The organism is Polynucleobacter sp. AP-Sanab-80-C2 (assembly GCF_035012965.1).
Lineage (GTDB): Bacteria > Pseudomonadota > Gammaproteobacteria > Burkholderiales > Burkholderiaceae > Polynucleobacter.
On the sequence record NZ_JAYGQS010000005.1, the window covers coordinates 166,513 to 218,061 of the forward strand.

Here is a 51,549-nt window from a genome sequence, read left to right on the forward strand (position 1 = left end):
TAGAACTCGAGTCTTGCCACAATTCCAAAGCGATCACGCAATGGATTGGTAAGCATGCCTGCGCGAGTCGTTGCGCCAATTAAGGTAAATGGTTTGAGGTCGATCTTGACGCTACGCGCTGCAGGCCCTTCACCAATCATGATATCAAGGCTATAGTCTTCAAGCGCTGGATACAGGATCTCCTCAACTACTGGAGAGAGACGATGAATTTCATCAATGAAGAGCACATCATTAGTTTCTAAATTCGTTAACAATGCAGCGAGGTCGCCAGGCCTATCTAGAACAGGACCGCTGGTTTGGCGCAAGTTGACGCCCAACTCTCGCGCAATGATGTGTGCAAGCGTAGTTTTACCAAGACCTGGGGGACCAAATAGTAAAACATGATCAAGGGCTTCTTGACGTGCTCTAGTGGCACTAATGAAGATTTCTAATTGGGAACGCGCTTTCGTTTGACCAACATACTCGTCGAGTTGTTTGGGGCGCAAAGCTCTTTCAAAGACAGCTTCAGAATTACCTACCGCGCCACTAACAATGCGGTCATTATTCTCCGGTAAATCTTCAGGGATAGAGCTGAGGTCGTCTGTATGAATTGCCATGCTGCCAGTTTAGTGGGGTTTAGCTAATCAGGTCTTAGACAAATACTTTAAGCCCATCCGAATGCCATCGGAAACCGAAGTGTCTGGCGGGATTTGCTTGAGGGCTAAGAGCGCTTCTTTTTCTGAATAGCCTAAAGCAAGCAGTGCTTGTAGCACTTCACTATTGGCATCTAATGCTTGAGGTTTGCCGGTAGTAATTCCTAAGTCTGGGGCAAGCTTACCTTTCAGTTCTAAGCAAAGACGCTCAGCAGTCTTTTTACCAATACCAGGAACTTGGGTCAGACGTCCAGCTTCTTGAAGAGCGATTGCTTGAGCCAACTCGTTCACGCTCATGCCAGAGAGAACTGCTAATGCAGTTCTAGAGCCAACACCGCTGATCTTAATGAGCTGTCGAAATGCTTCGCGCTCTGTCTCAGTAGCAAAACCAAAGAGTTGCTGCGCATCCTCACGCACTTGGAAGTGAGTGAGAAGGGTGATTTTTTGACCTGCTTGGGGTAATTGATACAAGGTACTCATGGGCACATCCACTTCATAACCAATGCCTTGGCAATCGACCAAGAGGCGAGGTGGATGAATTGAAACGAGGATTCCTTGAATACGACCAATCATGTAGAGATCTTAACCTGTGAAGTGTATTTTTACTTACTACGTTTCTTGGAGGCTAATGCTGCAGTAATAGCTTTTGGTATTTGAGCGTGATGGGCCGCGCAGATGGCGACGCCCAATGCATCAGAAGCATCAGTCCCTGGCGCACGATTTAATCTGAGGAGACGTTTCACCATCTCTTGTACTTGAGGCTTGGCTGCGCGACCTGTTCCAACAATGGCTTGCTTAACGCGAAGGGCACTGTATTCGGCAACGGGGAGCTTTTCTGCAACGAGTGCAGCAATAACAGCGCCTCTCGCTTGACCCAACATCAAAGTTGAACGTGGATTAACGTTTAAAAAGACTTCTTCAATTGCAGCAGACTCTGGGTGATAGGTTTCTAGAACTTCTTTAACGCCAGCATAGAGGGCGCCTAAGCGCTCAGGCAAGCCCTTGGCAGGATCACCACTTTCAATCGTTCCAGAGGCTATATAGGTCAGTTTTTGGCCGTCAACATCGATGACACCAAAGCCAGTAGTACGCAAACCCGGGTCGATTCCAATCCAACGCATGCGTATTTTTTCTTCCCTTACTTAATGACGGAAGTGACGAGTGCCAGTAAAGATCATGGCAATGCCATGTTCATTTGCTGCAGCAATGATTTCATCATCACGCATACTGCCTCCTGGTTGAATCGCACAGCTCGCGCCGCCATTAACAACCACATCCAGACCATCGCGAAATGGGAAGAAGGCATCACTGGCAACTGCTGAACCTTTTAGGCTTAAGCCTGCGTTTTCAGCTTTAATGCTAGCCATACGTGCAGAGTCAACCCGGCTCATTTGGCCTGCGCCAATGCCGAGGGTCATGCCATTAGCGCAATACACAATGGCATTGGATTTGACGAACTTGGCTACTCGCCATGCAAATATCATGTCATTCATTTCGCTTGAGGTTGGCTGTCTTTGGCTAACAACGCGCATCTCACTTTGAAGAACATTCTTTGCATCTGGCGATTGAACTAGTAAACCACCGCCAACACGCTTGAAATCAAAATGATTAAATGCAGTGCCGAGTGGAATTTCCAGAAGACGTACATTTTGCTTGACTGCAAAAATGGCTTTCGCTTCATTGCTAAAGCTTGGAGCAATTAATACTTCGACAAATTGCTTGGAAATCGCCTCAGCAGCAGCCCCATCGCAGAGAACGTTAAAGGCAATAATTCCACCAAAAGCTGAACTCGGATCTGTTTTAAAAGCTTTTTGATACGCTTCTAGTGCTGTTGCGCCAACAGCTACGCCACAGGGATTGGCATGCTTAATGATGACGCAGGCTGCTGCGCCGTCAGCATTGTCAGAAAAGCTTTTGACACATTCCCAAGCAGAGTCAGCATCAGCGATATTGTTGTAAGAAAGCTCTTTGCCTTGCAACTGCTGATAGCTTGCAAGAGCGCCAGTTACTGGATAAATATCTTTGTAGAACGCAGCAGATTGATGTGGGTTTTCTCCATAACGCATCTCTTGTACTTTTTCAAAAGCCAGATGCAACGTTTTTGGATAAGCAGAGCGGGCTTTGTGATCTAGGTCATCGCCCAATGCGGACAGATAATTGGCAATGGCACCATCGTATTGAGCAGTATGTGCAAATACTTTTTTAGCCAATGCTAAGTTCGTCTTATATGAAACTGTATTGTTGTTGGCTTTCATTTCAGCCAATACTGGCGCGTAATCTTCTGGTGAAATTAAGACGGTGACATCTTGATGATTTTTTGCTGCTGCACGTAACATCGCAGGGCCACCTATGTCGATGTTCTCAACTGCATCCTCAAAGGAGCAGCTTTCTTTTGCCACTGTCTCATTGAAGGGGTAGAGATTGATTACGAGCATATCGATTGTGTCGATGCCATGCTTCTTCAGGGCCGCCATGTGCTCAGGAAAGTCTCTACGAGCCAATAAGCCACCATGTACCATTGGGTGAAGTGTTTTTACGCGGCCATCTAGCATTTCAGGAAATTGAGTTAAAGAAGATACTTCGACTACGGGCAGATTATTTTCGGCTAATAGCTTTGCCGTACCGCCGGTAGAAATGAGTTTGATTCCTTGCTCATGAAGAGCTTTAGCGAAAGGCACAATGCCCTTTTTATCGGATACGGAGAGAAGCGCTGTACGGATCATAAGTTTTGGAAGGTTTAATAAATAACTGTTTATTTAATGAGCTGATGTTCAACTAATTTCTTGTGCAGGGTATTGCGGTTGATGCCAAGGTACTGAGCAGCTAAAGATTGATTTTGTTTGGCATGTTGCATAACGAGTTCAAGCATTGGTTTTTCTACCACGGCCAACACCATTTGATAGATGCCGTTTGGTGACGTACCCTTGAGATCATTTAAGTAAATCTGTAATTGCGTTTCAATGCATTCGGTGATCGGGTGTTTATTGGTCATAAATATGAATTGATATATGAATTTGGTGCTTAAAGTCGAAAAATTAGGCTGCTTCTAAAAAGAGTAGGCGGTCAGAATGAGATTTCATTTCATCAAAATAATCATTGACCATTTGTAATTGGGTTTTGCAATCATCTGCAGTATTCATGCGCTGACGAAAAGCATGTGAGTCTCGCAAACCTTTGCAATACCAGCCGATATGCTTGCGGGCTGTGCGCAGGCCAATGTGTTCACCGTAGAACTCATAGTGATCTAAAAGATGGGCATTCATGATTTTCTGAATTTCTTTAATCTCTGGAGTGGGTAGCTTGCCACCAGTCTCTAAGTAATGATTGATTTCACGAAAGATCCAGGGGCGCCCTTGTGCGGCACGACCAATCATGATGGCATCGGCACCAGTGCTTTCTAAAACAAATACTGCTTTTTCTGGGCTATTGATATCGCCATTCGCAACCACAGGAATATCCACACTGTTTTTAACGGCAGTGATTGTTTCATATTCTGCTTCACCTAGATAAAGGTCGGCACGCGTACGGCCATGAACGGTAAGCATGGAGATGCCAGAATTTTCAGCAAGGCGTGCAATCTCGATTGCATTTTTATGCTCACGATCCCAGCCAGTCCGAATTTTTAAAGTCACTGGTACTGCATCTGGGCCAACGCCGACTGCATTAACAACCGCTTCTAATATTTGTTGTACAAGTGGTTCATCACGGAGTAGTGCCGAGCCTGCAGCAACGTTACAAACTTTCTTTGCTGGGCAGCCCATATTGATGTCGATAATTTGCGCACCATGGTCTACATTCATTTTTGCTGCTGCAGCCATCATTGCGGGATCTGCACCAGCAATTTGGACTGCAATCGGTTTGAATTCGCCAATGTGATTGGCACGACGTTGGGTTTTTTCGCTTTTCCACAAAAGGGCATTAGAAGCCACCATTTCTGAGACGGCATACCCAGCACCTAATTGCTTGCAAAGCTGTCTGAATGGACGATCTGTTACTCCTGCCATGGGCGCGACAAAGAGTCTATTTGCGAGGGTATGAGGGCCAATCTTCATCTATTGCGGGGGCGACTCGGTGAGTATTTTGCGGAAAGCATGACACTTTAGCACAGTCAGACCAAAATCTGCCTATTTTTTAGGCAGATTACTTGCTTCAGATGAACTACTGAATGTTTGGAGTTTGAAGGCTTTTGAAGCCCCTTAGCGCCTGCCAAACATCATCTGGCGAGCCAAGGCTGTTTTGACTGGTGGAAGCCACTGAAGGGCTGATAATGCCAATCCTCGAGCGACAACTACGGGGGCGAGATTTGAGGTGAATACTCTTGCCATCAAATCTGTCAAACCAATCGTTGTGGTTCTATCGGCTTTACGACTTTGTGCATAACTTTCCAAAGTATTTTGAATCTGCACTGCTGTTTGCTGATCAAGCGCGCTGGAAAATAGCCCCGCCAATTTTTCCGCTAATAAGTAAGCATCTCGTAAACCTAAGTTCAAGCCTTGACCTGCAACAGGATGCAAAGCTTGAGCTGCATTGCCAATCCATACTTCATGGTCTTTAGTAATTTGTTTGCGATAGTTCAGGCCAAGTGCAAATAAACGACGATCTTGAATTTTGAGAAAACGGCCAATGCGTGAGCCAAATTCATTTTGTAAGGATGTTAAAAATTCAGCATCACTCAATTGCAAACGTTGATGTGAGGATTCTGGTGAGCCACACCAAACGAGATTAAGAATGTTGGGCCCGTAGTGACTCGGTAATACTGCCAGCGGTCCTTCGGCAGTAAAGCGCTCCCAGGCTTGATAAGGTATGGAATTTTCTACTTCAACTAATCCTACTAAGGCTGATTGCCCATAGTCTCGACCAGATTCAACCCAATCTTGTTTTTTAAAGAGTCCACCTTCGGCGTGGACTACGCACTGAGCATTAATATGGTCATGCTCAACATTGTTATCAATATGTTGCCAAATAAAATTCGGGCTCTTTACCTGAATGTTTCTTAAGGCTTGGCGAAGCGTAATGTGAATGTCACGATAACGAATAATGTGACCAAGTGCATCCTGACGAAGCTCTTCGCGTGTCATGAGTGCGCGACCAAAGCGACCTGCTTGCGATACATGTACACGATGGATATCAGCGCAATCTGATGGCCATGCGTGGATCGTATCTAGTAGGAGCTTGCTACCATGTGAAAGGGCAATACCTCTACTATCAGCAGCTACAAGCTCTGCGTCATCGGCAGGATTACGGTCTAGTAGCGTCAGTTTTGCTTCGGGAAACTTTTGCAAAATCCATGCGGCGCAGGCAAGCCCAACAGGCCCGCCCCCATGAATCAAGATGTCGCAGTCTTTGGGACTCATTCTTTAGTTATTTTTCATGAGCGCTTCGATTTCATCGGCTTTTACTGGTACGCCACGAGAAATCAATTCACAACCTGATTCAGTGATGACAGCATCATCTTCAATGCGGATGCCAATATTCCAAAACGCTTGATCGATATCGTCTGCAGGTCTGACATATAAGCCAGGTTCAATGGTGATGACCATGCCACTTTTTAGAATGCGCCAAAGTTTTTGTTCTTCTGAGCTAGGCATTGACTCGCGATAAGAACCTACGTCATGAACATCCATACCCAGCCAATGGGAAGTGCGATGCATATAGAAGCGGCGGTAGGCGGCAGTTTCAATGGCGTTTTCCAAAGAACCTAATTCTGTAAGTTTGAGAAGTTTTTCATCGAGTAAGCCTTGGGTAAGCACTTTGAGTGCTGCTTCATGGGGTTGCATGAAAGTATTCCCCGGTTTTGTTACTGCAATGGCTGCTTCTTGTGCCGCAAGGGTAATGTTATAGAGCGCACGTTGTGGGCCGGTAAATTTTCCATTGACTGGAAATGTGCGCGTGATATCCGATGCATAGCCATCTAACTCGCAACCAGCATCAATGAGACAAAGTTCACCGCTCAGTAATTCAGTAGAGCCCGCACGATAGTGAAGGATACAAGCGTTGGCGCCACCAGCAACAATACTGTTGTAGGCAACACTTTGTGAGCCACTGTTGCGGAATTCATGAAGTAATTCAGCTTCGAGTTGATACTCCCGCATACCAGGTTTACAGGCTTGCATCGCACGGATATGTGCTCTTGCAGAGATCGCAGCAGCACGCCGCATGATCTCGATTTCATGAATATCTTTAAATAAGCGCATTTCATGAATCAGTACCTCAATATCATGAAATTCTGATGGTGGGTTGATGCCGCTGCGAGCTTGCCCTCTTAATTGTTTCATCCAGTCGCGTATACGTCGATCTGCCTCCGCACTTTCGGCTAATCGCACATAAACAGCATCTTGATCTGCTAATAATTCACCAAGCTTTTGATCAAGCTCTTGGTTGCTATGCGCAAACTCGATGCCCAGTATTTCTGGTGCAGCTTCTGGTCCTAAACGAATGCCATCCCAAATTTCACGTTCGAGATCTTTGGGCCTACAAAATAAATGTGACTCGAGTCGATAACTTTTTCCACTTCTAGCAACTTTCATTACTAAGGTTGCGCCGGGCTCTTCAAATCCTGTGAGATAGTAAAAATCACTGTCATGACGATAGGGAAAGTCGCTATCGCGATTACGTGCGAGCTCTGGCGCAGTTGCAATAACAGCAATGCCACCGCCAGTTTTACTAAAAATGTGTTTTGCTAAAGCATTTCTGCGAAGCTGATAAATATCGGTTTTATTCATATGCTGCATTGAGCTCTTGTAAGCGTTGTGGCGTACCTACATCGTGCCACGGTCCGACATATTTTTCACCAGACACTTGATTTTGCGCCATTGCAGCTTTGAGGAGGGGCGCCAGCTTAGCCTGGATACCCATTTCTAGATCTTTAAAGAGATCTTTGTGGTAAATGCCAATCCCTGAAAAGGTCAACTTTTCGGCTCCCCCAGGATCCTGAGGGTTTACCTGTGCCTCTTTAAGATAAAAGTCACCATCAGGATGGTGGCTAGGGTTTGGCACCATGAGGAGGTGAGCTAAGATTTTGTTGGAGTCATTTCTTAACTTAGAAGCTATCCCCAAAATTTTGCTCACTGGCAAGTTCGGACTAAATACATCCCCATTGATCACCAAAAAATAATCTTCAGCTTGCAGGATGGGTAGCGCCTTGAATATGCCGCCCGCGGTTTCTAAAGCAGTGCCTTCCGGTGAGTATTGGATATTGAGACCAAATTGACGTCCATCGCCTAAAGAGGCTTCAATCTTTTCACCCAACCATGCGTGATTGATCACCACCTTTTCAATCCCCGCATTTGCTAGTGTTTCTAGATGCCACGCAAGCAATGATTTATTTTGAATGGTGAGCAAAGGCTTGGGTAAATTATCTGTTAAAGGGCGCATACGCTCGCCTCTACCAGCGGCTAATAAAAAGCAAGGAAGAAGATTGCTCTTAGTCATGATTTGCTGTTGATTCTTTGTGGGTGCGTGTAGATTCTAAAATCCGTGCCAATGGCTTCAGTTCAATATAACGATTCGCAGTAGCAATCGCATATTCCAATACCAAAGGAATATCTTTGAGATAACCGTCCTTACCATCACGATGAAAGAGTCTGGCAAAGATTCCGAGAACTTTGAGATGACGCTGCAAGCCCATCCATTCAAAGTCGCGATAGAACTGCCCGAAGTCATCCGGCATTGGTAGGCCAACTTTACGACCCTCTTCCCAAAATTTAATCACCCAATCGATGACTCGTTCTTCTGGCCAAGCAATGTAGGCATCGCGCCATAAAGAAGCGGCATCATAAGTAATGGGTCCATACACCGCATCTTGAAAATCTAACACGCCAGGATTATTTTCTTCGGTCACCATAAGGTTGCGAGAATGATAATCGCGATGCACATAGACCTTTGCTTGCGCTAAATTATTCTCAAGGATGAGCTCGAATATTTTCTCGAGTTGTCCTTGTTGTGGCCCTGTTAATTTCATACCAAGATGTTTATTCAAATACCACTCTGGAAATAAATCTAATTCACGTTGCAAGAGTGCTTGGTCATAGTTTGGTAGAACGTCTGGCTTACTTGCTAACTGCATTTTCACTAATGCTTCTGTTGCACCCTGATAAAGGTGGTTTGCTGTTTTATCGCTTAGTTCGCTCAGGTATGTTTTATTACCAAGATCGCCTAGGAGAAGAAAGCCTTCAGCAGTGTTTTGTTCCAAAATTTTAGGCACATTTAGACCTGCCTCGGAGAGCAAAAAATCAACCTTGATAAAGGCATCCAAGGGCTCGTGCTGGGGAGGGGCATCCATAATGATTAGGCTGGCAAAGTTTGAGTTTTTCGACTTAACCCGAAAATAGCGCCGAAAGCTGGCATCCGCCGAGGCCGGTGCTAAGGTATCAAGATCTAATTGCCAGCTAGGCTGGAGGGCTTTTAGCCAGTTGCGAAGGGTATTTAAGCGAACGTCAGTCATGGTCGATTCGTATAATAAGGCGGGTCTGGATCCATGAGTCATTATCGCCGTCGCGCCGGCCTTTGCGCCCCTCTTTTTTTAGCCATCACCCTGCGCGTAATGTTGGGGGCGATATTGCTTCAAGTTGCGCTTCCGACAAGAGCACAAGCTCCTGCTGCGCTGCCCCCGGTTTCACAAGCGACACAAAATTTCACGCTCTTACCAGATCGTGGAAATGTGACTGTTCTCAAGCTAGATGATCAATTGCGAGTAGGCAAGCCAATTGCCGATGGGGAAGCACTTACCTTTACTTCTAGTGATGTGATTGATGGTGTGGTTGAGCGCGACATGCATCTGAAAGGACGCGCGCAAATGCGTCGCAATGGCGCTGTTCTAAAAGCCGACGAAATCACATACAACCCAGATACTGATATTGCAGACTTGCTCGGTAATGCAGAGTTATCTAAAGGTAATACCATCTTTAAGGGGCCTAAGGGACAATTTAGGGTTGATGCTCGCGAGGGCTCCATGGACACTCCTGCCTATGAGATTAGAGATACTCGCGGAAGTGGTGTCGCAAAAAAGCTAACGATTGAAAACTCTGATATTTTTGTTTTTGATAAAGCTACTTACACTACTTGTACTCCAGATAATATGGATTGGCATTTCACGGCAAGCACTTTGGAGATTGATAACGAACAAAAAGAAATGGTTGGTACGCATGGAGTGATGCATTTCTTCGATGTTCCAATTGCTTATATGCCTTATTTCACAGCGCCAACTGGTGGTCAGCGTCGGACTGGACTCCTGCCACCAGTGGCGGGATATAGCAAGACTAATGGTTTAGATATTACTCAGCCTTATTATGTCAATATTGCGCCAAATCGTGATCTGCTTCTATTGCCTCGCGAGATGAATCACCGCGGATTTATGTTGGGCGCTTCTTACCGCTTCTTGGATAGGGAATATTCAGGCATAGCAACGGGAGAATATTTACCTTATGACAAACAGACGGGCACTAATCGTTGGAAATACGATTGGCAACAAAGACAGGTGTTTTTGGGTGGCGTTGGACCCGGTGGCACTCCATTGCCGGGCTCATGGAGTGGATATGCAAATATGGCTAGAGTCTCTGATAGCTTATATCCAACTGACTTTTCGCAAAGTATTGCTGGTCAAGTCACCAGTCAGTTTCGTCAAGAGCTTGGCACCACCAAACAGTTAACTGGTGAATTAAGTAATTGGACGGTTGGCGCTAAAGCAGCCAGCTTTCAAACGCTGCAACCAGACCCCAATAATTTAGTACAGGCTCCATACAATATATTGCCCAATATTACTGCTGCTTATAACAGTCAATTAAGCCCAGTAGTATCAGATGCAAGCGGAAAGTATTTGGCTCTACCGTCTGGGCCAAAAACAACATTTTCGACTGACTACACCCGCTTTGCTTATGCTTTGGGAAGCAACTTTAATGCGCCTCCTCCAGGCGCTTATACCCAGGCAGACAGAACGGTATTAAAGGGAGCGCTAGCCCTGCCACAGATCACTCCCGGGTACTACATTACGCCCACTGTGAGTTTTCAATCTAATACTTATAACGCCACACCTTATATATCAGGAAGCGTTCCTAATGCGCAGGGGTTTACTATTCCAACCTTTAGTTTGGATTCTGGATTGGCAATTGAGAGAGAAGCCTCTGAGCTTAAGGGTTTTTTTGGCCGTGATATGTTACTGACCATGGAGCCAAGAGCGTTTTATGCTTTTACTCCATATCAAAGTCAGGCTAATACGCCAGTATTCGATACTGCTGACGCAGGTTTTGGTGTTTCGCAAATTTTCACAGCTAATACTTTTGTTGGTAATGACCGAGTTGCAGATTCTAATGCGGCGACATTGGGTTTAACCAGTCGCATGATTGAAGCCTATTCTGGTGCTGAGCGCGCGATTGTGACACTGGCACAAAAGCAGCAATTTACGGGACAGAAAGTTGGCTTAAATGGCAACATTGCCAATCCAACCACTTATTCTGATACTCTGGGTTCAGCTTCGGTACGTCTGCTTGGTAACTTCAGTGCGGATATGTTTGGTCAGTACAACACGCAGTTGAATCGCTTTGTTCAGACTACGGTTGGAGGAAGTTGGCGACCAACTCCTGGCAGAAGTCTTAATTTTGGTTACCGCAATGTTTGGTCGCCACCAATACAAGCATCGTCTCAAAATAATCAAACTGCTACACCGTCTGCTACCACTACCGATCAATACAATATTTCTGGTCAATGGCCGGTTACACGCGAAGTTTCAGTCTTGGGGCGTTGGGGTTATGATGCCTTAACAACCAGAACCTTAAATACTTTGGTGGGTTTGGAGTGGACGCGGGATTGCTGGACTTTCCGTGGAGCTTATTCCCAAGCCTTGAATACATCGACCATCACAACCACTCAAATCCTCTTCCAGATCGAATTTAGGGGTTTTGCTAGCGCCGGAAGTAATCCAGTTGATATTATGAAGTTAAATGTTCCTGGATACATGCCAACTTCAAAGCCCATCCCACCATCCATATATGAGAATTATCAATGACGCTTTACAGAATTAGGTTGAGGCCTTTTATTTACCCGGTGATTTTTTTTGGGATATCTCTTTTTGGAGGGATTGCTAGTGCTCAAGATGCATCAAAAGCAAATATATTGGCGGATAGCAAAATCCGAAATATTGATGGCGTAGCTGCCGTCGTCAATACTGGCTATATCACTCGCAAAGAAATTGATGATCGAATTACAGCCCTTAAAAAGCAGGGCGCCAAGTTGCCTGATGATGGATCAATACGTAAAATTATTCTTGAGCGGCTCATTATTGAAAAAATTCAGCTGCAAAATGCCGAGCAAGAGGGTGTAGTTGTCACTAACAAAGAGCTCGATAAAATTATTGGTGATCTTGCTGTAAAAAATAAGCTCAGTTATGCAGAATTCAAAGAGAGGGTAGTCGCATCAGGGACTTCGTTTGAAAAATATAAACAGATATTACGTGACGACATTATCGTTAGTCGATATCGTGAACGTGAAGTAGAGGGAAAAATTAAAATCTCGGATGCTGAAATTGATAACTTCATTGGCGAAAGAACCCGTGCTGTTAGTAGTGGAGTGCCCAGCTCAGTTCCTGCTGCTAAGGGCGAGCCAGAAGAGATTGATGTGGCACAGATTTTTATTCCAGTTGATGCTTCAGCAGGCATTGGCGCTCAGGCAGAGGTAAAAAAGAAAGCTGAGCAGTTATTGCGCGATGCCAAAGGAGATATAGATTTTTTGCAATTAGGCGCCATGGCGGCTAAGGACAATCCTAAAATTAAGTTTCAGGATTTGGGTTACCGAACTCCTGATAGATTGCCTCAACTATTTTATGAGGCGATTCGAAATACTGGCGGCGGTCAAGTCGCCAATGCAGTGGTTAAAAGTCCTGCGGGATACCATGTGCTAAAAGTAATGGATCGTCGGGCTGCAGTCGTCAGCGCAAATCCACAGCAGCAAGCAGCCCCACAGGAGGTCTCAACTAGCTCGCCGCAAAATATTCCTATTACGCAAACTTTGTCGCGACATATCTTATTGCGTAATCGCGCTGGTTTATCTGATCAAGATGCAGAGCGACGTCTTTCTGGATATCGTGATCAAGTGCGCGCAAAGACTGCAGATTTTGGTGAGTTGGCTAAAAAGTTTTCAGAGGATGGTTCTGCCCCAAATGGTGGAGATCTAGGTTGGATGGGGCCTGGAGACTTGGTTCCAGAGTTTGAGCAAGCGATGAACCGTTTACAAATTGGTGAAGTGAGTAACCCAGTAAAGACTGAGTTTGGTTGGCATTTAATTCAAGTCATCGAGCGACGTGAAGCCCAGCTGACTGTTGAAAAGCAACGTCAATTTGCCCGTGCTGCGATTCGGGAAAGAAAATTTGAGCAAGCCTATCAGGATTGGTTGCGTGAATTAAGAGATACAGCAACTGTAAAAATCTTGAATGCAGATGATGCTGCAAGTAGCAACCCACGTTAATTTAGCTATCACTACCGGCGAGCCAGCTGGTATTGGACCCGAGATTTCGGTAGTGGCTGCGCAGCAGTTTTTGACTGAACAGCCGAGTGCAGTGATTACCTTATTGGGTGATGCTGACTTGCTAAAGTTAGTTTCTCAAGGCCCCATTGATTTATCTGCGCGTTTAAAAATCCAGAGTATTCCTCTTTCAGAGCCAGTTGTTCAGGGTGTCGTAAACCCACGGAATGCTCAATACGTGATCAATACTTTGAATGAGGCTATTGATGGATGCTTAAGTGGGCGTTTCGATGCCATGGTTACTGCACCCATTCAAAAGAGTGTGATTAATTTGGCAGGCACGCCATTTACAGGCCATACCGAATATTTAGCAGAGCGGTGTAAGGTGCAGCATGCGGTGATGATGCTTTGCGCCACCCTTCCTAAGAGCTTCTTCAATTTGAAGGAGCCTAGAGACTTGCGAGTAGCGCTTGCTACCACCCACCTACCATTACAAGCGGTCTCTGCCGCATTAACCCAAGAGCTCGTGCTTGAAACTATTCAGATAGTTCAGCATGATTTACGTACAAAGTTTGGTATTTCCAGTCCGGTAATACATGTTGCAGGATTGAACCCACATGCTGGTGAGTCAGGTTATTTAGGTCGTGAGGAAATCGACGTCATCGGCCCTGCAATTGAGACTGCTAAAAGGCTTGGTATCGATGTTTCTGGCCCTTATCCGGGTGACACCATGTTTGATCCAGCATCATTAGAAAGTGTTGATGCCTTTATTGCGATGTACCACGATCAAGGTTTGGCGCCATTTAAATTCGTTACCTTTGGTAGTGGCGTCAATGTCACATTAGGCCTACCAATCATTCGCACTTCAGTGGATCATGGCACGGCTTTAGATATTGCTGGCAAAGGTATTGCAGATCCTGGATCTATGTTGGAGGCCTTGCGATTAGCCTACCAATTGGCCCTCAATCAAAAAGAAAAAAGTTGATTCATGCATCGTGCACGTAAACGATTTGGTCAGAATTTCTTACAAGATCAAGGTATTATTTATTCTATAGTAGCTTTAATTCATCCCAGCCCAGATATGCATGTGATTGAGATTGGGCCCGGCCTAGGCGCTTTAACTAGACCTTTACTGAGTAATCTTGATCAACTGGATTTATTAGAGATTGATCGAGACTTAGTAGCTTATTGGAATCAAGAAAATCTCAAGGGTTTGAGGGTCATTGAGGGTGATGCCCTCAAGTTTAATTTTATTGAATGGTCTCAGGATCATTCTGGAAAAAAGGGCCTATGCAAGGTAGTCGGTAATTTGCCCTATAACATTTCTTCACCACTACTTTTTCATTTGGTGTCAGCGGCAGCGCATATCGACGAGCAGGTTTTTATGCTGCAAGCAGAAGTCGTCGAGAGAATGGTTGCTCATGCCGGTAGTTCTGACTTTAGTAGGCTTTCTGTGATGCTGCAGGCTCGCTACCACATGGAATTAGTATTAGAAGTCCCGCCCGAGGCATTTGATCCAGCACCTAAAGTCAATTCTGCTGTGGTGCGGATGATTCCTAGAAAAGATTTCAGCTTGACTCTGTCTCAATGGAATGCACTAGAGCAAGTAGTGGCTGCAGCTTTTGCGCAGAGGAGAAAAATGTTGCGCACGAATTTGCATGCTTTTGCTGATCGCTTGAAATTAAGTGAGGGAGAGCTCAAAGCTAGGGCTCAAGATATTTCAGTTAATCGCTATATAGAGTGGGCTAAGCTCTTAGCCGCTTAAATGAAGTTGGTACAAGTGGATCATTTATAAGCGCTCGGATCAATGACGCGCATTTCAGTTTCAATCCAACCCTCTACCTCCTGCTGCAACTCTTCCCCAGACTTCCCTTCGGAAGCAATGGCTGGGCCAATTGAAAAAATCACAGTACCGGGTTTTTTTAGAAAGCTATTCTTGGGCCAGCAGCTACCGGCATTGTGAGCAATAGGAATAACCAATGCTCCAGTTGCGCTAGCTAGCCGAGCCCCACCTTTGCGATAGGGCTTGGTTGAGCCTCTTGGAGTTCGAGTGCCCTCTGGAAACAGCATGATCCATTTACCTTCGCTAAGGCGTTTACGTCCTTGGCTTGCGACAGATAGAGCCGCCGTTTGTTTATTGGCACGATTGATATGAATCATCTTGAGTAAAGCTAAGGCCCAGCCAAAAAATGGGATCCAAAGTAATTCTCGCTTGAATACAAAACAAAGCTGTTTGGGAAGTAAGGCAATATAAGCAATAGTCTCGTAGGCAGATTGGTGTTTGCTAAGGATCACTACTGGCTGATCCAGTACTGCATGCATATGTTCTATGCCGCGAATTTCATAATGAATGTCACAGAGATGCCAAAGTAACCAAATCACAACCTTGTTCCAGAGTCCAATAAAGCGATAGCGATTTTCAGGGCTCAAGAAAGGAAATGACAACATGCAAAGCACTGACCAAATTGGGGTGAAGATCAGTAGAAACAGGGCAAATAGGGTTGAGCGAACAAAGACCATCAATATCCTAGACTTGGTTTTCTAGCAGTGTAGTTGCAAAAGCCATCAAATCAGCATGAATTTGAGTGCCTTCAGGTAAACCACCTGTTGCAAGCGTCTTTTGCCCCTTGCCTGTGAGAACTAAATGGGGTGATGCACCCAATGCAATTCCTGCCTGAAGATCTCGCAAGGAATCGCCCACAATAGGAACGCCCAATAAAGGTTGATTGCTACTCGCTCTTTTATAGCGCAGGGCAATCTCTTTCATGAGGCCAGGCGCTGGCTTGCGGCAATCGCATCCATGGGCATCGGTGTGTGGGCAAAAGAAAATGCTGTCGATGCTTCCGCCCAAAGGTTGCAGCAGTTTTTCCATTTTGCTATGCATCGCATGCAAATCGGTAATCGCAAAATAACCTCTTGCTAATCCAGATTGGTTGGTCGCAACTGCAATTTGATAGCCTGCTTGATTGAGTAGGGCAATAGCCTCGAGGCTGCCGGGAAGTGGTACCCACTCATTTACAGATTTAACGTAGTCGTTACGATCTTCATTAATCACGCCGTCGCGATCGAGAATAATGAGTTTCGAAGAGCTAGTGCTCATGCTAGTTTGCCGAGATCGGCAACGAGATTCATTTTCTGGTGAAGTTGTTGCAGGAGCGCTAAGCGGTTATCGCGCAGCTCGGGATTGGGATCCATCACCATCACATCTGCAAAGAACTGATCAATCGGCTTACTTAAAGCGACAAGTGCTTTTAAGAGCTCTACAAATTGACGCTTTTCATAGGCCGCATTCAGGGCTGGTGTTATGGCCTCTAATGCTTGATGCAGATTAATCTCAGCTGGAATTTGCAAGAGCTTATTTGAGCAGTTTGCAGCAATATCTGTGGTGGTTTTTTTGAGAATATTGCTGATGCGTTTATTGGCAGCAGCTAATTGCGCCGCCTGCGGTAGAGCATTAAATTCACGAAGTGCACTTAAGCGCTCAATCAGATCATTAATCTGAGCTGGTGATTGACTTAGAACAGCATCAATTTCTGCGCTAGTAAATGGTTTCCCAGCAACTGATTGGTCGCGTAAGTATGCGCGTAGGCGATCGATGATGAATTCATAAATATCCGCTGCTTTGGCTTTCTCTTGCACATCTTTCTGAGAAAACTGTGAGCGTGCGAGCTCAATGATATCCGGTAGGCTTAAGGCAAGATTCTTCTCTAAGAGCAAGCGGCAAATACCTAGTGCATGACGACGCAATGCATAGGGGTCTTTATCGCCAGTTGGCGCTAAACCTACACCCCAAATACCAACCAGGGTTTCTAATTTATCCGCAATCGCAAGAATCGTGCCAGTCTGTGTTAGGGGAATTGCATCGCCTGCAAAGCGTGGCATATAGTGCTCGCTACAAGCAGCTGCTACATCAGTATTTTCGCCGTCATGCGTTGCATAGTAACGTCCCATGATGCCTTGGAGTTCCGGGAACTCACCAACCATATCGGTGAGTAAGTCTGTCTTAGCGATTTCAGCTGCGCGACTAGCTAGCTTCTCATCGGCGCTTATTTTTTTGGCGATACCAGTAGCAATACCTTGAACACGCTTAGTGCGATCGAGTTGATTGCCTAACTGATTGTGATAAACCACCTTGCCTAAATCAGCAACCCGAGAAGCTAATGAGCGTTTTTGATCTTGCTGGAAGAAAAAGCGTGCATCAGAAAGGCGAGGACGAACAACGCGTTCATTACCAGAGATGATAGCCTCTGGTGTAGTCGTTTCAATGTTGGAGACAATCAAAAAGCGATTGCGCAATTTACCTTGCTTATCTGTCAGGGCAAAGTATTTTTGATTGGTCTGCATGGTGAGGATCAAGCATTCCTGAGGAACCTCTAAGAACTCTTGGTCAAATCGGCATTCATAAATGGCTGGCCATTCAACGAGGGCAGTGACTTCATCTAGCAGACTATCAGGCATTAAGACTAGATCTTCACCAGCAGCTTTCAAAAGAGCAGCTTCAATTTGGCCGCGACGTTTATTGAAGCTTGGGATAACCTTAGCTTTACTTTCAAGATCTTTTTCATATTGATCTGCAACACTAATACTAAGAGTGCCTGGAGCTAAGAAACGGTGACCCTCAGTTTGATTGTTAGCCTCAATACCTAGACCATGTATTTTGAGAACAGTGTTGCCATGCAAGGCAATCATGCTATGGGCCGGGCGAGCAAATTGAACATCTGCTAATTCGCCATTTTTTTGTTGCACTTGATAGTGCATCATTTTGGCAATCGGTAATTTACTGAGTGTTTGCTCAAGCGCAGTTTGTGCCGTTTTTTCAAGTGCTGCACCCTTGGCTATCACGTTAAGGTAAAGAGCCTCATTCTTACCTTCACCTGATTTTTCTAAAGTGACTAGATCAATATCTGTATATCCAAGTGCCGCTAATTTTTTAAGTAGTGGAGGGGTTGCTTTACCCTCAGGGTCATAAGCAATGCTGGTGGGAAGCAGCTTCTCTCTTATTGGATAGTCTTCTGCCTGACTAAGCACATGGCTAATCTGAACTGCTAAACGACGCGGAGTAGCAAAGCTTGTAACAGCGGAGTCGTCTGTTGTTAGATTGGCGGATTTTAGGTGAGTAAAAATACCGTCACTGAAAGCCTCACCCAAACGACGTAAGGATTTTGGTGGCAATTCTTCTGTAAAGACTTCAATCAATAAGTTAGCTGATTGAGAGTTTGAATGTGATGTGCTCATACTTTAGACTGGTGTTGACACATAGGAAAGCCAAGTTTTTCTCGGGATTCAAAATAGGCTTGCGCAACTGCGCGGGATAGATTTCGAATACGACCGATATAGGCAGCACGTTCCGTAACAGAGATGGCACCCCTTGCATCCAAGAGGTTGAAGGTATGCGCTGCTTTCAGCACCATCTCATAAGCAGGTAATGCTAGGGGCACTTCCATCAAGCGTTTTGCTTCACTTTCATAATTACTGAAGTTTGCAAACAGCAGATCGGTATTGGAGTGCTCAAAGTTGTAGCAAGATTGCTCTACTTCATTCTGGTGATAAACATCGCCATAAGAGATGCCTTCAGCCCAAACAAGGTCGTACACGTTTGAGCAATTTTGAATGTACATTGCCAGGCGTTCGATACCATAAGTGATTTCGCCTAAGACGGGCTTGCAATCTAAGCCGCCTACTTGCTGAAAATAGGTGAATTGCGTTACTTCCATGCCATTGAGCCAAACTTCCCAGCCCAAACCCCACGCACCTAGCGTTGGGTTTTCCCAATCATCTTCTACAAAGCGAATGTCATTTTCTTTTAGATCAAGACCAAGGGCAGATAGGGACCCCAAGTAGAGCTCAAGAATATTTTCTGGGGCTGGCTTAAGAACAACTTGATATTGATAGTAGTGTTGCAAGCGATTTGGATTCTCGCCATAACGACCATCTTTAGGTCTGCGCGATGGCTGAACATAGGCAGCTTTCCAGGGTTCTGGACCAATGGCTCTGAGGAAAGTAGCGGTATGGGATGTGCCTGCGCCCACCTCAAGGTCAATGGGTTGTAATAGGGCACAACCTTGTTGGTCCCAATAATCTTGAAGTTTGAGAATGATTTGCTGAAAAGTAAGCATGTTTAACCTGGCTAAGCCATTGATTTTACATGGCTAGGGCGTCGCAGAGTTAAAAAAGACTAAAAACGTCTATGGCGAATAAAGGCCCAGATCAAGAGGAGGCAAGAAATGCTCAAAATTGGGAAATTTCCCCAAACGACAAAAGGTGTTTTTCCAGCATAGGCTTGAACTTGGGTGCTTAAGCTTGCTTGGGTAAATTCCGGGAGTGATTGCAGTACTTTGCCATCAGGACCTAAGACGGAGCTGATGCCGGTGTTTGTCGCTCGTAGAGCAGGTAACCCCGTTTCGAGAGAGCGTAATTGCGATAGTCTTAATTGTTGGGCAGGAGCTTGAGATTTACCAAACCATGCAAGGTTGGTTAAGTTGATTAAGAGATTTGTGGGCTCAGAATTATTGCGGATACGACTTGCAAGCTCGCCACCAAAGACATCCTCATAGCAAATTGTGATTGCGGCATGCAGTGCAGCTTGGTCTTTGCGAGCAATAGTGAAATGAGCTTGATCATTTCCGCCTCTAGCGAAATCACTCAAAGGAACACTAAAGGCATTTACAAACCAGCGAAAGCCAGGGGGAATAAATTCCCCAAAGGGGACTAGATGATTTTTGTCATAGCGATAAGGTTTTGATTCGGCTGAAAGACCTAAAGCACGATTCGAATATTCTCTACCATCATTGGGGATTGGATTTCTCCCAATCACTCCAAAAAGTAAATTACTGCCCGTTTGATTAGAAAAGTTCTGTAAGTTTTCAATGAGATGGGCTGGCAGATTATTTTCTGGCCACGGAAATGCAGTCTCAGGAGCAACAATCAGTTGCGCGCGTGATTGGTATATAGAGTTTTCATAAAACTGAATCTGCTTTAGCACACCTTCTGGTCGAAAAATCAAACTTTGCGCAAAGTTTCCTTGTATCAACTGAACTGTAATAGGTTGCCCGGTCGGCTGAGTAAAACTCCATAGACTAGACAGGCTGGTGATCAAGGTAAGCAAAGCTATTGATGCTGTGCTCGTGAAAAAAGCTTTTTTGAGTCGTAGTAATTGCCAGGAGGTGTATACAGTTAAAAAAGTACATCCCAGCCCGCCTAAATAAGGCGCAATCGAAGCAAAGGGGCCATTGACTTGGCTCTCAGCTAGTCCCATCCAAGGAAAGCCAGTAAATATTTCACCGCGCAGATACTCGCTGATCACCCAGCTCGATGCCAAGAAAAATCCCAGCAGACTGGAGTCTTTGAAAATACGAATCGATAGGCTGGCAGCAGAAAAATAGAGGGCTACATAGGCCGAAAGTAAAAATACAGCCATACAAGAAAGCAGCGAGTTCATGCCGCCGACATCATGCAGGCTAATGTAAAGCCACCACAAACCCACTACGAAGTAGCCGAGACCAAAAGCAAGGCCATGCACAAAAAATTTCTTCAGCGATTCAGATTCTTGCGCTCTTAATTGCCACCAAATCACGCTGAGGAGGGAGATTTGAATCCAGCCGCTATAGGGTAGTTCTGCAGCTCCAGCAAGTAATCCGCCCAATACGAACAGTATCAGCAGTGCCACTGCTTTCTTGTGCTTAGAAGATTGCTGATCAACCAAGCCAGTCCTTAGTCTGCTTTTTTAGCTTTTTGTCGCGCTAGCAGGATATGAATTTGCCGTGGATCAGCGCGCTGAACTTCGAATTCAATGTCATTCATCTCAATCAGTTCGCCTATCTTGGGAACGCGCCCTAAGTGGTGAATCACCAGGCCTGCAACAGTTTCGATATCTTCTTCAGCAAAGTGCGTGCCAAGGGCTTCATTCAGTTGCTCAAGTTCGGTAATACCTTTAACGCGAATATCGCCATTATCTAAGGAGATAATATTGTCGGCCTCTTCGTCGATATCGTGCTCATCTTCAATATCACCAACAATTTGCTCCAGTACATCTTCGATCGTGATGATGCCTGCAATACCGCTGTATTCATCTACTACAACAGCTAAGTGATTTCGATTGTCTTTGAAGTCGCGCAATAGAACACTCAAACGCTTAGATTCGGGAATAAATACTGCGGGGCGCAACCAATCACGCACCTGAAAATCTTTTTCAGTGGAATGACGTAATAAATCTTTGGCTAACAAGATGCCAATGACATTGTCACGGGATCCTTCAAAAACAGGAAAACGAGAGTGAGCTGCTTCAATTGCGATCCTTACAATTTCAGGTAAGGGTTGACTGATATCGATCCAGTCGATTTGGGCGCGCGGGACCAAGATATCTCGCGCGCACAATTGACCCACCTGAAATACACCCTCAATCATGGAGAGAGCATCGGCATCAATTAAGCCTTCGGTTTGTGCTTCGCGCAGCGTTTCAATGAGTTCTTGACGGCGTTCGCTGGGGCTAGTTGGCTGAGGGGATAAAAAATCAGCTAGGCGATCTAAGAGGGATTTGGGGTCGGGCATATTGCAAGAATAGCTTAGAAAGATGTCGGAGTAAAAATTAGGTCGCTAAATAAGGGTTCGGAAACCCCAATTTTTTAAGAAGGCTGATTTCCATAGCCTCCATCTTTTTAGCGTCCTTTTCAGCCTCATGATCAAATCCCTGAGCATGAAGGCAGCCATGAACTACTAAATGCGCTAAGTGCGCTTTCAATGTTTTTTCTTGTACTTTGGCCTCTTGCTGGATCACTGGCAGGCAAAAAATAATATCCGCTGCAACACTATTTTTAGAGCACTCGTAGGGAAAAGTCAGTACATTGGTTGCGTAATCTTTTTGACGATATGCAGTATTCAGTTTTTTACCTTCCGCAGCATTCACAAACCGTAGTGTTAGTAGTCCCACGCTATTCGTGGTGACCTTGACCCATTTTTTAATGAGTGTAGATGATGCTACTTTCACCAAGGCAGATTCAATTGCTGGGCTTGCATACTGAATCTCTATATCGAGCTTGGAAGTTTTTAATTTGGTATTAGTTTGCATGAGCTTCTACCAGTTCACCTCTTAAGGTGTAGTTGAGGACTTCAGTAATTTGAATATCCACCATTTGACCAATCAAAGACTCTATCTCTTGCTTGGGGGCGGTAAAGTGAATTACCCGATTATTTTCTGCGCGGCCTTGCAAATTGACCCCGTCCTTCGCCAATCCTTCGATTAATACTTTTTCAGTATTGCCCAACATTTTTTGACTAATCTGATGAGCTTGGCCTTCGATCACAGCAAGCAGTGTTTGTAAACGTTTGAGCTTGACCTCATAAGGAGTGTCATCAGTTAAGTTCGCTGCTGGGGTGCCAGGCCTTGGGCTAAAGATGAAGCAAAAGCTGTTATCAAATTCGAGTTCTCGAACTATCTTTAAAAGCTTCTCAAAGTCTGCATCCGTTTCCCCCGGAAAGCCCACGATGAAATCGCTAGATAAAGTGAGGTCAGGGCGAACAGCACGCATTTTTCGAATAATGCTTTTGTACTCCAAGGCTGTATAGCCGCGCTTCATTGCGGATAAGATCGTGTCTGAAGCATGTTGCACTGGTAGGTGTAAGTGGCTTACGAGCTTTGGCACCTTGGCGTAAACATCAATCAAGCGCTGTGTAAATTCTTTTGGGTGGCTGGTAGTAAAGCGAATACGTTCAACTCCAGGAATCTCTGCAATGTATTCAACTAAAAGGGCAAAGTCAGCAATCTCTTCTGTGTGACCCATTCTGCCAAGATAAGCATTGACGTTTTGGCCAAGCAAGACAATCTCTTTAACGCCCTTGCTCGCAAGTCCAGCGACTTCGGCAAGTACATCATCGAATGGTCTAGAAACTTCTTCTCCACGGGTATAGGGAACGACACAATAGCTGCAATACTTTGAGCAGCCTTCCATAATAGAAACGTAGGCAGAGCCACGAGTCTGACGCGAGGCAGGGAGATGATCAAACTTTTCTATCTCTGGAAAAGAAATATCTACCTGAGAAATACCGGTTTTGCGACGTTGCGCAATCAGGTCAGTTAATCGATGTAAAGTTTGCGGACCAAATACCACATCAACATAGGGTGCTCGACTCACAATTTGTTGACCTTCTTGACTAGCTACGCAACCGCCAACTCCGATGAGTAATTCAGACTTTGTTTTTTTAAGCTCGCGTAAGCGACCGAGATCAGAAAAGACTTTGTCTTCCGCTTTTTCTCGAATCGAACAGGTATTTAAGAGCACGACATCTGCATCTTCAGGAGAGTCTGTCATGACCATGCCTTCATCAGCATGCAGGAGATCGGCCATCTTGCCCGAGTCATACTCGTTCATTTGACAGCCAAAGGTTTTGATATAGAGCTTTTTCATATGCCGTTCTCAGGTTTACAACTGGGGGCGAAGCTCAGATTTTACTGTGAAGTGCTTTGCTTTACCTATAAGAGGCGAAATGCTGCAATAGCGACTAATGTGGGTGGTAACGCAGCAAGCAGTAAATAAAGTGCTGAAACGGCGCCCCCCGGAAAGTAACTGCGCAATATCGCAATACCCGCTGGATTTGGGGCATTGGCAATGACTGTGAGACCGCCGCCAGCAACAGCGCCCCCTACTAATGCTAATTTGAATTCGAGTGAGGTACCTGACACTAGTGAACCTAAGTAAGTTAATGCCGCGTTATCGGTAATCGCAGTTAAGACTAGGCTTCCATAAAACACTGCTGTAGGGCTCATCATTTCCAGAATGGGTTGCAACCACCATCCTTGAAGAGCGCCTAAGACAACCAATCCCGCCAAGAAAAATCCAACTAGGAGTGCTTCTTTGATAATGAGCGGGCTTTGATGTTTTGGATAGGCTGTAGTGAAGCCAATAAAAAATAATAAGAGCCACATAAAAATAATAGGATCGTGTGCAAATACGACTACGCCTAGTAAAAAGATTAGGTGCATCGTAATGACGACAACTGGAATCTTGATAGGTTTATGAGACTCGTTTGGTTCAATTAGTTGTTTCTGAAATAAGAGCGTTGCGCCAAGAGCGTTGATAAAAATCGCAACACAAGATTCAAAACCAAAATGCGTGAACATGAATGCCGAACTCCAACCCCAGGTTGAGGCAACCATGAGTACTGGTGGCGCAGCAAAGTTAGTCAGCGTTCCACCAATCGAAATGTTCACAAACAGTACCCCTAGGGTCCCAAACAGCAAGGCCTTCGAGCACTGGTGGCGGTATACCAAATCGCGCAGCAAAAAAGCTGCTAAGGTCATCGCTGCCGGCTCAGTAATGAGAGAGCCCAAGAGCGGTGTGATCCCTAGAGTCAGAAAATAAAGGGTTGGAGCGCTACGAGTGCGCAGTAAGGCTTGCATACCTTTGGCAATGGTATGCAAGAGTTGTGTCGAAAAATACAAAATGGGTTTACTGCCAGCCACAATCATGATGGCAAAGACAAACAACGGCTCTGTAAAGTTACGTTGATCTAAATAGGTTTTTGCAGCGCCTAAATGATCGATAAAAGATATGTAGATAATGAGAACGGCAGCCCAAAAGCCGAAGACAATTTCTACCTCGCCCAGGAGATGCCAAAGACCAGCATGTTTCGGGATGGTTTTAGCGAGAGATTCAAAATAACTAGTACAAAAGGTGTGCAAGACTGCGATTGCAAAAATAATACTTGCACCAAGTTCTGTGAGAGTAAAGTTCATAGGAGAATGTTAGCAGGTGACCAAGCAATACAAAACATTGGCACTTTAGGAGATTTTGGTGAAATTAAAGATTGGATATCAGGCTCTGATTAATGGCGCTATGGCGCAAATTGAAACAGTTCCTTTGAATCAGGCGCAAGAATTATTGTCGGATTCCGATACGGTATTTGTGGATATTCGTGATGTAAGAGAGCTCGAGCGAGAGGGCATGATTCCCAATGCTTTGCATGCTCCGCGGGGGATGCTGGAATTTTGGGTTGACCCCGATAGTCCTTATTACAAGCCTATTTTTGGCGAAGGCAAGCGACTAGTTTTATATTGTGCTTCTGCCTGGCGCTCAGCCTTGGCGACCGAGACTTTGCAAAAAATGGGCGTACCCAATGTGTGCCATCTGGAGGGCGGATTTAGTTCTTGGAAGAAGGCTGGATTACCTACTGTCGAGAAGATCAGCAAACCCCATGCAAGTTAAATCATTTTTTTTAAAAATCAATATTCAGTTAATCAATTTGGAGAGATGATGAGAAAAGTAGTATCCCAGTTTGGCGATGGCCCGTTGCAACAAAAATTGACTACCGGCGACTTGCATTTTTTATCTGATGCTTACGTGACTCATGGTGGCAATGAAACTGGCCCTACCCCCCATGAGTATTTAGGTGCCGCTTTGGCTGCCTGCACTAGCATGACACTCAAAATGTATTCAACGCGAAAGTCGATGAATTTAGAGAATGCGATTGTGACAGTCGATATTGAGCGAGTAGATGATGTTGAAATATTGATTCGCGACATCCAGTTGCAAGGCAATCTGAGCGCAGAAGAAAAAGAACGATTAATAGAGATTGCTAATAAATGCCCAATTCATAAGGCCTTGGCTGGCGATATCCAAATAAAAACCCAGCTGGTAAATTAATACAAGCTGGGCAGTGTGTGCCTTGAAGTTGCTAAGGCGATAGCTAGATAACTAATTTAGTTAGGCGCATTAGCCGGCTTATTATTTTTACCAGCGTTGTATCCAGAGTTATATTCAGATGCTTGTTCTTTCTTATAAGCGTCATAAACATAACCAGATGCAGCGCCAACAGCTGCGCCACCAACTGCACCCCAGATCGGGTTGCCGTGGAAAATAGCGGTGCCAACTGCACCAGCAGCTGCACCAATACTTGCGCCGGATAGGGTGCGTTGTTCAGTGTTGCTCATATTTGAACAACCGGCAATTGCGAGAGTTGCTACAGTAATCGCGATAATTTTTTTCATATCAACAGATCCTTTAAATTAATTTTTAATTGAAGAGTGCTCGGATTATTTTTTAGCGCATGGAAAGCGTGCGGCCAAAAAGCCCAAAAACACGCCTGCTGCTGGTTTATCAGCAGTTTGTTGATGCTCTTGTCCAAATTTGACGAAATCAGCGATCACTTCATCGCGCGATGGGGCGGGTTGCTTCAGGCAAATAAAAGGTTGTGCGCGTTGTGGATGACGTGTAGCCAGATAAGTGTCATAAATTGCGGTGGAGTAGCCAATACAGAAGCTGCGGGATTCTGGGCTAGCAGGTAATTTGCAAACGTTTATAAGTTCTTGGGTACTCAGTAACTTTACGTTGGCGTTTGATTGAGCTTGTACTAGGCCAGAAAATGCCGTAAAAGCAGCTAAAAAAACGAGGACTTTCTTCATGGGTTCTCCCTTGGGTGTATGTAAAACCATCATAAACCATAAATATACCTAATTTATGCACTAAATAAGTGCAATTTGCACCTATTTAGATTTTTTTATTCCCCATAATGATGCAAAAAATAGAAGGGGAAAATCATATGGAAATTTTGAAATCAGGTACTGATGCTTTGTTTATTTTGCTCGGCGCAATCATGGTTCTTGCCATGCACGCTGGCTTTGCCTTCTTAGAACTCGGAACGGTTCGTAAGAAGAATCAAGTGAACGCTTTAGTAAAAATTTTGGTCGACTTTGCTGTTTCGACCATCGCTTACTTTTTTATTGGCTACAGCATTGCCTATGGCGTGAGCTTTTTCTCCGGCGCTGAATTACTAGCTGAGAAAAATGGTTATGAGTTGGTAAAGTTTTTCTTCTTATTAACTTTTGCTGCTGCAATTCCAGCAATTATTTCAGGCGGTATTGCTGAGCGCGCTAAATTTAATCCACAGCTAATCGCAACATTTGTATTGGTGGGTTTTGTGTATCCCTTCTTTGAGGGTATTGCTTGGAATCAGCACTACGGTATTCAGGCTTGGATCAAAGGCTTGACCGGTGAGGAGTTCCACGACTTTGCTGGTTCTGTCGTAGTCCACGCAGTTGGTGGTTGGATCGCTTTGCCGGCAGTGGTTCTCTTGGGTGCGCGCCGTGGTCGCTATACCAAAGAGGGCCAAATCTCCGCACATCCACCATCTAGTATTCCTTTCTTGGCATTGGGTGCTTGGATTTTGGCGGTAGGTTGGTTTGGTTTTAATGTGATGAGTGCGCAAACAATCGACAAAATCAGTGGTTTAGTTGCTATGAACTCTTTGATGGCAATGGTCGGTGGCACCCTTGCTGCATGGGTAGTTGGACGCAACGATCCTGGCTTTACCTATAACGGACCTCTTGCAGGTTTGGTAGCAGTATGTGCCGGATCCGACTTAATGCATCCGGTTGGTGCTTTAGTGGTTGGCTTAGTTGCAGGCACCTTGTTTGTCTATATGTTTACCTTGGTACAAAACCGCTGGAAGATTGATGACGTACTCGGCGTCTGGCCTTTGCATGGATTATGTGGCTTGTGGGGTGGTCTGGCTGCTGGCATCTTTGGTGCCAAGGCATTGGGTGGAATTGGCGGAGTAACTTTTACGGGTCAGCTGATTGGCAGTGTCTTAGGGGTTGGTATCGCTTTGATCGGCGGCATCTTAGTCTATGGAACCTTAAAAGCTGTCCTTGGAATTCGGATGTCACAGGAAGAAGAATTTGAGGGGGCTGACTTAAGTGTGCATCGTATTTCCTCTACTCCAGATCGTGAGCCGAACTGGTAATTCTTTTGCAGTAAGTGATAGCTTTAGTCTTTCATATATGGCCTGATTCATACCTATAATGAGTCATGGCTATATATGAACTAGACGGAAATGCCCCTCAATTAGCGGAAGGTGCTTGGGTTGCTGAGAGCGCAGAAGTGATTGGTAGGGTTGAGCTTCATCAAAGCGCTAATATTTGGCCCAAAGTTGTGATCCGCGGCGATAACGATCTGGTTCAAGTTGGTGAAGGCAGTAATGTGCAAGATGCATCAGTACTTCATACAGATCCTGGCTATCCTCTCTTGATTGGCAAGAATGTGACTGTGGGTCACCAAGTGATGCTCCATGGCTGCAGTATTGGTGATGGCAGCCTAATTGGAATTGGCGCAGTAATTTTGAATGGCGCCAAGATTGGTAAGCATTGTTTGGTTGGTGCTGGTGCCTTAGTTACTGAAGGTAAAGAATTTCCAGATGGCTCGATGATTATTGGCTCTCCTGCTAAAGCAGTGAAAGTCCTCACGCCAGAGCAAATTACAAGTATCGGCGAAATCGCTGGACGCTATGTAAAAAATGCACAGCGTTATATTAAGACGCTCAAAAAAATTGATTAAGTTTTGAACTATTCAACGCTGAGCTTTAGTTCTTTAGCCAAATTACTGTAGTCAACAATTTCTTTGCTGATGCGTACCTTCAGTTCGGCTGGGGTGCTTGGCATTGGTTCAATGCCAAGTGCTTGCAATTGTTTGCGCATCTCTGGGTCACTTAGCACGGACACAATTGCTCGATTGAGTTTATCGATGATTGCTTGATCGGTGCCTGCGGGCGCCATTAATCCATTCCAAGTGCCCACGTCGATTGCTATTCCAGACTCAATTAAGGTGGGCACATTTGGTAGGGTGCTAGAACGTTTTGCAGTTGTCACGGCCAATGTTTTTGTTTTTCCATCCTTGATATGAGGCAGGGCGGATGGAATCGTATCAAACATGACCGATATTTGACCGCCAAGCAAATCAACTACAGCAGGAGCACTACCGCGATACGGTATATGAGTTAAGCTGGCGCCCGTTTTAATTTTGAACATCTCTCCAATAAGGTGATGTGCAGACCCCGGTCCAACTGAAGCGTAATCATATTTATCGGAATTTACTTTGCTTAGGACAACTAATTCTTTGATGTTATTTGCTGGAATGGATGCATTTACCACTACAACATTGGGAATCATTCCTACCGTTCCAATCGGAATCAAATCCTTATCAATACGGTAATTGAGTTTTGGGAAAACGGATTGGGCAATCGTGAGATGTAAGGTTCCCATCAGTAGCGTGTATCCATCAGGTGCAGCTTTTGCAACAAAATCTGCGCCAACTGTACCGGAGGCGCCAGATTTATTCTCGATCACAATCGATTGCCCGAGTACTTTTCCGAGGGCTGGGCCGAGATTACGCGCCATTGCATCAGTGCTACCTCCCGCAGGGAAGGGGATAACCAGTTTTATCGAGCGATTTGGATAATCATTATCTGGGGCAGAGATAGCATGAAAACTGGGTAAGAGTGTGGCAGCAATTACCAGGGAAAGTACCTTACGACGATGCGAGTTTTTCATGACTTATCCCTGCTAATGATCATTTGAGCCACGGTAATTTAATTAACCTCTGCCAACAAAAGGCATGTTGGTAGCCATGATTGTCATTGAGAGAATATTGCTCTCTAGTGGAAGTTGGGCCATGTGGAGAACCGCTTCTCCAACATGGTCAACATCCATGCGCGGCTCAACTTTAATTGATTGATCGGCCTGCATGATTCCGGCAGCCATACGCTCAGTCATTTCGGTTGCTGCATTGCCAATATCAATTTGACCGCAAGCAATATTAAATGGGCGGCCATCAAGCGAAATTGTTTTTGTTAAGCCGCTAATCGCATGTTTAGTGGCTGTATAGGGCGCTGACATTGGTCTTGGTGCATGTGCGGAGATTGAGCCATTATTAATAATTCTGCCACCTTGAGGTGATTGCGCTTTCATCATGCGAATTGCTTCTTGAGAACACAAGAATGCGCCGCAGAGATTTGAATTCACCACATTCATCCACTGCTCGTATGTCAAGTCTTCCATCGGAATTGCTGGGGCGCCAATACCTGCATTATTAAAAAGCACATCAATGCGTCCAAAGCGTTCTTTTAGGGCGGCGAATAATTTTTTTACTTGGTCAGGCTGTCCAACATCACAAGTGATCGCAAGACAGTTCTCGCTTGTTCCGCCGATATCGATAATTGCCTTTTCTAGTTTCTCTAGATTGCGCCCAGTGACAACGACCTGATAGCCTCCTTTAAGAAGCGCTTTAGCTGCTGCCCTTCCAATCCCTACTCCTGCTCCAGTGACGAGTGCTACTTTATTTTTTTGTGGCATTACTTTCTTTCTTAATAGTGTCTCAGATAAATTCTATATTGCCCTACTTTTACTTTGGTAATGGTAAGGCAGTTTTATAGCGTACTTGTTTTAAGGCAAAGCTAGAGCGAATTTTTTCAATCCCAGGGATAGGTGTTAATTGCTCCAGGATAAATTTTTCCAATGCACCCATATCAGCTACTGCCACCCGGATAAGATAGTCACTATCACCAGTCATCAGATAGCACTCCATAACCTCATCGTGTTCAGAAATGCGTTGTTCAAATGCAGCCAACGCTTCTTTAGACTGCTCTTTCAGGCTAATAGAAATAAAGACATTTAAGCCAAGCCCTAAAACCTTGGGGTCTGCCAGAGCAACATAGTTTCTGATGACACCTTTATCTTTCAATGCTTTGACGCGCATGAGGCACGGTGACGGGGATAGGTGAACCCGCTTAGCTAGCTCCACATTGCTATGGGAGCTATCATTCTGGAGTTCGTTCAAAATTCTGATATCTATGGGGTCTAGCTTCATAAAATTCCTCAAAAATTACTAATATCAGCATATTATGCTGAAAATTAAGATTTATAGATCATTATTAGCATCCTATTTTGCCTGTAATCCAACACAATAAAGTCATTGAAACACCCGTGAATGGTTGGAGGGGTTGTGGGTATTGAGATTGCATTTCCTGGAGTTGAGAATTTGCTACAAATTGAAAGGGATCAAGCCGCTGCTGGGCCCGAGTTTTGGGCTGGCCCATCCACTAGAAAATTTGCACGTGAATTTGGTGTCGATATTGGGCAAGTTCACGGTAGTGGCCAAAGAGGTCGAGTTACCAAAGAAGATGTTCAGCAATTTATCAAGCACTCCATGTTGGCAAGAGAGCGTGTTCCTTCTCAAGTGAGTCATGGCATTCCAGGTTTTAATCTTCTGCCTTGGCCTAAAGTGGACTTTACAAAGTTTGGAGAAATAGAACGCCAAGCTCGCAGTCGCATTCAGAAAGTTTCAGCTGCCAATCTAGCGCGTAATTGGGTCATGATTCCGGCAGTAACCTATCACGATGATGCTGACATTACTGATTTGGAAGAGTTTCGTGCCGCATTAAATAAAGAGAATCAGAAAGATGAAGTAAAAATTACTTTGTTGGCATTCTTAATCAAAGCCGTAGTTGCTGCTCTTAAGCGGTACCCCACATTGAATTCTTCGCTCGATGGCGAAGATCTTATTTTGAAAAAGTATTTCCATATCGGCTTTGCAGTAGATACTGCAGGCGGTCTCGTCGTACCCATGATACGTAATGCTGATCAGAAAGGCATTCGCGAGATCGCCAAAGAGACTGCTGGGTTAGCCCTGCTGGCTCGAGAAGGAAAGCTGAAGCCAGATCAGATGCAGGGCGCATCTTTTACGATCTCTTCATTGGGCGGTATTGGTGGCACCTACTGCGCTCCCATTGTGAATGCACCCGAAGTAGCTATTTTAGCGGTGAATAAGTCGGCCACGAAGCCTGTGTGGAATGGTTCACAATTTGTTCCACGTTTGATTTGCCCACTATCCATGACCGCTGATCATCGCGTCATTGACGGCGCCTTAGCTACGCACTTCACTACCCATCTCACCCAATTATTGGGTGATTTTCGTAAGGTGATGTTATGAATTTAGAACATAAAAAGTTACAGAGGAATTTTTCGTGAACGCTCCCGATATCAAAAAATATTTAAATCCAGAGCACATCGACACTGATCCTGCAGAAACCGCGGAGTGGAATGAGGCCTTTATGGATTTGCTCGCTTCAGGCGATAGTGCGCGGGCTAAATTCATTCTGGATAATTTAGTAAAGCTGGCTAACAAAAATCAAATTAATTGGGTGCCTGATTTAGTCACACCTTATATCAACTCGATCCCTGTGGATCAGCAGCCTCCTTTTCCAGGAGATCTTGCGATTGAAGAAAAGTTGGCTTCACTCATGCGGTGGAATGCGCTGGCAATGGTCGCGAAAGCAAATGAAGCCTATGGTGAATTGGGTGGTCATATTGCTAGCTATGCTAGTGCAGCAGATTTATTTGAGGTTGGGTTTAATCATTTTTTCCGCGCAAGGACTGAGGGTGGTGATGCTACTGAGCGTGGGGACTTGGTTTTCTTTCAGCCACATAGTGCTCCGGGGGTATATGCCCGCGCATATTTAGAGGGACGACTGACTGAAAATGATCTTGCCCATTACAGACGCGAGATTACTGCGCCTGAATCAGGAGCAAGAGGTTTATCAAGCTATCCACATCCTTGGTTAATGCCAGATTTTTGGCAGTTTCCAACAGGCTCAATGGGGATTGGTCCGATAAGCTCGATTTATCATGCGCGTTTTATGCGCTACCTCAGTGATCGTAAATTACTAGATTGCTCAACTAGAAAAGTCTGGGGTGTATTTGGTGATGGCGAGATGGATGAGCCAGAAAGTATGAGTGCTCTGACATTGGCCTCCAGAGAGAAGCTGGATAACTTAGTTTGGGTGGTCAATTGCAATCTACAACGTTTGGATGGCCCAGTACGTGGCAACGGCAGAATTATTGATGAGCTAGAAAAACTGTTTAGAGGTTCTGGTTGGAACGTTATCAAATTAGTTTGGGGTAGTGATTGGGATGGGCTTTTTGCAAGAGATACTACCGGAGCGCTGGTTAAGGCTTTTGCACAAACTGTCGATGGACAAATGCAAACATTTGCAGCAAAGGATGGCAGCTTTAATCGCAAAAATTTCTTTGGACAAAATGAAGAATTAGCACGCCTTGCTCAAGGAATGACGGATGAGCAAATCGATCGACTGAAAAGAGGCGGTCATGATTTAGTCAAAATCCATGCAGCCTATCAAGCCGCTGCCAACCATTTAGGTCAACCTACCGTGATCTTGGCCCATACTAAAAAAGGGTATGGCATGGGCAATGCTGGTCAAGGAAAAATGACTACCCATAGCCAGAAAAAGTTAGACGATGAGGCTTTGATCGAATATCGCAATCGCTTTAACTTACCATTGACCGATGAACAGGCTACTAGCCTCACTTTCTTTAGGCCTGATGAGAATAGTGAAGAGCTCAAATATCTAAAAAATCAGCGCAATCATCTTGGCGGACATCTACCTAAGCGCTATTCAGAATGCGACAAGCTCAATGTGCCTGATATCACTTCATATGCAGCTTTTGCCATCAAGGCTGAAGATAAAGAGATGTCCACAACGATGGCTTTTGTGCGCATGCTTGGAAATTTGCTGAAAGATAAACAGTTGGGACCTAGAGTGGTACCCATTGTTGCAGATGAAGCACGCACATTTGGTATGGCCAATCTATTTAAGCAGGTTGGTATTTACTCCAGTGTTGGCCAACGCTATGAACCAGAAGATATTGGTTCTGTACTTAGCTATCGCGAGGCATTGGATGGACAAATTTTGGAAGAGGGTATTAGTGAGGCGGGAGCCATTGCAAGCTGGACTGCTGCAGCAACTAGCTATAGCGTCCACGGAATTGCGATGTTGCCTTTTTATATTTATTACTCGATGTTTGGCTTTCAGAGAATTGGCGATGCGATCTGGGCGGCTGCTGATCAACGTGCTAGGGGATTTTTATTGGGCGCGACCTCTGGTAGAACAACATTAGGTGGCGAAGGCCTGCAGCACCAAGATGGTAGTAGCCAACTCGTTGCTGCAACCATTCCGAATTGCAAGGCATATGATCCTGCTTTTGCTGGCGAGTTGGCGGTGATTGTGGAGCAAGGTATGCGGGACATGCTAGTTGATCAAAAAGATTTGTTTTATTACATCACCCTCATGAATGAGAACTACGCCCAACCTGATTTGCCTGAGAACGTAACTGAGGGCGTTATTCGTGGGTGCTATAAGTTCAAGACAATGAAGACCGCCAAGGGTGATGGTAATTCTTATGTGAGTTTGCTGGGTTCCGGTGCCATCATGACCGAGGTATTAAAAGCGGCAGAGATGCTTGTTCATTCTGGAATCCATGTTGATGTATTTAGCGTGACTAGTTGGAGTGAGTTAGCAAGGGATGGTAAGACAAAAGAGCAAGCAAGACTTTCAGGTGAGTCTGATGTTGAGCAGGCATTTATTAGCCAGGTTCTAGCACAAGGTCACGGCCCAATTATTGCGGCAACTGACTATGTCCATGCTTTACCAGAAAGCATACGTGCCTATATTCCAGAAGATAGAAGTTACATCACGCTCGGTACGGATGGTTTCGGTAGAAGTGATACAAGAGCTGCCTTACGTGAGTATTTCGGCGTAAATGCAAATAGCATTTATAAGGTAGCGCAAGCATCATTGAAAAAATAATATTTGCTCTTGATGCCTTATGATGACTTCATTATTTTTGATTACTGAATTTACTGGAGATTTTTAGATGTCCCTGATTCAAAAGCTCAAAGCACGCGCTGCTAACAATAACCCCGTGCGTGTAGGCATCATTGGCGCTGGTAAATTTGGCTCGATGTATCTCTCGCAAGTACCGCGTACTCCAGGCATTCATTTGGTTGCGGTGGCTGACCTTTCTCCTGCGCGCGCCAAAGAATCGCTGGCTAGGGTAGGCTGGGATGCACCTCGCTATAGCGCTACATCATTGCAAGATGCTGCTAAGTCGGGCGCCACTTTTGTGACTGATGAGGCAGAAAAAATGATCGCTAGTGAGCACGTTGATATTGTGATTGACTCTACAGGCAGCCCTGCTGCTGGTATTCGACATGCCCTGCTTTGTTTTGATCATCGCAAGCACATCATTATGGTCAATGTAGAAGCAGATGTTTTAGCAGGACCATTACTGGCACGCAAAGCAGCAGAGGCGGGCGTGATTTACTCGATGGCTTCTGGAGATCAGCCTGCTCTTATTGCGGAGCTGGTGGATTGGGCAAGAACGATTGGCTTAGAAGTGGTGTGTGCAGGTAAGGGCACTAAATATTTACCTGTCTATCATCAGTCCACACCCGATACCGTTTGGGGTCACTATGGATTTTCTGAGGAGCAAGTTGCTGGCGGTGACTTCAATGCGCAAATGTTCAATTCTTTTTTGGATGGCACGAAATCTGCGCTGGAAATGGCTGCAGTGTCAAACGCTTGCGATTTAAATCCGCCAAGCAATGGATTAGAGTTTCCACCTTGCGGAGTGGACGACTTGCCACATATTTTCCGACCGATTTCCGAAGGTGGGATCCTGACTCAAAAAGGAACTGTTGAGGTGGTATCTTCAGTTGAGAGAGATGGGCGTCCGGTATTTAGGGATTTACGTTGGGGTGTTTTTGCAGTGTTTGAAGCGCCCAGTCAATATGTGATTGATTGCTTCTCACAATACGGCCTAAAAACAGATAACACCGGTAAATATGCAGCGATGTATAAGCCTTATCACTTGATCGGTCTGGAGTTGGGTATTTCAGTAGCCAGTATTGCGGTACGTGGAGAGGCTACTGGAGCGACTGGCGATTGGAAGGGTGATGTAGTGGCTACCGCTAAGCGTACGCTCAAAGCGGGCGAGAAGTTGGATGGAGAGGGTGGCTTCACTGTCTACGGAAAACTGATGACTGCCTCAGATTCATTAAAGCTCGGAGCTCTACCTATTGGTTTGGCTCACAACATGGTGTTGAATAAGGATATTCCAGCAGGAAAGCCAGTGTGCTGGAGTGATGTAGATTACGATGCCACTAAGCAAGCCATTCAATTTCGTCGTGAAATGGAAAAAGTGTTTAGCTAATAAATGAGCCATTACTTTAGCTTGTAGCAATACCAGCCTTAATGCATATCCAGTCTTTGAAGACTTTAATTTTTTGACTGTTTTTAGTATTTGACCGATAGGATAAAAAATGGGTTCTATCGGTAGTCGGTAAAAAGATACCTTTGCCCAGTTCCACAAGCTCTCCACGCGATAGTTCTCTTTCGGCAAAGCGCACACTCTCAAGCACGGCACCGATGCCATCTACTGCAGCCGATACAGAAAGGGCTGCACGATCAAATGACATCTTCCGTGTCGATGGGTTTTTGAGATGATTAATCTCAAACCATTGCTCCCAGGTATGGTGATTAAGTGAAGACTCAATCAAGGTTAATTTACTCATTAATTCTTCTACTGGAATTCTTGGGTCAATTAATTCAGGGGAACATAGTGGCGCAATGTTTTCTTCTCCTAAAGATAGGGAAGTAATTCCTGGGCCTTCATGAGTCGATTGATAAGAGATGGCAATATCAATTTCTTGATTGCGCAATAGGTCAATGGGCTCAGCTCCGGAAGTGAGTCGAATGGTGATATCAGGATTATCTTTAATGAACTCTGGCAGTCTTGGACTGAGCCATTTGGCTGCAAAACTGGGTGAGCAGTGCAAGGCAAGAACTTGTGAGTTTGGAGCAAGGGTTACTTCATTGCATGCTGCTTCAATGACATCAAATACTCTGGAGAGTGAATCTAATAAACGCCGCCCTTCAGCTGTCGGCTCAACTTTACGGTTCTTTCGCAAAAATAGCGGCTTACCAAAATAGTCTTCAAGCTCTTTAATTTGATGGCTAATGGCTGACTGAGTGAGATGTAGCTCATGAGCAGCCAAAGTAAAGCTTTCGAGGCGTGCAGCCGCTTCAAAAGCTCGCAAAAGTACATAATTTGGTATTTTTCTCATGTAAATAGAATATACATGATTTTCATTCATCTATTCATGAATGGTTATCGTTTGTCAAAACCCTCGGGAAAGCCGATGATTACGGCTTGGTTATAGTTTGAGTGTTCTCAAAACACCAAATTCGCTTCAATTACAGAAAAAGGAATTCACATGGCTGAGGTAATGGAGAAAGAACGTAAATTGGACTTGGGCGACAGAGAGTCTATTTATCAACCTGAAGACAAATCCCAGATTTTTCCCTACCAAGCAAAATTCAATAGTTTTGCTGAGGAACGTCAGCATCTCAAGGAGCGATTGGTTGCTGCTTGCCGAGCATTCGCCTTAGAAAAGTTTGATTATGGATTTGCAGGACATTTAACTGTGCGTGATCCGGAACATCCAAATCTGTACTGGACGAATCCAATGGCAGTGCATTTTGATCAAGTAAAAGTGTCTAACTTAATCTTGGCAGACCATGAAGGCAATATTTTGGAGGGTAAGCATGCATTGAATCGTGCTGGATTTGTATTGCACGCAGCAGTTCATGAAAAACATCCCGATATCGTGGCTATGTGTCATGCACATACAGTCTATGGCACAGCCTTTGCGGCACTAGGTAAACCATTGGATCCAATCTCTCAAGATGCCGCAGCATTCTTTGAAGACCATATGGTTTTAGCGGAACAGGCTGGTCAAGTAGCAGTTGAGGATAATTCTGGCTACAACGTAGCAGGTTCTTTGAAAAAAGTGAAAGCGATTATTCACCGTAATCATGGCTTGTTAACAGTAAGTCGTCATAGTATTGAAGCTGCAGCGTTCTGGTTTATCGCTTTAGAGCGTTGTTGTAAGCAGCAGATGATGGTTGAGGCTACAGGTGTTAAGCCTGTGTTGCTATCGCCAGAAACTGCACGCTATAGCCGTGAACACGTGGGCAGCGAATATATTGGTTGGTTGCATTTCCAGCCAATCTGGGGTTATCTAAAAGAAAACCAGCCAGATATGTTTGATTAATTGAACAGTTTTAGATATAGCTAGTTACAACAGGAGTCTCAGTAATGACAAGTAAACAGGAACAAGCGGAGAAAAAGGTCGGCGCATCCGCAGGATCTGCAACGCCTAAGAAATTAGTTCCTTATGGTGGCTACTACACCAATAAAGTTCCAGGGCATGATCCCGAGCTTACAGAAGTTGGTCCCGGCACACCCATGGGTGAGTATATGCGTGGTTTTTGGCATCCGGTATGCATGTCAATTGAATTGACTGACACTCCAAAATTTTTAACCATCTTAGGTGAAGAGTTGGTGGCGTTTCGTGATGGTAGCGGAAGCGTGGGTGTATTGCATGCCCATTGCGTGCATCGTGGCGCTTCACTTGAATATGGGCAAATTCAAGAGCACGGTATTAAGTGCTGCTATCACGGTATGGTGTTTGATGTGGACGGCACTTGTTTGAATGCACCCTTCCCTAAGGGCGAGGAAGCTGAAGCAGAAAAATATGCCTGCTCGATTCAGCAAGGTGCTTACAAAGCATTTGAAAGAAATGGTTTGGTATTTGCATATATGGGACCTCCCGATAAAGAGCCACCATTTCCAGAGTGGGAGTCTGATTTCACGGTAGCCCCCGGCGATGAACTGGTGCCCTATAGCAACTTCCAGCACTGTAATTGGTTACAAGTACAAGACAATGCTGCCGATAACTTCCATACAGCAGAATTGCATGCTGCAAAAAACGTAGTAGGTGGCCATTTTCAAGGTACAACTTTTGATGAAGTGGGCTCCCCAACGATGGAAGTACACCCTGATATGCAGTTTGTGCCAATTCATGGTGGCCGAGGCTTAGCTTGTTCAGGTGCGCGTCGTGTTAATAACGAAAAATTATTTATTCGCGTTCAGCACCAGGTATTGCCAAATCTGAGCTTGCATGCCTATACCTCTGAAGATGGCTCCAATAAAAAATTATTTAGTCGTTTCCATATCATCCGTTGGACAGTTCCAGTCGACGACTTTAATAGCAAGATGATTGGCTGGCGCGTGATGGGCCCTGGTATTGATACTCGCGGTATCGGACAAAAAGAGCTGGTCGGATATGAATCAATCGACTTTTTGGATGGCCAAGTTGCCTTGAGAAGGGCTGAGCGTTTTGGCAATCACACGATTAGCGATATTGTAGATATTCCAGCAGACCATAGGGCGCGATCTAATTACAAGATGGCTCAATACGCGCCTGGTGATTACGAGGCCATCATTAGTCAGAGACCAATCGCTATTCATGCGCTTGAGAATCCAACAAAGTTTGATGCAGGCCCTTATTTATTTAGGAAGATGTTGCGTGATGCCGTTCGTGGCTCTAATCCAGCGGCAAGCGCAGAAGCCTTTGCTGAGTGGTTAAAGGAATTGAATGGCGCACCCAATAGCTATTGTTCAGGTAATGTATTTGAGTTGCCAATTGGCGCCACGACTGAAGAAGAAGTAGCGCAAAGACGCTTTGTTGCAAAGAGCGTGATTGCCATTCTCACCGAAAGCGAGCAGTACAAGGGTAAAGAGCGCTCTGACTTTGTGAAGCAAAAAATGGAAGAGCTTGAGCAAACTGCCAAAGCACAGTTTAAGTATTAATCTATAGATCAGAAGAGATGGGCTGCAATCGCAGCCCATTCTTGATGTGGAGTGAGACAAAAAAGTGAATAAAATTTCCAGCACGGACTCTGAAGGTCTAGTGATTGAGGTTCAGAGTACTGGCCAAAAAATAAATGTTACGCGAGACGAGTCCATTATCGATGCTTTGGCAAGATCAGGCATTGAGATACCGACTTCTTGCCAATCAGGTTTATGTGGTACGTGTAAGACAAGATATATCAGTGGTGACGTAGAGCACGGAGATTGTATTTTGAGTGATGCCGAGCATCAGGAGTACTTAACTCCCTGTATCTCTCATATCAAAATCGGAACACTGGTCCTTGATTTATAAAACACAAAGTAATCAAAAAATATACGTCTTAGGTGCGGGTGCAGTAGGGTGTTACTTTGGTGGCATGTTAGCCCGTGCACATCATGATGTTACTTTTATAGCCAGGCCTGAGCGAGCCACGGCCCTCAATGAATCTGGCTTGCAGATGGATTGCAAAGCATTTCATGAAACGATTGCGGTCAAAGCAAGCTCTGATCTTGCTATTCTGAGTGATGCCGATTTAGTTTTACTCAGTGTGAAGTCGCTCGATACAGAACGCACGCTTGCAGAAATTAAATCTATTTTGCCAAGTAAGGCAGTAATCCTCAGTTTGCAAAATGGGGTAGCCAATATTGATATTGCTACCAAAATCATTGTGAATCCGGTTTATGCGGCGGTGGTCTATGTTGCTGCAAGGATGATTGATCAAAGAACTATGAAACATCATGGTAGAGGTGAGTTGCTGATTGGTGATCCATCAAACACCGTTCCTCAAGGCGATCAAGGGCTTCTAGACATTTGTAAGTTATTTGAAGGGGCAAAGGTTCCGTGTTCGATTGCGCCGCAGATTAAAAGAGATATGTGGCTCAAGTTTTTGGTGAACTGTTCTTTCAATGCGATTTCTGGGATTGGTCAGATTGCTTATGGGGAGATGGTGAAGTCTCCTGGCATTGTGAAACTGATTGAAGAAATTACCAAAGAGTTTCTTGCGATTGCTGAGCTTGAAGATGTCAATATCACGATGTCAGAGGCACTTGCGGCAAATGCTTCTATTGCTAGCACTATGGCTACTCAGGTTTCCTCAACCGCCCAGGATCTGGCTAGAGGAAAAATGACAGAGATTGATTTCTTAAATGGCTTTATTGTCGAGCTAGGCAAGCGGCATGGAATTACGACGCCGTATAACGAATCTGTTCATGTCTTAGTCAAGATGATGGAATCACCAATCAAATAGAGGGGTTTGGCCCTTCTGCATCAATTTGTTTCTCCCATGAAGCATCTATAAACGCAGGTAAATTCATGCACTCATGGAAGATTTTCATGAGAGTAGGGTATGGGCTCATATCCATCTTGGTGCTTAAGGCATTAAATATTTGCGGCACTAAACAAATATCAATCAGGCTAGGTTGATCACCAAAAGTAAAACGCCCAAGGCGTGGATCGCTACATAATTGTTTTTCAACGCTGGCAAGCCCTAACTTGATCCAATGTTGATACCAGGCATCCTTTACTTGATTACTAGCGCCAACTTGTTTAATTAAGTAGCGTAGTACTCGTAAATTACTAATGGGGTGAATATCAATAGCGATATCCATGGCCAAGGAACGTACCCAAGCGCGATCGATCGGTGAACTTGGTAGCAAAGCCGGTTGAGGCGCAACTTCATCAAGGTACTCAATGATGGCAAGTGATTGATGGATGCTATTTTTTCCATCATCAAATAAGGGTACAAGGCGATTGGGGTTTTTACTTGCATACGCCTCAGATAGTTGCTCGCTACCATTTTTATTTAGGTGTACTGGCAGCACTTCATAGTCCACACCTTTGATATTCAATGCGATACGAACACGGAAGGCAGCAGAGCTACGCCAATAGCTATAGAGCTGGGGTTTCATGGAGATGCTTTCGTTGTATTCATGGCTAACAGTATATTCATGAAGCAAATTGGCGAGAAGGTTCTTTCATTTGCTTTAGACTATTTCTTATGTACGAAATTCATTTTTGGATTGGCATCATTGCAACCATAGCCTTTGCGGTCACTGGCGTATTGGCTATAGCCGATCGTGGAGTCGATCTTTTTGGTGTTTTAGTACTTGGTTTGATCACTGCAATAGGCGGGGGGACTATTCGAGACATTATCTTGGAAGCCCCTATCTTTTGGTCTGAAGGACAGATTTATGTTTGGCTTGCATTGGGTGCGAGCGTATTGACATTTTTTGCTGAGTCTTTTTTTACCCAACCACAGATATATCGCTGGATGTTGTATATCGATGGTTTTGGTGCTGCCCTATTTGCGATTCAGGGGGCAGACAAGGCCTGGGGTATGGATTTTGGCTTGCCTGTTGCGCCTGTCATCTTGGGGGTGATTACGGCAATTGGCGGTGGCTTAATACGCGACGTATTGGCCGGTAGAAAAACACTGATCATGTCTCATGAGCTCTATGCGATTCCGGTAACACTGGGTTGTTGTGCCTATGTGCTGGTATTGAACTTCATACCTCAGTATGCGATTGAGGGTTCCGTACTTTGTATGTTGGGAATCTTTGGTTTACGCGCAGCCGCTATTTATTGGGATCTGCGCGTACCCAAAATATGGATTACTAAAACGCGCTAACGGCACCGTCGCTGCGAGGATCCCAGCCCCCGCGGAGAGTGCCAGATGGTTCGCGAATGATGCAACCTGCGTGACCTACGGTTTCATCAAAAGCATCGAGCATCTCAATTTCATGACCCATCGCATGTAATTCTTTTGCAACCCATGGGCTAAAGCGAGATTCTAATTTCAGGCTGTCGCTAGTTTGGCCCCAAGTTCTCCCTAGTAGCCAGCGTGGACGACTAATCGCATCTTGTGGATCCAGTCCATACGTTGCTGTACGAGTAAATACGGCACATTGAGTTTGCGGTTGACCATCTCCACCCATCGTTCCATAGACCATCGAGCGGCCATCTTTAAATAGAGCCATCGCAGGATTGAGTGTGTGAAAAGGTTTGCGATAGGGTTCGAGATGATTGAGTGTCTTGGGATCTAAAGAGAAACTGCAACCTCGGTTTTGCCAATTCACTCCTGACTGAGGCAACACAATACCAGCGCCAAACTCGTGATAAATACTTTGAATGAAAGAGACGCAGTTACCGTCACCATCAATCACGCCCATCCAGATTGTGTCGGCTGGTCCCTTGCCTTGACCCCAGGGTAAAGCTTTGTTTGGATCTATATTTTTAGCTAACTTTTTCAGAAATGCTGGCGATAAAAAAGACTGCGCATTTTTTGTCATGTAAGCGGGGTCGGTGACAAACTGATCTCGAATCTTAAACGCTTGCTTAGTCGCTTCAACGCAATGATGAACATATTCAGTGCTATCGACCTTGAAGCGCTTGAGATTGAGTTGATCCAAGATGCCGATGATCATGAGTGACACAACACCTTGGGTAGGCGGTACCATATTGTAGACATTACCCAGGCTGTGTTTAAGTTCCAGCGGATCAATGAGTTTGGCGCGATGACGATGTAGATCGCTTAAACGTAGGGGGCTACCAATATCAGTGAGTTCTTTGCCTAACAAATCTGCAAGATCGCCACGGTAAAAATCATCTGCTCCTTTGGTGGCAATTTGCCGTAAGGTTTTAGCTAGGCGCGCTTGTTTAAAGATACTGCCCACAGCTGGCGCTTTGCCATTCACTAAAAATGTTTTAGCAAATCCTGGAATGGGATTGAGCTCTTCACGCTTTTTAGCAGTTAGGTTTGATTGGCTATAAGTTACTGGTACGCCTGCTTCAGCGTAATGAATCGCATCCGCTAGCAGACGCGATAAAGGGATCTTTCCGCCAAGACCCTGTTTTGAGAGTTTGTGCGCAGCACCCCAACCAGAGATAGTGCCGGCAACGGTGTTTGCTGCTACTGGTCCACGAAAAGGAATCGCTTTGGTAATGCCACGCTCCGCATACCACTGCTTGCTTGCTAAGCCAGCTGCCGCACCACAGGCATCAATACCGCCCATGGCTTTGCCTGGTGAATGGATCACCCAAAAAGAGTCGCCACCAATGGAATTCATATGTGGGTAGACAACAGCAATGGTTGCTGCTGCAGCTACCATTGCCTCTAATGCATTGCCACCTTCACGAAGAACTGCTAAAGCTGATTCAGAAGCGAGGGAGTGCGGCGCTACCGCCATCCCCTGAATGCCCCACTTTGCTTGCATTGCAAAACCCCTCTATTTTTTCTAATGCTTTTATATTATTTATTTTCTCGCAATTGTCGCTCGATCTCTGAACTAGAGTCTACTGTGATCTCATTTTGTTCAACGCCAGCCAATGGATCAACGGAGGGACCATTGGCATCAAAGACAGCAGCTGGCTTATCAACAAAGTAGGTCACTGTTTCTGGGATGAAGATGATGATGGCCACCAGAATCAGTTGCAAACCAACCCAGGGCAGGGCCCCATAGTAAATATCAGAGCTCTTGAGTGATTTTGGTGCTACCCCTCGCAGGTAGAACAGCGCGAAGCCAAATGGAGGATGCATGAATGAGGTCTGCATATTGGCGCCGAGAAGAACACCGAACCAGATCAGGTCGATGCCGAGCTTGTCCGCAACGGGAGCCAATAATGGAATGATGATGAAGGCGATCTCAAAATAGTCTAGGAAGAAGGCTAAGAAGAAGACAAACAAGTTCACCACAATCAAGAAGCCTACTTGACCGCCTGGAAGACCTGATAAGAGATTCTCAATCCAGAGGTCCCCATCAACGCCGCGGAATGCTAAGCCAAATACCGTAGAGCCAATCAGAATGAAGATCACCATGGCATTGATGCGCATCGTGGAAGTCATTGCCTCCCAGACTAGCGGTTTCTCTAGGCGCTTATTCATGGCAGCGAGAACTAAAGCTCCTACAGAGCCCATGGCTCCACCTTCAGTAGGCGTAGCCAGACCCATCAAGATGGTGCCCAATACTAAGAAGATGAGTGCGATTGAGGGAACAATGCCCCACAAGATTCGCTTGAATAATTTCCAGTCAATTTTTGGACGCGCTTCAGGTGGAAGTGCTGGCACATCTTGTGGTCTAAAAATGGATAAAAAGAAAATAAACAAACAGAACAGCACTACTTGAATGATAGAAGGTCCAATGGCGCCGGCATACATATCGCCAACCGATTTGCCTAACTGGTCAGCCAACACAATTAATACGAGTGATGGTGGGATGAGTTGAGTAATGGTTCCAGAGGCTGCAATCACACCCGTTGCAACACGCGGGTTGTAACCGTAGCGCAGCATGATTGGCAGAGAGATTAAGCCCATCGCAATTACTGATGCAGCAACAGTCCCAGTAATCGCACCCAGAATCGCACCAACAATGATGACGGCATACGCTAGACCACCACGGATTGGGCCAAACAATTGACCCAAACCTTCGAGCATGTCTTCTGCTAACCCGCACTTCTCCAGAATTGCACCCATGAAGGTGAAGAAGGGAATGGAAAGTAATAAGTCATTCGAGAGAATGCCAAAGACTCGGTCTGGTAGCGCTTGCAAGAAAGTGGGCTGAAACATGCCCATTTCGATGCCGATAAAAGAAAAGAATAAGCCAACTGCGCCAAGCGAAAAGGCGGCTGGATATCCAAGCAATAAAAATACAATCAAGCCCCCAAACATGATGGGGGCCATCAATTCATGGCTAATCATTGGAGCGGTCTTTCGTACTTAGGATCGATTTGAATCATGCCAATAATGGCAGCATAGCGTTTGATAATTTCTGAGATACCTTGGAGTGTTAATAAGAAAAAGCCCAAAGTAATCACGCCACGCACTGGCCAACGAATCAGACCACCAGGATTGCTCGAGGTTTCATTTTGAATTACCGACGTAATAAAAAATTCCCAAGAGTAGTAACCAATGATGATTGTTACCGGTAAGAAGAAAACAATGCCACCCCAAAAGTCTAACCAGAGTCGAAATTTGTTAGGGTACATTGCATAAAGTACGTCTACTCGCACGTGTTCATTGAGACGAAAAGTCGTTGCAGCACCAAACATCACCATACCGGCGAATAAATACCACTGCGCTTCAAGCCAGCCATTGGAGCTGACATTGAAGCCATACCGAATCAGCGCATTTCCTGTGCTGACCAGTACGGCTATCAATACCATCCAACTCGCTAATACACCAAAACGGTCATTTAAACGATCAACGAAACTTGCAAAAACTAAAAATTGTTTTGGCATATCAGATTCTCAATAAGTCCTTATTTGACTGGATTAGTCAACATGAAGCTCATGAGTGTTTGCTCAGCAACTTTGTTCCACAGCATTTGATCGTTGCGGAATTTTTTCCAAGGTTCGTAAATCTTCTTGAATGATGGATTCTTGGCTGCTTCTTCTTCATACATTTCGAATGCCGCATTGGATGCCGCTTTCATAATGTCTGTTGAATAAGATTGCAGCTTCACACCATTCTTAATTAAGCTTTGCAAAGCGATTGGGTTTTTGTAGTCGTACTCGGCCATCATGTCAATGTTGCACTCCGCACATGCTGAGGCCAAAGCTTCTTGATATTGCTTAGGTAACTTTTCCCATTCTTTGATGTTGACGTACATGGAGTACATCGAACAAGCTTCCCACCATCCTGGGTAGTAGTAGTAAGGAGCAATTTTGTAAAAGCCTAGTTTTTCATCATCGTAAGGACCAACCCACTCAGCCGCATCAATCACACCCTTTTCAAGAGCAGGATAAATATCGCCACCGGCAATCTGTTGTGGAATTGCGCCTAAGCGGGACATCACTTCGCCACCAAGACCGGCAATACGCATCTTCAGACCTTTTAGGTCAGCAACAGTCTTCACTGGTTTTTTAAACCAGCCACCCATTTGAGTGCCGGTGTTACCTGCTGGGAAAGAAATAATGTTGTAGTCACGCAAGAACTCGCGTTGGAGTTTCAAGCCACCGCCCCAATACATCCAAGCATTTTGCTGGCGCTGATTCATACCAAACGGAACGGTCGTATCAAAAGCGAACGTTTTATTTTTGCCTACAAAGTAGTAGCCGGCAGTATGAGTACATTCCACAGTACCCTGTTGTACGGCATCAACCGTACCGAAGGCTGGGACGATTTCACCTGCACCAAAAATACGAATTTGGAACTTGCCATCGGTCAGTGCGGCTACTCGCTTGGAGATAAATTCACCGCCACCGTATATGGTGTCTAGGCTTTTAGGAAAGCTAGAGGCGCAGCGCCACTTCACTTCTGGCATAGATTGTGCAATGGCGGGTGCAGCCAATACTCCAGCAGCAGCGCCGATTGCGGTTTTACCTAGAAAGTCACGTCTTTTCATTTGAAATGCTCCTTATGTAATATTTTTGGCGGCATATTGAGCTATGCCTTTTTGATAACTTCAGAGACTATTAAATCGAAGTGCAAATAGATAAATTCTGGGTGTTGCACTTGGTTTTTCGAATATGCACCTTGATTGGGCAACTTGCTATGAAATAGTGCAAATCCATGATGTCATCATGGATTAAGTGTATTGCATTAAATATGCAGTTTTCGGGAATACCCCGACTGAATTTCATGAGTAATTACCCTAAGTGTTGGATTTCTTTGAATTTTTTTAAGGATAATCGACGAGTTGTTTTTTTATTTCTATAAATAGTTAGGAGCTACTGATGTCAACATCAACTAAAGCAGCCCCAATGACCGCTGCAGAGCGCAAAGTTATTTTTGCTTCCTCTTTAGGTACGGTTTTTGAGTGGTATGACTTTTACCTTTACGGTTCTTTGGCTGCCGTTATTGCCAAGCAGTTCTTCTCAGGATTAGATGCTGGCTCTGCCTTCATTTTTGCCTTGTTAGCTTTTGCCGCTGGTTTCATCGTGCGTCCATTTGGCGCATTGGTGTTTGGCCGCTTAGGCGATTTGATTGGCCGTAAGTACACCTTCTTGGTCACTATTATGCTTATGGGTGGCGCAACCTTTATCGTGGGTATTCTGCCTAACTATGCATCTATCGGTGTTGCTGCCCCAGTCATCTTGATTGCATTGCGTATGCTGCAAGGTTTGGCTTTGGGTGGTGAGTACGGTGGTGCTGCTACTTATGTTGCAGAGCATGCCCCTCATGGTAAGCGCGGTGCATATACAGCTTGGATTCAGACAACCGCTACTCTGGGTTTGTTCCTCTCCTTGCTTGTGATTTTGTTCACACGTGAATTCACTGGCCCAGACTTTGACGTTTGGGGCTGGCGCGTTCCTTTCATTGCTTCTATCGCTTTGTTGGCAATTTCTGTATGGATTCGTTTGTCCATGAATGAATCACCAGCTTTCAAGAAGATGAAAGATGAAGGTAAGTTGTCTAAAGCACCTTTGACAGAATCATTTGGTCAATGGAAGAACTTGAAGATTGTGATCTTGGCATTGTTTGGTCTAGTTGCAGGTCAAGCAGTGGTTTGGTACACAGGCCAGTTCTATGCTTTGTTCTACCTCACCCAAGTGATGAAGGTAGATGCTAAAACTGCGAACTTGTTGATTGCTGCTTCATTGGTTATCGGCACACCATTCTTCGTAGTATTTGGCGCCTTGTCTGACAAGATTGGCCGTAAAGTGATCATCATGGGCGGATTGTTATTGGCGATCATTACTTACATTCCAAATACGCCAGTTTCAGTATTTAATGCCTTGACTCACTTCTCCAACCCACAGTTAGAGAAGGCAATGGCAACTGCACCAGCTTCTATTACGGTTGATCCAACTGAATGTACCTTCCAGTTCAACCCAACCGGCACTGCGAAGTTCACAAGCTCTTGCGATATTGCAAAACAAGTGATGGCTTCAAACTCTGCTAGCTATACCACCGTTGCCGGTGCTGCTGGTAGTACAGCGATTGTGAAGATTGGTGATACTGAAATCACTGGCTACTCCTCCAAGGGCATGGCTCCAGCAGATGCAAAGGCCAAAGATGCAGAGTTCAAGAAAGAAATTCGTGATGCATTGAATGCTGCCGGCTACCCTGCTAAAGCTAACCCAGCTGAGGTTAACCATGTTGCGGTTTTGGCCTTGTTAGTATTTTTGGTGATTTTGGTGACCATGGTTTATGGCCCAATCGCAGCGATGCTCGTTGAGATGTTCCCAACTCGGATTCGCTACACCTCGATGTCCTTGCCATACCACATTGGTAACGGTTGGTTCGGTGGCTTGTTGCCAACTATCTCCTTCGCCTTGGTTGCGCAGAACGGTAATATTTACTACGGTCTCTGGTATCCAATCATCATCGCTACGATGACATTGGTAATCGGTGTACTGTTTGTTAAAGAAACCAAAGATGTAGATATCTATGCACGTGACTAATTAGATGTAAAGCATCTTTAGTTTATAGTATCTAAAAGCCCGATCACAAAGTGATCGGGCTTTTTTATTCCCACAAATCTTTTTGATTGCGATTGTTTAGTAACTTTTGATTTTGCTGAGCAATTGAAATATCTCTTACTCCAGGAACAAGAGTAATCTGTGCTCCGGCAGCCAAGATGCCAGTCTTGATGACTCTGAGATACCAGCCACTAAAGCCCGTCTGGAGCATCGCTTTACTAGCACCTTTATAGCCCACTGCTGCATTGAATTTAAAGCAGGGTTCACGCAGCTTGACTACAGAAAATTCTAGATCGCCAATCAGTAATGTATCGCCAACGTAGACCTCGCTCTCGAGCAAACCTTCGATGGTGAAGTTTTCTCCGATAGCTCCATGTTGGAGAGTAACTTCTTTTTTAGTTTCACGGCTGAGTAGCTCGTTCCAAAAAGCGTAGTGTTCGGCTGGATAGACGTAGATCGCTTTTTCAATGCCACCATGCACATTCAAGTCAGCCTGCTCATCACTCTGCACTCCAAGAGTAGTAATTTCAACTGAAATGGGATTTTGTAAATTACTAATACTCTTTTTATGAATTGCCGAAGCGACTGATTTGTAATCGGGGTGGTGGTTGCCAAACAAAGGCAAAACTTTTCCTGCTGAAATTGAAATGAGTTTCATGCTTTAAGTTTCTTTATTAGTAACGGCAGCGTGCATCACTTTTGTATTTTGTGAAATACACAATAAGGTCGGCATCGGATTTGTATTGGGTGTAGTAGATAGTGGCTCGCGCATCACTTTTATATTTTGTATAAAACCATACCCCTGGTTCCTTGTCGCTGGAGTATTGGGTTTCGTAGACGACGCAGTTCGCTTCAGACGGGTACTTTGTAACAAAGACCTTAGCATTGGCTTCTGATGGATAGTTAGTAATGAAGATTTGGGCTGCAGAAGCGCCAAGAGGCATCAAAACACTCAAGAACACTAAGACAAGCCGTTTTTGGAAATCTCTTTTCATGCATCTATATTACGATTTCTTAGAAGGGTAGCTGCAGATTAGAGTAACTGAGCTATTTCTTAGAAAAAGGGTGCCAAGATCGATTCTTTAGAGCAAACTCAATGCACTTTAAGCCTCATAATGCACTCTTATTTTTGAGGATCGAATATGACAGCTCTGTCGCTAACTAAAATATTTACAGATATATTTTAAAAGGTGAAATTCTCATATTTAGATTTGATATCTAAACTTCAAATATGGCAGTAATTGACTAGATTCATAAACTTGTCATATGAACAGCGGAGCATCTAGGCACCCTCAATATCTAAGTCAAGAGAGAACATGTCAGGTCAAAATCCTGCCTTTACAATTTGGTATGACAATTAAATAATGAAATGGATTGTTTGCCTATTCTTATTTATCAGCGCACTGCATAGTCATGCACAAGAAAATGCGAATCCATATGATGTGCAAGTAAGTGTCATTTCAGAAGATGGGTACTTCAAAATTCAAGCTAGTTATGCAGTGCCAATCGATATCTGTGCTGCCTATGCTTTTATTACTGACTATGAGGGGGCCAAGAGTATTCCTGGGATTGTTGAATCGAAAGTGATATCGCGGACTCGTAATAAGGTACGTGTTCAAAGGTTAATTAGAGAGCAGATACTCTTTTTTCCGGTTGAAATGAAATCACTCATGGAATACACAGAGACCCCAAATAAACTGATTACTTTTGAGCAGCTAAGCGGTGATAACAAACAATATCGAGGGTCTTGGAGGCTTAGCGAGGGAAGAGATAAGACGCTTTTTAGGTATGAAGCGATTGTGGAGCCGCACTCCATCATTCCATCCCTGGTGATTGAGTATTTCGTGAGAAATAGTATTCGTAGCCGATTCGAATTGATGGCACAAAGAGCAGCGCAAGCGAAGTTTACTGAATACTTTGCTTGTAACTAAGCTATGTCATTCTTTTAATTCAGGATCGGCTTTTCGCATCTACCAATAAATTCTGCTCGAGCAATAGTGCGTTCGTTAGGGTTTATCTTTTCACCAATAGACCAAGTGGCATCAATTTCGGCAAATGAGAGCGTACTTGTATTGTAAATAATACGTTTACGCTGCCTTGCCCCGTTGGACTCTTTGATCAAATTGCAGCTAATGATGTTGGATTGTTGGGTACACTCATAATCATCGATTTTGTAATCTTTAATCTTGTAGGTCCGCGTCACCTGAGGTGTAACAATTTCTTTTTTTGCTTCCGTCTTAATAACGGCGCCGTAACAGCTTAGCGTGAGGTTGTCAGGTTTTTGCGAGCAAGCAATTAGTGCGCTAACAAAGATTAGTGTTACCAATAGTTTCACAACAACCCCTTTATATATTTTTATAACTATAAGTGATTTCTCCCCCCCCCCCGCTACTTTTAGGTCCCGATCGCTTTTAAATATAGGTTAGATGAGGTTTGCGTAAGGTAGCGGCGAAACTAATCAGCGTCATCAGCACAGTCAGCTTCATTTAGACAGCACCCCTTCTATTGTTTTATAATCATCAGTTCGGCGAATTAGCTCAGCTGGTTAGAGCGACGGAATCATAATCCGCAGGTCCGGGGTTCAAATCCCTGATTCGCCACCAAATCTACAGGGTACGTACCGGACACATGCTTTACGTCCGGTACCGACCACATGGTTTACACCTTTACCAATCACATCCCCAATACTTTGGGACCAAATGGGTTTTCTAGGGCTTGTACCCTTGAAGACTCCA

The 51,549-nt window shown here is 44.8% G+C and carries 50 protein-coding genes, 1 tRNA gene and 1 pseudogene (1 of these 52 only partly in view); 19 read left to right on the forward strand and 33 right to left on the reverse strand.

Translation table 11 applies throughout. The annotated features are described in order from the left end of the window. The 10 genes from ruvB to VC178_RS09475 form a co-directional block, all read right to left on the reverse strand. Positions 1-596, reverse strand: partial view of a Holliday junction branch migration DNA helicase RuvB gene (gene ruvB, locus VC178_RS09430; protein ID WP_323482348.1) — the 5' portion only. Its footprint begins 475 nt before the window's first position; only the first 596 of its 1,071 coding nucleotides appear in the window; the start codon lies at positions 594-596; the stop codon falls past the left edge of the window. 27 nt (positions 597-623) lie between these two features. Beyond that, positions 624-1,205 (reverse strand): Holliday junction branch migration protein RuvA, encoded by a 582-nt coding sequence (ruvA, locus tag VC178_RS09435; protein ID WP_216126914.1) that lies wholly within the window; start codon positions 1,203-1,205, stop codon positions 624-626. A 29-nt stretch (positions 1,206-1,234) separates the two neighbouring features. Then, entirely contained in the window at positions 1,235-1,753 is a 519-nt protein-coding gene (gene ruvC, locus VC178_RS09440; protein ID WP_323482349.1) for a crossover junction endodeoxyribonuclease RuvC, read from the reverse strand. 21 nt (positions 1,754-1,774) lie between these two features. Next, positions 1,775-3,355, reverse strand: coding sequence for a bifunctional phosphoribosylaminoimidazolecarboxamide formyltransferase/IMP cyclohydrolase (gene purH / locus VC178_RS09445; RefSeq protein WP_323482350.1), 1,581 nt, complete (start codon positions 3,353-3,355; stop codon positions 1,775-1,777). A 29-nt stretch (positions 3,356-3,384) separates the two neighbouring features. Then, complete coding sequence (locus VC178_RS09450; protein ID WP_323482351.1) at positions 3,385-3,624, reverse strand: helix-turn-helix domain-containing protein; 240 nt, start codon at positions 3,622-3,624, stop codon at positions 3,385-3,387. 43 nt (positions 3,625-3,667) lie between these two features. Then, positions 3,668-4,684: a tRNA dihydrouridine synthase DusB gene (gene dusB, locus VC178_RS09455; RefSeq protein ID WP_215295866.1), complete on the reverse strand. Its 1,017-nt coding sequence runs from the start codon at positions 4,682-4,684 to the stop codon at positions 3,668-3,670. 144 nt (positions 4,685-4,828) lie between these two features. Further along, positions 4,829-5,986, reverse strand: coding sequence for an FAD-dependent monooxygenase (locus VC178_RS09460; RefSeq protein ID WP_323482352.1), 1,158 nt, complete (start codon positions 5,984-5,986; stop codon positions 4,829-4,831). A gap of 3 nt (positions 5,987-5,989) precedes the next feature. Beyond that, positions 5,990-7,354 (reverse strand): Xaa-Pro aminopeptidase, encoded by a 1,365-nt coding sequence (gene pepP, locus VC178_RS09465; protein WP_323482353.1) that lies wholly within the window; start codon positions 7,352-7,354, stop codon positions 5,990-5,992. Next, positions 7,347-8,063: an N-acetylmuramate alpha-1-phosphate uridylyltransferase MurU gene (gene murU / locus VC178_RS09470; protein ID WP_323482354.1), complete on the reverse strand. Its 717-nt coding sequence runs from the start codon at positions 8,061-8,063 to the stop codon at positions 7,347-7,349. Before murU ends, pepP begins: the two co-directional genes overlap by 8 nt. Beyond that, entirely contained in the window at positions 8,056-9,075 is a 1,020-nt protein-coding gene (locus VC178_RS09475) for an aminoglycoside phosphotransferase family protein (protein WP_323482355.1), read from the reverse strand. The genes murU and VC178_RS09475 overlap by 8 nt, the downstream gene beginning before the upstream one ends. A gap of 33 nt (positions 9,076-9,108) precedes the next feature. Here VC178_RS09475 and VC178_RS09480 point away from each other — a divergent pair, with 33 nt between their 5' ends. The 4 genes from VC178_RS09480 (at position 9,109) to rsmA (ending at position 14,847) form a co-directional block, all read left to right on the forward strand. Next, positions 9,109-11,631 carry an LPS-assembly protein LptD gene (locus VC178_RS09480; RefSeq protein ID WP_323482356.1) on the forward strand — a complete coding sequence of 841 codons (2,523 nt, stop codon included), beginning with the start codon at positions 9,109-9,111 and terminating at the stop codon, positions 11,629-11,631. A 107-nt stretch (positions 11,632-11,738) separates the two neighbouring features. Next, on the forward strand, positions 11,739-13,085 hold the full coding sequence (locus VC178_RS09485; protein ID WP_323482357.1) for a peptidylprolyl isomerase: 1,347 nt from the start codon (positions 11,739-11,741) through the stop codon (positions 13,083-13,085). After that, complete coding sequence (gene pdxA / locus VC178_RS09490; RefSeq protein WP_416350550.1) at positions 13,051-14,067, forward strand: 4-hydroxythreonine-4-phosphate dehydrogenase PdxA; 1,017 nt, start codon at positions 13,051-13,053, stop codon at positions 14,065-14,067. Before VC178_RS09485 ends, pdxA begins: the two co-directional genes overlap by 35 nt. Before the next feature lie 3 nt (positions 14,068-14,070). Then, on the forward strand, positions 14,071-14,847 hold the full coding sequence (gene rsmA, locus VC178_RS09495) for a 16S rRNA (adenine(1518)-N(6)/adenine(1519)-N(6))-dimethyltransferase RsmA (RefSeq protein WP_216126895.1): 777 nt from the start codon (positions 14,071-14,073) through the stop codon (positions 14,845-14,847). Between the two features lie 20 nt (positions 14,848-14,867). On the opposite strand, the gene VC178_RS09500 is transcribed toward rsmA, so the two are convergent. The 9 genes from VC178_RS09500 to VC178_RS09540 form a co-directional block, all read right to left on the reverse strand. Next, entirely contained in the window at positions 14,868-15,602 is a 735-nt protein-coding gene (locus VC178_RS09500) for a lysophospholipid acyltransferase family protein (RefSeq protein ID WP_323482358.1), read from the reverse strand. A 7-nt stretch (positions 15,603-15,609) separates the two neighbouring features. After that, complete coding sequence (gene gmhB / locus VC178_RS09505) at positions 15,610-16,182, reverse strand: D-glycero-beta-D-manno-heptose 1,7-bisphosphate 7-phosphatase (protein ID WP_323482359.1); 573 nt, start codon at positions 16,180-16,182, stop codon at positions 15,610-15,612. Further along, a complete protein-coding gene (glyS, locus tag VC178_RS09510) occupies positions 16,179-18,317 on the reverse strand; it encodes a glycine--tRNA ligase subunit beta (protein ID WP_323482360.1) in 2,139 nt (712 codons plus the stop codon). The genes gmhB and glyS overlap by 4 nt, the downstream gene beginning before the upstream one ends. Next, positions 18,314-19,198, reverse strand: coding sequence for a glycine--tRNA ligase subunit alpha (gene glyQ / locus VC178_RS09515; protein WP_215295854.1), 885 nt, complete (start codon positions 19,196-19,198; stop codon positions 18,314-18,316). Before glyQ ends, glyS begins: the two co-directional genes overlap by 4 nt. A gap of 59 nt (positions 19,199-19,257) precedes the next feature. After that, positions 19,258-20,784 (reverse strand): apolipoprotein N-acyltransferase, encoded by a 1,527-nt coding sequence (lnt, locus tag VC178_RS09520; protein ID WP_323482361.1) that lies wholly within the window; start codon positions 20,782-20,784, stop codon positions 19,258-19,260. An 8-nt stretch (positions 20,785-20,792) separates the two neighbouring features. Further along, positions 20,793-21,629, reverse strand: coding sequence for an HlyC/CorC family transporter (locus VC178_RS09525; RefSeq protein WP_323482362.1), 837 nt, complete (start codon positions 21,627-21,629; stop codon positions 20,793-20,795). Between the two features lie 37 nt (positions 21,630-21,666). Next, positions 21,667-22,146, reverse strand: coding sequence for an rRNA maturation RNase YbeY (gene ybeY / locus VC178_RS09530; RefSeq protein WP_323482363.1), 480 nt, complete (start codon positions 22,144-22,146; stop codon positions 21,667-21,669). Next, positions 22,136-23,482, reverse strand: coding sequence for a tRNA (N6-isopentenyl adenosine(37)-C2)-methylthiotransferase MiaB (gene miaB / locus VC178_RS09535; RefSeq protein ID WP_323482364.1), 1,347 nt, complete (start codon positions 23,480-23,482; stop codon positions 22,136-22,138). Before miaB ends, ybeY begins: the two co-directional genes overlap by 11 nt. 65 nt (positions 23,483-23,547) lie before the next feature. Then, positions 23,548-24,810 carry a putative Na+/H+ antiporter gene (locus VC178_RS09540; protein WP_323482365.1) on the reverse strand — a complete coding sequence of 421 codons (1,263 nt, stop codon included), beginning with the start codon at positions 24,808-24,810 and terminating at the stop codon, positions 23,548-23,550. A gap of 58 nt (positions 24,811-24,868) precedes the next feature. Between VC178_RS09540 and VC178_RS09545 the strand changes: the two genes are divergently transcribed. Together VC178_RS09545 and VC178_RS09550 are read left to right on the forward strand one after the other, a co-directional pair. Further along, complete coding sequence (locus VC178_RS09545; RefSeq protein ID WP_323482366.1) at positions 24,869-25,279, forward strand: rhodanese-like domain-containing protein; 411 nt, start codon at positions 24,869-24,871, stop codon at positions 25,277-25,279. Positions 25,280-25,324: 45 nt separating this feature from the next. Further along, positions 25,325-25,717: an OsmC family protein gene (locus VC178_RS09550; RefSeq protein ID WP_251369992.1), complete on the forward strand. Its 393-nt coding sequence runs from the start codon at positions 25,325-25,327 to the stop codon at positions 25,715-25,717. Between the two features lie 56 nt (positions 25,718-25,773). On the opposite strand, the gene VC178_RS09555 is transcribed toward VC178_RS09550, so the two are convergent. Both VC178_RS09555 and VC178_RS09560 read right to left on the reverse strand, forming a co-directional pair. After that, the gene (locus VC178_RS09555) at positions 25,774-26,061 is read right to left on the reverse strand and encodes a membrane lipoprotein lipid attachment site-containing protein (RefSeq protein ID WP_216126861.1); all 288 of its coding nucleotides are present in this window, start codon (positions 26,059-26,061) and stop codon (positions 25,774-25,776) included. A 45-nt stretch (positions 26,062-26,106) separates the two neighbouring features. Then, entirely contained in the window at positions 26,107-26,475 is a 369-nt protein-coding gene (locus VC178_RS09560) for a Rap1a/Tai family immunity protein (RefSeq protein WP_323482367.1), read from the reverse strand. Between the two features lie 137 nt (positions 26,476-26,612). Here VC178_RS09560 and VC178_RS09565 point away from each other — a divergent pair, with 137 nt between their 5' ends. Together VC178_RS09565 and VC178_RS09570 are read left to right on the forward strand one after the other, a co-directional pair. Continuing rightward, entirely contained in the window at positions 26,613-27,815 is a 1,203-nt protein-coding gene (locus VC178_RS09565; protein ID WP_323482368.1) for an ammonium transporter, read from the forward strand. A gap of 65 nt (positions 27,816-27,880) precedes the next feature. Beyond that, positions 27,881-28,405 (forward strand): gamma carbonic anhydrase family protein, encoded by a 525-nt coding sequence (locus VC178_RS09570; protein ID WP_216126850.1) that lies wholly within the window; start codon positions 27,881-27,883, stop codon positions 28,403-28,405. Positions 28,406-28,413: 8 nt separating this feature from the next. Here the strand turns inward: VC178_RS09570 and VC178_RS09575 are convergent, their stop codons facing one another. The 3 genes from VC178_RS09575 to VC178_RS09585 are packed head-to-tail and all read right to left on the reverse strand — an operon-like array spanning position 28,414 to position 30,712. After that, positions 28,414-29,397, reverse strand: a complete 984-nt coding sequence (locus tag VC178_RS09575; RefSeq protein WP_323482369.1) for a tripartite tricarboxylate transporter substrate binding protein — start codon at positions 29,395-29,397, stop codon at positions 28,414-28,416. 42 nt (positions 29,398-29,439) lie between these two features. Beyond that, entirely contained in the window at positions 29,440-30,198 is a 759-nt protein-coding gene (locus VC178_RS09580) for an SDR family oxidoreductase (protein WP_323482370.1), read from the reverse strand. A 49-nt stretch (positions 30,199-30,247) separates the two neighbouring features. Then, a complete protein-coding gene (locus VC178_RS09585) occupies positions 30,248-30,712 on the reverse strand; it encodes an Lrp/AsnC family transcriptional regulator (protein ID WP_323482371.1) in 465 nt (154 codons plus the stop codon). Positions 30,713-30,931: 219 nt separating this feature from the next. On the opposite strand from VC178_RS09585, the pseudogene VC178_RS09590 reads away from it, so the two are divergent. The 3 genes and pseudogenes from VC178_RS09590 to VC178_RS09600 all read left to right on the forward strand — a co-directional run. Further along, positions 30,932-31,834: pseudogene (locus VC178_RS09590) on the forward strand (2-oxo acid dehydrogenase subunit E2); the annotation flags it as partial. Between the two features lie 34 nt (positions 31,835-31,868). After that, on the forward strand, positions 31,869-34,508 hold the full coding sequence (gene mdeB / locus VC178_RS09595) for an alpha-ketoglutarate dehydrogenase (protein WP_323482372.1): 2,640 nt from the start codon (positions 31,869-31,871) through the stop codon (positions 34,506-34,508). Between the two features lie 67 nt (positions 34,509-34,575). Beyond that, complete coding sequence (locus tag VC178_RS09600; protein ID WP_323482373.1) at positions 34,576-35,913, forward strand: NAD(P)H-dependent oxidoreductase; 1,338 nt, start codon at positions 34,576-34,578, stop codon at positions 35,911-35,913. Between the two features lie 16 nt (positions 35,914-35,929). Here the strand turns inward: VC178_RS09600 and VC178_RS09605 are convergent, their stop codons facing one another. Next, positions 35,930-36,826, reverse strand: a complete 897-nt coding sequence (locus VC178_RS09605; protein WP_323482374.1) for a LysR substrate-binding domain-containing protein — start codon at positions 36,824-36,826, stop codon at positions 35,930-35,932. A 150-nt stretch (positions 36,827-36,976) separates the two neighbouring features. Between VC178_RS09605 and VC178_RS09610 the strand changes: the two genes are divergently transcribed. The 4 genes from VC178_RS09610 to VC178_RS09625 all read left to right on the forward strand — a co-directional run bounded on the left by VC178_RS09610 (position 36,977) and on the right by VC178_RS09625 (position 40,703). After that, entirely contained in the window at positions 36,977-37,816 is an 840-nt protein-coding gene (locus tag VC178_RS09610) for a class II aldolase/adducin family protein (protein ID WP_215295838.1), read from the forward strand. Positions 37,817-37,860: 44 nt separating this feature from the next. Then, the gene (locus VC178_RS09615; protein ID WP_323482375.1) at positions 37,861-39,417 is read left to right on the forward strand and encodes a Rieske 2Fe-2S domain-containing protein; all 1,557 of its coding nucleotides are present in this window, start codon (positions 37,861-37,863) and stop codon (positions 39,415-39,417) included. Positions 39,418-39,517: 100 nt separating this feature from the next. Further along, positions 39,518-39,769: a 2Fe-2S iron-sulfur cluster-binding protein gene (locus VC178_RS09620; RefSeq protein ID WP_251370118.1), complete on the forward strand. Its 252-nt coding sequence runs from the start codon at positions 39,518-39,520 to the stop codon at positions 39,767-39,769. Continuing rightward, on the forward strand, positions 39,759-40,703 hold the full coding sequence (locus VC178_RS09625; RefSeq protein ID WP_323482376.1) for a 2-dehydropantoate 2-reductase: 945 nt from the start codon (positions 39,759-39,761) through the stop codon (positions 40,701-40,703). Before VC178_RS09620 ends, VC178_RS09625 begins: the two co-directional genes overlap by 11 nt. On the opposite strand, the gene maiA is transcribed toward VC178_RS09625, so the two are convergent. Further along, a complete protein-coding gene (maiA, locus tag VC178_RS09630; RefSeq protein ID WP_323482377.1) occupies positions 40,696-41,364 on the reverse strand; it encodes a maleylacetoacetate isomerase in 669 nt (222 codons plus the stop codon). The two genes, VC178_RS09625 and maiA, sit on opposite strands and share 8 nt — an antisense overlap. 89 nt (positions 41,365-41,453) lie before the next feature. Here maiA and VC178_RS09635 point away from each other — a divergent pair, with 89 nt between their 5' ends. Next, positions 41,454-42,083, forward strand: a complete 630-nt coding sequence (locus tag VC178_RS09635) for a trimeric intracellular cation channel family protein (RefSeq protein ID WP_323482378.1) — start codon at positions 41,454-41,456, stop codon at positions 42,081-42,083. Here VC178_RS09635 and ggt read toward each other — a convergent pair. The 4 genes from ggt to VC178_RS09655 are packed head-to-tail and all read right to left on the reverse strand — an operon-like array spanning position 42,070 to position 46,794. Beyond that, complete coding sequence (gene ggt / locus VC178_RS09640; protein ID WP_323482379.1) at positions 42,070-43,668, reverse strand: gamma-glutamyltransferase; 1,599 nt, start codon at positions 43,666-43,668, stop codon at positions 42,070-42,072. The genes VC178_RS09635 and ggt overlap by 14 nt on opposite strands. Positions 43,669-43,703: 35 nt before the next feature. Beyond that, positions 43,704-45,149 carry a TRAP transporter large permease gene (locus VC178_RS09645; protein ID WP_216126818.1) on the reverse strand — a complete coding sequence of 482 codons (1,446 nt, stop codon included), beginning with the start codon at positions 45,147-45,149 and terminating at the stop codon, positions 43,704-43,706. Then, a complete protein-coding gene (locus tag VC178_RS09650; protein WP_215295830.1) occupies positions 45,146-45,688 on the reverse strand; it encodes a TRAP transporter small permease subunit in 543 nt (180 codons plus the stop codon). Before VC178_RS09650 ends, VC178_RS09645 begins: the two co-directional genes overlap by 4 nt. Positions 45,689-45,708: 20 nt before the next feature. Further along, entirely contained in the window at positions 45,709-46,794 is a 1,086-nt protein-coding gene (locus tag VC178_RS09655) for a TRAP transporter substrate-binding protein (protein WP_215295829.1), read from the reverse strand. 331 nt (positions 46,795-47,125) lie between these two features. On the opposite strand from VC178_RS09655, the gene VC178_RS09660 reads away from it, so the two are divergent. Further along, positions 47,126-48,796 (forward strand): MFS transporter, encoded by a 1,671-nt coding sequence (locus VC178_RS09660; protein WP_323482380.1) that lies wholly within the window; start codon positions 47,126-47,128, stop codon positions 48,794-48,796. A 64-nt stretch (positions 48,797-48,860) separates the two neighbouring features. On the opposite strand, the gene VC178_RS09665 is transcribed toward VC178_RS09660, so the two are convergent. Further along, positions 48,861-49,472, reverse strand: coding sequence for an MOSC domain-containing protein (locus VC178_RS09665; protein WP_323482381.1), 612 nt, complete (start codon positions 49,470-49,472; stop codon positions 48,861-48,863). Positions 49,473-49,488: 16 nt separating this feature from the next. Further along, on the reverse strand, positions 49,489-49,809 hold the full coding sequence (locus VC178_RS09670; RefSeq protein ID WP_323482382.1) for a DUF6150 family protein: 321 nt from the start codon (positions 49,807-49,809) through the stop codon (positions 49,489-49,491). Positions 49,810-50,178: 369 nt separating this feature from the next. On the opposite strand from VC178_RS09670, the gene VC178_RS09675 reads away from it, so the two are divergent. Further along, entirely contained in the window at positions 50,179-50,745 is a 567-nt protein-coding gene (locus VC178_RS09675; protein WP_215297502.1) for an SRPBCC family protein, read from the forward strand. 14 nt (positions 50,746-50,759) lie between these two features. Here the strand turns inward: VC178_RS09675 and VC178_RS09680 are convergent, their stop codons facing one another. Then, positions 50,760-51,149: a hypothetical protein gene (locus tag VC178_RS09680; RefSeq protein WP_216178139.1), complete on the reverse strand. Its 390-nt coding sequence runs from the start codon at positions 51,147-51,149 to the stop codon at positions 50,760-50,762. Positions 51,150-51,340: 191 nt separating this feature from the next. On the opposite strand from VC178_RS09680, the gene VC178_RS09685 reads away from it, so the two are divergent. After that, positions 51,341-51,417 (forward strand) — tRNA-Met (locus VC178_RS09685). The last annotated feature ends 132 nt before the right edge of the window (positions 51,418-51,549 follow it).

Coding starts and splice junctions, on each gene's coding strand:
- ruvA (WP_216126914.1), bottom strand. CDS start 1,205: ATGATTGGTCGTATTCAAGGAATCCTCGTTTCAATTCATCCACCTCGC.
- ruvC (WP_323482349.1), bottom strand. CDS start 1,753: ATGCGTTGGATTGGAATCGACCCGGGTTTGCGTACTACTGGCTTTGGT.
- purH (WP_323482350.1), bottom strand. CDS start 3,355: ATGATCCGTACAGCGCTTCTCTCCGTATCCGATAAAAAGGGCATTGTG.
- VC178_RS09450 (WP_323482351.1), bottom strand. CDS start 3,624: ATGACCAATAAACACCCGATCACCGAATGCATTGAAACGCAATTACAG.
- dusB (WP_215295866.1), bottom strand. CDS start 4,684: ATGAAGATTGGCCCTCATACCCTCGCAAATAGACTCTTTGTCGCGCCC.
- VC178_RS09460 (WP_323482352.1), bottom strand. CDS start 5,986: ATGAGTCCCAAAGACTGCGACATCTTGATTCATGGGGGCGGGCCTGTT.
- pepP (WP_323482353.1), bottom strand. CDS start 7,354: ATGAATAAAACCGATATTTATCAGCTTCGCAGAAATGCTTTAGCAAAA.
- murU (WP_323482354.1), bottom strand. CDS start 8,063: ATGACTAAGAGCAATCTTCTTCCTTGCTTTTTATTAGCCGCTGGTAGA.
- VC178_RS09475 (WP_323482355.1), bottom strand. CDS start 9,075: ATGACTGACGTTCGCTTAAATACCCTTCGCAACTGGCTAAAAGCCCTC.
- VC178_RS09480 (WP_323482356.1), top strand. CDS start 9,109: ATGAGTCATTATCGCCGTCGCGCCGGCCTTTGCGCCCCTCTTTTTTTA.
- pdxA (WP_416350550.1), top strand. CDS start 13,051: ATGCAGATGATGCTGCAAGTAGCAACCCACGTTAATTTAGCTATCACT.
- rsmA (WP_216126895.1), top strand. CDS start 14,071: ATGCATCGTGCACGTAAACGATTTGGTCAGAATTTCTTACAAGATCAA.
- VC178_RS09500 (WP_323482358.1), bottom strand. CDS start 15,602: ATGGTCTTTGTTCGCTCAACCCTATTTGCCCTGTTTCTACTGATCTTC.
- gmhB (WP_323482359.1), bottom strand. CDS start 16,182: ATGAGCACTAGCTCTTCGAAACTCATTATTCTCGATCGCGACGGCGTG.
- glyS (WP_323482360.1), bottom strand. CDS start 18,317: ATGAGCACATCACATTCAAACTCTCAATCAGCTAACTTATTGATTGAA.
- glyQ (WP_215295854.1), bottom strand. CDS start 19,198: ATGCTTACTTTTCAGCAAATCATTCTCAAACTTCAAGATTATTGGGAC.
- VC178_RS09525 (WP_323482362.1), bottom strand. CDS start 21,629: ATGCCCGACCCCAAATCCCTCTTAGATCGCCTAGCTGATTTTTTATCC.
- ybeY (WP_323482363.1), bottom strand. CDS start 22,146: ATGCAAACTAATACCAAATTAAAAACTTCCAAGCTCGATATAGAGATT.
- miaB (WP_323482364.1), bottom strand. CDS start 23,482: ATGAAAAAGCTCTATATCAAAACCTTTGGCTGTCAAATGAACGAGTAT.
- VC178_RS09540 (WP_323482365.1), bottom strand. CDS start 24,810: ATGAACTTTACTCTCACAGAACTTGGTGCAAGTATTATTTTTGCAATC.
- VC178_RS09550 (WP_251369992.1), top strand. CDS start 25,325: ATGATGAGAAAAGTAGTATCCCAGTTTGGCGATGGCCCGTTGCAACAA.
- VC178_RS09555 (WP_216126861.1), bottom strand. CDS start 26,061: ATGAAAAAAATTATCGCGATTACTGTAGCAACTCTCGCAATTGCCGGT.
- VC178_RS09560 (WP_323482367.1), bottom strand. CDS start 26,475: ATGAAGAAAGTCCTCGTTTTTTTAGCTGCTTTTACGGCATTTTCTGGC.
- VC178_RS09565 (WP_323482368.1), top strand. CDS start 26,613: ATGGAAATTTTGAAATCAGGTACTGATGCTTTGTTTATTTTGCTCGGC.
- VC178_RS09570 (WP_216126850.1), top strand. CDS start 27,881: ATGGCTATATATGAACTAGACGGAAATGCCCCTCAATTAGCGGAAGGT.
- VC178_RS09575 (WP_323482369.1), bottom strand. CDS start 29,397: ATGAAAAACTCGCATCGTCGTAAGGTACTTTCCCTGGTAATTGCTGCC.
- VC178_RS09580 (WP_323482370.1), bottom strand. CDS start 30,198: ATGCCACAAAAAAATAAAGTAGCACTCGTCACTGGAGCAGGAGTAGGG.
- VC178_RS09585 (WP_323482371.1), bottom strand. CDS start 30,712: ATGAAGCTAGACCCCATAGATATCAGAATTTTGAACGAACTCCAGAAT.
- VC178_RS09600 (WP_323482373.1), top strand. CDS start 34,576: ATGTCCCTGATTCAAAAGCTCAAAGCACGCGCTGCTAACAATAACCCC.
- VC178_RS09605 (WP_323482374.1), bottom strand. CDS start 36,826: ATGAGAAAAATACCAAATTATGTACTTTTGCGAGCTTTTGAAGCGGCT.
- VC178_RS09610 (WP_215295838.1), top strand. CDS start 36,977: ATGGCTGAGGTAATGGAGAAAGAACGTAAATTGGACTTGGGCGACAGA.
- VC178_RS09615 (WP_323482375.1), top strand. CDS start 37,861: ATGACAAGTAAACAGGAACAAGCGGAGAAAAAGGTCGGCGCATCCGCA.
- maiA (WP_323482377.1), bottom strand. CDS start 41,364: ATGAAACCCCAGCTCTATAGCTATTGGCGTAGCTCTGCTGCCTTCCGT.
- VC178_RS09635 (WP_323482378.1), top strand. CDS start 41,454: ATGTACGAAATTCATTTTTGGATTGGCATCATTGCAACCATAGCCTTT.
- ggt (WP_323482379.1), bottom strand. CDS start 43,668: ATGCAAGCAAAGTGGGGCATTCAGGGGATGGCGGTAGCGCCGCACTCC.
- VC178_RS09645 (WP_216126818.1), bottom strand. CDS start 45,149: ATGATTAGCCATGAATTGATGGCCCCCATCATGTTTGGGGGCTTGATT.
- VC178_RS09650 (WP_215295830.1), bottom strand. CDS start 45,688: ATGCCAAAACAATTTTTAGTTTTTGCAAGTTTCGTTGATCGTTTAAAT.
- VC178_RS09655 (WP_215295829.1), bottom strand. CDS start 46,794: ATGAAAAGACGTGACTTTCTAGGTAAAACCGCAATCGGCGCTGCTGCT.
- VC178_RS09660 (WP_323482380.1), top strand. CDS start 47,126: ATGTCAACATCAACTAAAGCAGCCCCAATGACCGCTGCAGAGCGCAAA.
- VC178_RS09665 (WP_323482381.1), bottom strand. CDS start 49,472: ATGAAACTCATTTCAATTTCAGCAGGAAAAGTTTTGCCTTTGTTTGGC.
- VC178_RS09670 (WP_323482382.1), bottom strand. CDS start 49,809: ATGAAAAGAGATTTCCAAAAACGGCTTGTCTTAGTGTTCTTGAGTGTT.
- VC178_RS09675 (WP_215297502.1), top strand. CDS start 50,179: ATGAAATGGATTGTTTGCCTATTCTTATTTATCAGCGCACTGCATAGT.